Origin of the sequence: Micromonospora sp. NPDC049523 (genome assembly GCF_040676775.1) — a bacterium.
In the GTDB taxonomy this organism is placed as follows: domain Bacteria; phylum Actinomycetota; class Actinomycetes; order Mycobacteriales; family Micromonosporaceae; genus Micromonospora_G.
In genome coordinates, this window is record NZ_JBFAPP010000013.1 from 115344 (window position 1) to 173014 (window position 57671).

A 57671-nucleotide genomic window follows, 5' to 3' on the forward strand; every position below is an offset into this window, starting at 1 on the left:
TGCCACTACTGGCCGACCTTGATGCCCGGCTCCCCGGCGACGAACTGGATCGACTGGCGGGGTTCCCGGCCGGGTACGTTCACGCCGCCGCGCTTTCCGATCGGCAGGATGACCCGGCGGTAGGTTCCCTCCAGCATCATCGCGGTCGCCACGTACCAGGCGATCAGGGCGGAGACGACGAAGAACCAGGCGCCGGTCGTCCGCCAGGCGGAGCTGTCGGCGATCTGGCCGACGCCGAAGGTGGTCGCCCCACCGGCGAGCGCGATCAGCACCCCGGCGAGTCCGAGGTTCACCGCCAGCGCGGCAGCCGCGCCGGACCAGGTGATGGCGGCGAGCGCGACGAACCAGTAGCCGAGCGCCACGAACGGCGTGGGCTGGGTCAGTACGCCGATCGCGATCAGCAGGAAGAGCAGCCCGTACGCGAGCCAGAAGGCGCCCCAGATGCCGTGCATGGCGGTGGCGAGCCCGTCCCGCGCCCGGTACGCCCACATGCCGGCCAGGAACTGGGCCAGGCCGCCGAGGAACGCGGCGAACGGGAAGAGGAACTGCGGGGTCGTGGAGTTGCCGAACCAGCCGGCCAGGTTCGCGCCGACGACGAAGGTGGCGGCGGCGAAGCCGAAGAGCCCGAGGATCGAGGGCGCGGCCACCGGTTGCAGCGAGATCGTGGCGTGGTTGCGCCAGAACTGGAACTCGCCGTCGTGCCCGTCGTGGCCGTCATGACCGTCGTTGCCGCGCATGGGTTGGGCCGGGCGTGACATGTGAGACATCTCCAGACTCCTTCTCCAGCGGAGCTCACCGCCTGACGCGGCTGGGCCGCCGCCGGCTGGCCGTGGACGACTGGGCCGGTGGCGACTGCCGACTACCCACCGGACCAGGCATTACACGGGCTGGATCCGGCTTGTCGGCGCTCGCTGACTTGGGGAGCTTTTTCGGTCATATGTTGACTTCCCCCCTGGCCGGGAATAGCCTTCCGCCAATCTGTAAAGTTTGTGAACTGATCGACGTCAGTCACTGTCCTGCCGTCACCCGGCGAGTAAGGAAGCGCCATGACCCCCAGCAGCGCCATGACCCCCAGCCGTAGGACCAGGGGCCGCGTCCGGCCCCGCATCGTCGCCGTACTCGCCACCGTCGCGGTCGGGCTCGCCGCGGGCGCGGTGGGCGTGGTGGGTGCCACCAACGCCCTGGCCGCGACCACCGGCGCGATCACCGGGTACGGCGGCAAGTGCGTCGACGTCGCCGCCGCCAGCAACGCCAACGGCACCCAGGTGCAGCTCTACACCTGTAACGGCAGCAACGCGCAACAGTGGATCGTCGGCGACGACGGCACCATCCGGTCGCTGGGCAAGTGCCTCGACGTGGCCAGCGGATCCACCGCCAACGGGGCCAGGGTGCAGATCTGGGACTGCAACGGCAGCGGCGCCCAACAGTGGACCGCCAGCGCCGGGCTGCTGCGCAACCCGCAGGCGAACAAGTGCCTCGACGCCACCGGCCCCTCCTCCGCCGACGGCACGCCGCTGCAGATCTGGGAGTGTTTCGGTGGACCCAACCAACAATGGGTCCTGCCGACCGGCGGCGGCAACCCGACGCCGACGCCGACGGCACCGACACCCCCACCGGGAGGCAACGTGGACCTGGGGCCGAACGTCTCCGTCTTCGACCCGTCGATGTCCAGCGCGACCATCCAGAGCCGCCTGAACACCGTGTTCAGCCAGCAGGAGAGCAACCAGTTCGGCAACAACCGGTACGCGCTGCTGTTCAAGCCCGGCACGTACAACGTCGACGTCAACGTCGGTTTCTACACCCAGGTCGCCGGGCTCGGTTACCTGCCCGACAGCGTCACGATCAACGGTGGGGTGCACGTCGAGGCGGACTGGTTCCAGGGCAACGCCACGCACAACTTCTGGCGCGGCGCGGAGAACCTGTCGGTGAACCCGACCTCCGGCACCGACCGGTGGGCGGTTTCCCAGGCCGCGGCGTACCGCCGGATGCACGTACGCGGAAATCTCCAGCTCGACGACGGCGGCTGGTCCAGCGGCGGCCTGCTCGCCGACACCCGGGTGGACGGCCAGGTCCGTTCCGGCTCGCAGCAGCAGTGGCTCTCCCGCAACACCCAGTGGGGTAGCTGGACCGGCTCGAACTGGAACATGGTCTTCGTCGGCGCGGTCAACGCGCCGGCCAACAGCTTCCCCAACCCGCCCTACACCACCGTCGGGCAGACCCCGGTGGTCCGCGAGAAGCCGTTCCTCTACGTCGACCAGGCCGGCAACTACCAGGTGTTCGTGCCCGCGGTGCGGTCCAACACGACCGGGACGAGCTGGGCGTCCGGAAACCCGGCCGGGTCGTCCCTGCCGATCAGCCAGTTCTTCGTGGTGAAGCCCGGCGCGACCGCCGCCACCATCAACGCGGCCCTGGCCCAGGGCAGGCACCTGCTGTTCACGCCGGGGATCTACCACCTGAACGACACCCTGCGGGTGACCCGACCGGACACGGTGGTGCTCGGCCTCGGCCTGGCCACGCTGATGCCGGACAACGGCGTGGTCGCGATGAGCGTCGCCGACGTCGACGGGGTGAAGGTCGCCGGGCTGCTCTTCGACGCCGGCCCGACCAACTCCCCGGTGCTGATGGAGGTCGGCCCGACCGGCTCGTCGGCCAACCACTCGGCCAACCCCACCTCGCTGCACGACCTCTACTTCCGGGTCGGCGGCGCCGCGGTCGGCAAGGCCACCGTGAGCCTGCGGGTGAACAGCTCGAACGTGATCGGCGACCACCTGTGGATCTGGCGCGGGGACCACACGTACGGCGTCGGCTGGAACGTCAACACCGCCGACACCGGCCTGATCGTCAACGGTGCCGACGTCACCATGTACGGACTCTTCGTCGAGCACTACCAGAAGTACCAGACCATCTGGAACGGCGAACGGGGCAGGACGTACTTCTACCAGAACGAGATCCCGTACGACGTGCCGAACCAGGCGAGCTGGCAGAACGGCTCGCAACAGGGGTACGCGGCGTACAAGGTGGCCGACTCGGTCAACACCCACGAGGCGTGGGGGCTGGGCAGCTACTGCTTCTTCAACGCGAACCCGAGTGTGGTGCTGGGGCACTCGTTCGAGGTGCCGAACAAGGCCGGGGTCCGGTTCCACAACATGGTCACGGTTTCGCTCGGCGGTGGCACCGGCAGCATCCGGAACATCATCAACAACGCCGGTGGTCCGGCGAACTCGACCACCACCGTCTCGACCCTGGTCAACTATCCCTGATCCGGGGTGGCGGGACGGGGGCCGGGCAGACGACGCCCGGCCCCCGTCCCGCGTTTCACGGCAGGCTGGCGACCAGTTCGCTGACCGAGCGACGGCGCCCGGTGTAGAACGGCACCTCCTCGCGTACGTGCCGGCGGGCGCTGGAGGCGCGCAGGTCACGCATCAGGTCGACGATCCGGTGCAGTTCGTCGGCCTCGAAGGCGAGCATCCACTCGTAGTCGCCGAGCGCGAACGAGGCGACCGTGTTGGCCCGTACGTCGGGGTAACCCCGGGCCATCCGGCCGTGCTCGGCGAGCATCTCCCGGCGCTCGGCGTCGGGCAGCAGGTACCACTCGTACGAGCGCACGAACGGGTAGACGCAGATGTAGTCGCGGGCCGGCTCACCGGCCAGGAACGCGGGCACGTGGCTCTTGTTGAACTCGGCCGGGCGGTGCAGCGCCATCTGCGACCAGACCGGTGCCAGTTGCCGGCCCAGTGCCGTACGCCGGAACAGCCCGTACGCCTCCTGGAGCGCGTCCGGGGTGCTCGCGTGCCACCAGATCAGCACGTCCGCGTCGGCCCGCAACGCCGAGACGTCGTAGCTGCCCCGGATCACCACGTCCTTGCTCGCCAGGTCGGCGAAGAGCGCCTCGACCTCGGCGACGAACTGGTCCCGGTCGGCCGGCAACGGGCCGGTGGCCCGGAAAACCGACCACATGGTGTAACGAACGGTGTCGTTCAGCTCCCGCAGCCGGGCCGCGTTGCTCTGTTCCGCACCAGGTTCCGTACTCATCCCGTGGCTCCTCCCAACGCCTTGACGATCTCTTCCGCGGCCGTCTCGCCGGAGCGTACGCAGATCGGCACGCCGACCCCGTCGTAGCCGGCGCCGGCCAGTGCCAGCGTCGGGTGGCTCGCCCGCAGGGTGTTCCGGGCCGCCGCGACCCGGTCGAGGTGTCCCGGCTGGTACTGCGGCAGCGCCCCGCCCCACCGCTGCACGTGGCTCGCCACCGGCTCCGGCAGTACGCCACCGGGCAGCAGTTGTCCCAGTTCCCGGTGTACGGCGGCGGTCAGTTCGGTGTCGTCGCGTTGCAGCAGGTGCTCCTCGCCGTACCGGCCGACCGAGGTGCGCAGCAGCGCCAGCCCGTCCGACCGGCGCTGGTGCGCCCACTTGGTGCTGAAGAAGGTGGCCGCCTTGATCAGCGTGCCCTCGGTCGCCGGCACCAGGAAGCCGGAGAGGTCCGGCAGGGTCGCCGCCGGCACGACCAGGGTGACCAGCGCGACACTCGCGTAGTCGAGCCGGCCGACCAGCGCACCGACGCCGACGTCGACCCCGGCGAGCAGCCGGGCGGCCGGACGCGCCGGCAGGGCCAGGATCACCGCGTCGGCCTCGACCAGTTCCGGGTCACGGGTGGGCCCGATCACCAGCCGCCAGCCGGTCGGGGTGCGGGTCAGTTCGCGTACGGCCGCGCCGAGCCGGATCTGCACCCCGCCGACGGCCGTGCCGCCGCCGGTCCCGGCGGGTGCCACCAGTTGCTCGGCGGCGGCGGTGACCAGTCGGCTCAGCCCGCCTTCGACGGTGGCGAAGATCGGCCGGCCGGGTGCGCGGGGCGCGGCGGCCTGGGCCGCCCGGACCGCACCGGCGAGGGTGTTCTCCAGTCGGGCGGTGCGGGCCAGCGCGGGCATGGTGGTGGCCAGCGAGAGGTTGTCCGCCCGGCCGGCGTAGACGCCGCCGAGCATCGGGTCGACCAGCCGGTCGACCACCTCGTCGCCGAGCCGACGCCGGACCAGTTCGCCGACGGCGACGTCCTCGTCCGGGCCGAGCAGCGGGCGGCCGGCGTCGGTGTCCCGGTCCGCCGCCGGCTGCGCCAGCGCGGCCACCTTCTCCAGATCTCCGGGTACGCCGACCAGCGTGCCGCCGGGTACGGGCAGCAGCCGGCCGCCGAGCGCGATCGCCGCCTGCCCGGTCGCCGGGTGCACCAGGTCCTCGCCCAGCCCCAGCCGGCGGGCCAGGGCGATCGCGGCGGACTCACCACCGGCGGGGTCGCGGGTCAGGAACGCCTCGGCGCCGAGTTCGAAGGGTGCGCCGGCAAGGGTGCCGGTGCGCAGCTTGCCTCCGAGTGAGCCGGACTGCTCGTACACGGTGATGGTGGTGCCGGCCGGTGCCCGGTCGCGCAGTCGCAACGCGGCGGCGAGGCCGGTGATGCCGCCGCCGACCACCGCGATCCGCACCGGTTGATCCCCGGCGTCGCCGCGCGTTCCGGTTTCCATGATCAGCTAGCTTTCATGATCAGCGGGCGGAGGCCTCGTGCACCAACGCGACCACCCGGGTGAGTACGTCCGGATCGGTCTCCGGCAGTACGCCGTGACCGAGGTTGAACACGTGTCCCGGCGTCGACTCCCCCTCGGCCAGGATCCGCCGCACCTCGGTCTCGATCACCGACCACGGAGCGAAGAGCACACACGGGTCCAGGTTGCCCTGAACCGCCTTGTCCGGCCCGATCCGTACGGTTGCGGCGTCCAGCGGCGTACGCCAGTCGACCCCGACCACGTCCGCCCCGGCCTCCCCCATCGCCCCGAGCAGCTCGGCGGTGCCGACCCCGAAGTGGATCCGGGGCACCCCCGCGTCGGCCAGACCGGCCAGCACCCGGGCCGAGTGCGGCAGCACGAACCGCCGGTAGTCGGCCTCGGAGAGCGCACCGGCCCAGGAGTCGAAGAGCTGGACCGCGGAGGCACCCGCGTCCACCTGAACCCGGAGGAACTCCCCGGTGATCTCGGCCAGCCGGTCGCAGAGCGCGTGCCAGACCTCGGGTGCGCCGTACATCAGGGCCTTGGTCTTGACGTGGTTGCGCGACGGGCCCCCCTCCACCAGGTAGCTGGCGAGGGTGAACGGTGCCCCGGCGAACCCGATCAACGGCGTGTCACCCAGGTCGGCGACGAGCAGCCGGACCGCCTCGTCCACAAAGGAGAGATCGTCGGGCCCGATCGGCCGGATCCGTGACACGTCGGCGGCGTCGCGCACCGGCTCGGCCACCACCGGGCCGGTGCCCGGAACGATCTCCAGATCGACCCCGGCCGCGGCGACCGGGACCACGATGTCGCTGAACAGGATCGCCGCGTCCACCCCGTGCCGGCGTACCGGTTGCAGGGTGATCTCGCGCACCAGTTCCGGCCGCCGGCACGACTCCAGCATCGCCACGCCGGCCCGCAGGTCGCGGTACTCCGGCAGCGAGCGGCCGGCCTGGCGCATGAACCAGACCGGGGTGTGCGGTACCGGCAGCCGCCGGCAGGCACGGACGAACGGAGAGTCGGCGGGGCCGGCCTGGGCGGGATCCCCGCTCCGGCTCACGTTTCCGGCAGTCGTGGTGGTCATCGGCGCAATCGTGCCACGCCCACCCGGGGCAGCGGAGGGGGCCGGGCCGATTGTGAGCACGAACGCGGACGGCGCGGCGATCCCCCACCACGACACCGGTCGGCTTAGGCTGCGAACATGGCCGCCCCGATCGTGCTTCCCGAGACGTTCACCTCCGCGGTGGCCGGCTTGCGCGCGGCCGCCCCCCGGGACGAGATCCTGCTCGAAGAGGTGGGCGCCCCCCAACGACTCGCCCCGTACGCCTTCGCGCTGAGCGCCACCGTGCTGCGCGACGGCGACGAGGTGGCCACCGGCCGGCTGATCCTGCTGCACGACCCCGCCGGTCACGAGGCGTGGGAAGGAACACTACGCCTGGTCACGTATGTGACCGCGGAGCTGGAGATCGACCTCGCGGCCGACCCGCTGCTGCCCTCGGTCGGCTGGACCTGGCTCACCGACTCGCTCGACGCGCAGGGAGCCGACTACCGGGCCCTCGGTGGCACCGTGACCCAGACCATGTCCACCAGGTTCGGCGACCTGGCCGGGCCACCCGCCGCCGGTGACATCGAGATCCGGGCCTCCTGGACCCCGCTCGGCGCCGACCTGCACGCCCACCTGCTGGCCTGGTGCACCCTGCTGGCCTCGACCGCCGGGCTCCCCCCGCCCGGCGTCACCGCGCTGTCGGACCGCCGCCCGGCCGGCGCCGCCTGACCCCCGCATCAGGGGGACCACCGGTCGCCGGCCGTCCGTCACCGGTCGTTCGTCCACCGGCCGTAGTCACCGGTCACCCACCGCTCGCGGCCGGCCGCGGGTGATTCCGATCGAGCCGGAACTCGCGCAACCGTCAGAGGTAGCCGTCGGCCTCCGCGCAGACCTTGTCCGCCTCCTCCAGCGCCTTCTTGAACGCGGACTCGCTGCTGGCCGTCATCGCCTTGCCGACCAGGTCGAGGCAGTTGGCGATGACCGCCTTCTGCCGGGCCTGCTCGTCCCGGTCGTTCTTGGTCCCGGTCAGGTCCTGCTCCACCACCTTGATCCGGTCGTTGGCAGCCTCCAGCGCCCGGTTGAGCCGCTCGATGTCGCGTGCGTTCGCGGCCAGTCGGGTGTCCCGGTCGGCAACCTGGCCGGTGAGTTCCCGCTCGGTCCGGGTCAGCTCGTTGGACCTGGTCACGAAGAGCCCGGTCATCACCGCGCCGACGGCGAAGAGCAACGCGACGACGATCGACAGCACCAGCACCGTACGGCGCTTGCCACCGGCCGGCGGCGGAGTCCCGTACGGCAGGCCGGATCCCGGCGGCGCGGACATCGGCGGCCCGTACGGTGCGCCCGACATCGGCACCCCCGGATACGGCTGTGGGCCACCGACCGGCACTCCCGACGCCGGAACCCCGGAAACCGGCGCCTGGTACGGCGGCGGCACGCCCGGCCCGGCCGGGGCGGGCGGGACGGGCGGGAAGGCCACCGTGGGCTGCCCCGGACCGGTCGGCCCGGCCGGTGCGGGAGCAGCGCCCGACCCGGTCACCGGCGGCAGCGGGGTGGTCGGATCGACCAGTGGCGCGTCGTCGGGACCGTTCAGGGGCTGGGACATGGGCTTCCTCCGTGGCTATGGCTGAGCGCTGGATTATCCGGTCGGACCGGATGTGACGGTGGGGCGCGAACGGCCCACGCCGGTGATTGCGACCGATGGGTTGACCCGGTGCGGGCTGTCCGGCCGACCTCAGCAGATCTTGAAGCCGTCGCAGGCGGTCTTGATGGGTACGGCCAGACCGATTCCCTCGGCGTCGCGCGCCTTGGCCGTGGCGATGCCGACGACCTGCTTCGCCCCGTTGATCACCGGGCCACCCGAGTTGCCCGGGTTGATCGGCGCATCGAACTGGATCACCTTGCCGGGGCCGTCCTCGTTGTCGCGGAAGGCGCTGACCACACCGGTGGTCACGCTGTCCTCCAGGCCGAGCGGCGCACCCACCACCACGATCTGCTGGCCGGACTTCACCACCTCGGGGGCGGCGACCAGGCCGGTGAACTTGCCGTCCGTACTGAGCTGCGCGACGTCGTTGGCCTTGTCGACCTTCACGATGGTGGCCGGGAAGCGCTGGTCCGTACGCTCCAGGAAGACCTGCCTGCCGCCGCCGTCCCAGAGTTCCTCGACCACGTGGAAGTTGGTGAAGAGGTTGGTGCCGCCGTTCGCGGTCGGCTTGCCGACGGCGAAAGCGGTGCCGGTGAACTGCCCGGCCCGGACCCGGAAGACGCTGGGCAGTACCGCACTGGAGATGGCCTCGGGATTGAACACCTGACCGGCCCGGTCCTCCAGGTCCCGGGTCTGTCCCTCGATGCCGTCCAGCCGTGCGCCGTCGGCCCGCTGCGCCTCGGCCAACCGCCGGTCGGTGTCGGCGAGCCGGCCGGTGAGCCGGTCGATCTGGTACGCCTGGAATCCCACCGCCCCGGCCAGCGCGAGGACCAGCAGCAGCGCGGTCACGCCGGGCCAGGCAAGCCGACGCCGGACCCTCGGCACCGGTTGCCCGGCCCCGACCGGGAAGGAAGGCTGGCCGGGCGGCCCGTAACCGGTGCCCGCCGCCGGGCCGTAGGCCGCCTGCGCGGACACCGGCCCGTAGCCCGGTGCGGAAGGCGACGACACCGGCCCGTAGTCCGACACGGGAGCCGACGACACCGGCCCGTAGCCCGGTGCGGGAGCCGCCGAAGCCGGCCCGTAGCCGGGTACGGAAACCGATGCCGGACCGTAACCGAACCCTGACGCCAATCCGTGAGCTGGAGCCGACGCCGGACCGTGACCGGGCTCCGGCGCCGAGCCCTGAGCCGGCGTGGACACCGGACCGTGAGCCGGGGCGGGGACGGGGCCGGACGCCGGGCCGTAAACCGGTGCCGCTGCCGGGCCGTAGCCGTCGACCGATGCCGGCGGCGGGAGGATCGGCGCGGCAGGGTCGGTCCGGGGCGGCTCCATCCGCGGTGGCAGCGGACCCGGCCTGGCCTCGGCTACCGGCTCCACCTGCGGCGATCCCGGCACACCGGACCACTGTCCCGGGCCGGCCGCGGTCCGGTTCGGTCCGTCCTCGGTCGGCTGCCGCTGACCGGGCACCGGTGCGCCGGGGTACGGCTCGGGGCCGGACGCGGGGTGCGGGTCATAGCCAGAGGTCATGAATCGACGTCCTCCCGTAGACGTTCGTGCCACAGTCGTACCGTCGGGCGACCAGCCCGGGAATCTGCGGCAAGGAGGGACCGTACCGGCCGTGCTGAGCTTTGTCTTCCCCGATGTCTGACTCGTCCAATCCGACAAATGTACGCACCGACCGGGCGGACAAACCGCCGCGCCGGCCCGGCTGCCTATGGCGGATGCGGGCGACCACTAGGGTTGTCAGGTGACCGACGAACCACCCCTGCGCCGTCGGGCCGCGCAAAGCCAAGCAGGGAACGAGCCGCACAGCCTGCCGGCGTCCGCGCCGGAACCCGAGACCGTGGGGCCCGACCCAACGCCTGGCGGGCCCGTTCCGCTCCTCGCCCCCCGCGACGGCACACCGGAGCCGGTGGCAACCCCTGCCGCCCTCGCCGACGTCGTCGCCCGCTTCGCCGCCGGCACCGGCCCGGTTGCCGTCGACGCCGAGCGCGCCTCCGGCTACCGCTACAGCCAGCGCGCCTACCTGGTGCAGTTGCGCCGGGCCGGCGCTGGCACCGTGCTGATCGACCCGCTGCCCCTCGGCGACCTGCGCACCCTCGACGAGGCACTCGCCGACACCGAATGGGTGCTCCACGCCGCCAGTCAGGACCTGCCCTGCCTGGCCGACCTGGGGCTGCGACCGCGCCGGCTGTTCGACACCGAGTTGGCCGCCCGGCTGGCCGGTTTCGAACGCGTCGGCCTGGCCGCGCTGACCGAGCAGTTGCTCGGTTACACCCTGGAGAAACACCATTCGGCCGCCGACTGGTCGAGCCGACCGCTGCCGGACTCCTGGCTGACCTACGCCGCGCTGGACGTGGAACTCCTCACCGACCTGCGCGACCGTCTCGCCCTCGAACTCGAGCAGCAGGGCAAGCAGGACTGGGCGGCGGAGGAGTTCGCCGCACTGGTGCTGTGGGGGGCGCAGCCGCTGCGGCAGCGACCCGACCCGTGGCGTCGTACCTCCGGCATCCACCGGGTCCGGGGCGCGCGCGCCCAGGCCCGGGTCCGGTCGATGTGGTACGCCCGCGACGCCATCGCCTCCCGGCGCGACTCGGCACCGGGTCGGGTCCTGCCGGACGCCGCGATCATCGCCGCCGCCGAGATGGACCCGAAGGACGAGCGGACGCTGCTGATGCTGCCCGGCTTCGGTGGCCGTTCGGTCCGCCGGCTCGCCCGGACCTGGCTGGAGGCGCTGTCCGAGGCTCGGGCGCTGCCCGACGACGCGCTGCCGGTCAGCCCGTCGGTGGACGGGCCGCCACCACCGCACCGGTGGGCCGAGCGCGACCCGACGGCGGCGGCCCGGCTGGCCCGCTGCCGTGAGGTGGTGACCCGGATTGCGGCGGAGCACAACCTGCCGCCGGAGAACCTGATCACACCGGACTCGGTCCGCCGGCTGGCCTGGACGCCGCCCGACGAGATCGACGAGGCGACGGTGGTCGAGACGCTGCGCGGCTACGGCGCCCGCAACTGGCAGGTCACCCTGATCGGGGAAGAACTGACCCGGGCCCTGCCCGAACCGGCCTGAGCACACCGCCACCGCCCCACGTACGCCGGGGCGGTGGCGGCACTCTGTCTCCCGGCGACCTCAGTCTCCGAGTACGGTGTCGCGCCGCGCCGCCCAGGCCAGGGAGTGCCGGATCCCGTCCTCCAGGGTCAGTTCCGCCTTCCAGTCCAGCAACTGCCGGGCCCGACCGGTACGGGTGTAGGAGCCGGCCGAGTCGCCGGGGCGGGGACCCGTTTCGCGTACCCGCAGGGGGCGGTCGCTGACCGCGTTGAACGCGGCGACGAACTCCTTGACCGTGGTGCCGTTGCCGGTACCGAGGTTGATCACCTCGTACGACCGCCGCGCACCGACCGGCAGGATGTCGTCGAACCGGCGCAGCGCCTGTACGTGCGCCCGGGCCAGGTCCCAGACGTGGATGTAGTCGCGGATCCCGGAGCCGTCACGGGTGGGCCAGTCGACGCCGGTGACCAGGAACTCGTTGTCGTTCTCCAGCGCGCTGATCATCATGCCGAGCGCGTGGCTGGGCCGGCGCAGCTGCAACCCCGTACGCATGGTCGGGTCGGCGCCGATCGGGTTGAAGTAGCGCAGCGAGAGTGCCCGCAGTTCGGTGGCGGCGGCGGTGTCGGCGAGGATCGTCTCCAGCATCGCCTTGGTCCGCCCGTACGGGCTGGTCGGTTCCAGGTCCGAGTTCTCGTCCACCGAGAAGTCCTCGCCGGGGCGGTAGATCGCGGCCGAGGAGCTGAACAGGACCCGCTGGCAGCCGTTGCGCAGCAGGTGGTCGAGGAAGTCGACCGACTTGCCGACGTTCTCCCGGTAGTAACGCAGCGGCTGGGCGACCGATTCGGGCACCACGATCAGCGCGGCGGCGTGCACCACGGCGGTGATGTCCGGGTGCTCGGCGAAGATCCGGTCGATCAGCGCTCCGTCGGCGATGTCGCCCTGGTAGAAGATCCGGTCCCGGGTGAACTCCCGCCGGCCGGTGTTGAGGTTGTCCAGGATCACCGGCACCAGGCCGTCGTCGAGGCAGGCTGACACCACCGTGCTGCCGATGAAGCCCGCACCGCCCGCTACCAGTACCTTCAACGCCGCCTCCGTGTCGCCCCGCCCGGTCCCGATCAACCTACCGGACCGCGCCTGCGGGCCGGGCGGACGTGGTGTGGCCCGGACCACAGACGGCGCACTGACAGCTCTAGTTACCGGCGAGTAGCATCCGGGGTACACGCCCCGCCGCCAAGGAGGCTCAAGTGCCCCGAGAAGTCAGGGAAGTCGTCTTCGTCGACGGCGTCCGCACCCCGTTCGGCAAGGCGGGTGGGATGTACGCCAACACCCGCGCCGACGACCTGGTCATCCGTTGCATCCGCGAGCTGCTGCGACGCAACCCGCAACTGCCGCCGGAGCGGGTCGACGAGGTGGCCATCGCCGCCACCACCCAGATCGGCGACCAGGGCCTGACCATCGGCCGTACCGCCGCGCTCCTGTCCGGACTGCCCAAGACCGTGCCCGGCTACGCCATCGACCGGATGTGCGCCGGGGCGATGACCGCGGTGACCACAGTGGCCGGCGGCATCGCCATGGGCGCGTACGACGTGGCCATCGCCGGCGGGGTCGAGCACATGGGCCGGCACCCGATGGGCGAGGGCGTCGACCCCAACCCACGCATCCTGGCCGAGAAGCTGGTCGACCCGTCCGCCCTGGTGATGGGCTCCACCGCGGAGAACCTGCACGACCGGGTCCCGCACATCACCAAGGAGCGCTCGGACGCCTTCGCGCTCGCCTCCCAGCAGAAGACCGCCAAGGCGTACGCCAACGGCAAGCTCCAGGACGACCTGGTGACCGTCGCGATCCGCGACCCCGAGACCGGCTGGGGCCTGGCCACGGTGGACGAGGCGCCCCGCGACACCTCGCTGGAGAAGCTGGCCGGGCTGAAGACCCCGTTCCGCCCGCACGGCAAGGTCACCGCGGGCAACGCCGCCGGACTCAACGACGGCGCCACCGCCAGCCTGCTCGCCGCCGAGGAGGTCGCCCACGAACTCGGCCTGCCGATCGGCATGCGCCTGGTGTCGTACGGCTTCGTCGGGGTGGAGCCGGAGGTGATGGGGATCGGCCCGATCCCGTCCACCGAGAAGGCGCTGCGGATCGCCGGGCTGAGCATCGACGACATCGGCCTGTTCGAGCTGAACGAGGCGTTCGCGGTCCAGGTGCTCACCTTCCTGGACCACTTCGGCATCGCCGACGACGACCCGCGGGTCAACCAGTGGGGCGGCGCGATCGCCATCGGCCACCCGCTCGCCTCCTCCGGCGTACGGCTGATGACCCAGCTCTCCCGGCAGTTCGCCGAGCAGCCCGAGGTCCGGTACGGCATCACCGCCATGTGCATCGGCATCGGCATGGGCGGCACGGTCATCTGGGAGAACCCGCACTGGAACGGGGCCGCGTCATGAGTCAGCTGCAGAACCCGAACGAGGTTGTCACCAAGGCGCTGCTGCGGCTGGTGAACGTACCCGGGCTGGACCGGCCGGCCGCGCTGATCACGCTCGACAACGGCTTCGACCACAAGAAGCCCAACAGCCTCGGTCCGGCCGGACTGGCCAGCCTGGACGAGGCGATCACCGCCGCGCTGGCCGCCGAGCCGGCGCTGGTCGCGGTGACCGGCAAGCCGTACATCTTCTGTGTCGGCGCCGACGTGACCGGCATCCCGCTGGTCACCGACCGGGAGCAGGCGCTCGAACTCGGCCGGCTCGGCCACCGGGTCTTCGCCCGGCTGCGCGACAGCGCCGTGCCGACCTTCGCCTTCGTCAACGGTGCCGCGATGGGCGGTGGCCTGGAACTGGCCCTGCACTGCCACTACCGGACGCTCTCCGGCGGCGCGACCGCGCTGGCGCTACCCGAGGTGTCGCTGGGCCTGGTGCCCGGCTGGGGCGGAACCCAGCTCCTGCCGAACCTGATCGGCATCCCGATGGCCACCCAGGTGATCATCCAGAACCCGCTGACGCAGAACCGGATGCTCAAGCCGAAGCAGGCGGCAGAGATGGGCATCGCCGACGTACTGCTCGAACCGGCCGACTTCCTGGAACGGTCGCTGGAGTGGGCGGCCGGCGTGGTCCGGGGCACGGTCACGGTGACCCGCCCCGAGGTCGACCGGGAGATGTGGGACGGGGTGATGTTCTTCGCCAAGCAGACGCTCGACGAGCGGCTGCACGGCGCGGTGCCGTCGGCGTACCGGGCGTTGGAACTGCTCGGCCTGGCCAAGGACGCACCGTTCGAGGCCGGTACGGCGGCCGAGGACGAGGCCCTGGCCGACCTGGTGCTCAGCGAGGAGCTCCGCAGCGGCCTGTACGCCTTCGACCTGGTGCAGCGCCGGGCCCGCAAGCCCGTCGGTGCTCCTCCGGCGACGCTGGCCCGCCCGGTGACCAAGGTCGGCATCGTCGGCGCCGGTCTGATGGCCTCGCAGCTCGCGCTGCTGTTCGCCCGCCGGTTGCAGGTGCCGGTGGTGCTCACCGACCTCGACCAGAACCGGGTCGACAAGGGCGTGGCCTACGTGCACGGCGAGATCGAGAAGCTGCTCGGCAAGGGCCGGATGGACGCCGGTACGGCAGCCAAGCTGCGCGGCCTGGTCAGCGGCTCGGTGGACAAGTCCGTGTTCGCCGACGCCGACTTCGTCATCGAGGCGGTGTTCGAGGACCTCGGGGTGAAGAAGCAGGTCTGGGCGGAACTGGAGAAGATCGTCTCGCCCGAGACGGTGCTCGCCACCAACACCTCGTCGCTGTCGATCGGCGCGATGGCCGCCGACCTGGAGCACCCGGAGCGGGTGGTCGGCTTCCACTTCTTCAACCCGGTCGCGGTCCTCCCGCTGCTGGAGATCATCCGGGGCGAGCGGACCGACGACGCCACCCTGGCCACCGCGTTCGCGGTCGGCAAGGAACTGCGCAAGTCCTGCGTACTGGTCTCCGACGCACCGGCTTTCGTGGTCAACCGGCTGCTCACCCGCTTCCTCGGGGAGATCTTCGCGGCGGTCGACGCGGGCACCCCGCTCGACGTGGCGAACACCGCGCTGGACCCGCTCGGGCTGCCGATGCGCCCGCTGGCGCTGCTGCAACTGGTCGGGCCGGCGGTGGCGTACCACACCGGGGCGACGCTGCACGGCGCCTTCCCGGACCGGTTCGGGGTGAGCGAGAATCTGAAGCGGATCGCCGACGCCGGGCGTCCGCTGCTGGTCGACGGCGAGGTGGACCCCGAGGTCGCGGCCCTGCTCCAGGTGGGTGACCAGCCGCTGGACGCCGAACAGGTACGTCAGCGCGCCCTGGACGCACTCGCGCAGGAGATCCGGCTGATGCTGGACCAGGGCGTGGTGGCCGCCGCGCCGGACATCGACCTGTGCCTGATCCTGGGCGCGGGCTGGCCGTTCCACCTGGGCGGTGTGACGCCGTACCTGGACCGGACCGGCACCTCCGAGCGGGTCACCGGCCAGCGCTTCTTGCCGTACGGCGTGGCCAGTCTGCCGGCCTGATCCCTCCTGATCCACGGGGGCCGTTCGCCGCACGCGCGGTGGACGGCCCCCGCCGCGAACGGGTCCGCGCAACTGCTGGGTGACGTCCTTGCCGGGCCGGCAGGGCCCGGGGTCGCCGGTTACCGGACCGGTGGGGTCGGCACGTCCGCCGTGCCACCGTCCGCCGGAGCCGCTGTCGAGGCCGGGACGGTCCTCGGGGCCGGAGCCGGTGACGCGGCCGGCGGTGCGGGCACCACCACGGCGGAGGCCGCCACCACCGGGGTCGCGTCGGCGGCCGGCAGTGTCACGGTGACCTCCAGCCCGCCACCGGGCTGCGCCAGCGCGCTCACCGTTCCCCCGTGCGCGTCGCAGACCGCGGAGACGATCGACAGCCCGAGCCCGGAGCCACGGGCACCGGTCCGTTCCCGGCCACCCCGGCGGAACGCCTCGAACAGGCCCGGCACGTCGGCCTGGTCCACCTCGAAGCCGGTGTTGCCGACCACCAACCGGACCTGCGCCGCATCCGAGCTGGTACGCACCCAGAGCCGGCCGTGCAGGTGGTTGTACCGGACCGCGTTCTCGATCAGGTTCCCGGCCAGCCGCTCCAGCAGGCTCGGGTCGCCGACCACCGGTGCCGGCTCCAGCGACGCGCTCACGTCCAGCCCGAGCCGCTTCACCTCCGAGCCCATGGCGGACAGCGCGGCGGCGGCTCCGTCGGCCAGGTCGGTGGGGGCCTTGCGACTCAGCCGGCGCCCCGACTGGGCCTCGCTGCGTGCCAGCACCAGCAGCGAGTCGACCAGGCCGTTCGCCCGTTCGGAGGCGTCCCGGACCACGGTCGCCATCCGGCGGTACTCGGCCACGTCCGCCTCGTCGTCGGCCATCGTCACGTCGATCTCGGTACGCATCACCGCCAGCGGCGTACGCAACTCGTGCGAGGCGTTCGCGACGAAGCGTTTCTGTGCCTCGAACGCGCCGCCGATTCGGTCCAGCATGGCGTCGAAGGTGCCGGCGAGCTCGGCCACCTCGTCGTCCGCCCCGGAGTAGCGGATCCGCTGGTCGAGGGTGGCCTCGCCGAGCCGGCGGGCGGTGGAGGTGACCTGGTGCAGTGGGCGCAGCGCCCGACCGGCCACCGCGTACGCGCCGGCCACCCCGACCACGCTGATCGCCAGCAGGGCGACGAACCCCTTGGCCAGCAGTTGCCGGGTGGCGGAGGAGGCCACCTCCTCCTGCCACTGCTGGGCGTCCATCTGGCTGTTGTCGGCGAGCACGACGGTGGTGCCGGGCAGCAGGTCGTCGGCGGGCCGCAGCGCGGCGGTGACCAGCAGCCAGGCGAGCAGCAGCAGGATCGCACCGGCACCGACCAGCAGTACGCCGTTGAGCAGGGTCAGCCGCAGCCGCAGGGTGGGCCGCAACCGGGGTCGTCGGCGGGTCAGGTAGACGGTCATGCGCCGACCTGCTCGGGCAGGTAGCGCTCCGGCACCCGGTAACCGGCGCCGACCACGGTCTCGATCAGCGGCGGATCACCGAGCTTCTTACGCAACGTCATCACGGTGACCCGGACGGTGGTGGTGAACGGGTCGGTGTTGGCGTCCCAGACCCGTTCCAGCAGTTCCTCGCTCGACACCACCGCGCCCCGGGCCTTCAGCAGTTCCTCCAGCACGCCGAACTCCTTGCGGGTCAGGTCGACCGGTGCGCCCGCGCGGGTGGCCACCCGGCGGGCCGGGTCGACGACCAGGTCGGCGACGCTGAGCACCGGGGGCGCGGCCGGGGTGGCCCGCCGGCCGAGCGCCTGCACCCGGGCGACGAGTTCGTCGAAGGCGAACGGCTTGGGCAGGTAGTCGTCGGCACCGAGTTGCAGCCCCTCCACCCGGTCGGCGACCGTACCGCTGGCGGTGAGCATGAGCACCCGGGTCAGCGCCCCGGACTCGACCAGGTCGGCGCAGATCTGGTCACCGTGCACACCGGGCAGGTCCCGGTCGAGTACGACCACGTCGTACCTGGTCACCATCGCCATCTCGTGCCCGGCGGTGCCGTCGTAGGCCACGTCGACCGCCATGCCCCGGCGGCGTAGCCCGCGAACGATCGCGTCGGCCAGATTCCGCTCGTCCTCCACCACCAGTACCCGCATCGCGACCTCCGCAGCTCGACCCGTCCTCCGCCCGTCCAGGAACAACCTAGCCGCGCCGACCAAACCGCAGCTCAGGCCGCCCGGCCGGAAGCGGGTCGACCCGACCGGAATCCGGGTGCCGATCAGTTCGGCAGGCGCCAGATGCCGATCGCGCCGCTGAGCCGGCGGCAGACCAGCAGCCCGTCGGTGGCACGGCAGTCACCGGAGACGTCGGGCAGCACCGCCAGCGGCCGGGTCGAGGCCGACGCCGGGTCGAGGTCGGCGACCCAGGTACGGCCGTCCGACCTGATCCGTACGCCGATCAACCGGACCGGGTCGGCCGGCTTCCCGCTGCCCGGTGCGTTCCCGTGACCCGGCGAGCGGCCGACCACCTGCCAGGATCCGAGGTCGCCGAGCACCCGACCGGTGGCCGGGTCGAGCACGCTCAGCCCGGCCGCCACCATCGGTCGCGCCTCACTGCTCGCGAGCAGGTACGGCCCGACCGGCAGCAGGTTGCTCCAGCGGGGATCGCTCCAGCGGACGACCCCGGTGCCCGGGTCGAGCACCCGTACACCGCCCTGCGGGCGGAACGTGCAGAGCACCGGGCCGCACGGCTGCGGCCAGGGCTCCCGGTCGACGTCCCAGTCGACCGTCCACCGCCGGTCGAACGTGTCCAACCCGTACGCGGTCAGGCTCTGCGGGCCGTCGGGGACCAGCAGCAGGTCGCCGACGACCTGTGGCGGCCACTGCCCGCTGCCGAGCGCGGGCGGGCGGGGCAGGTCGGCCGACCGGACCACCGCGCCGGAGCCGAGGTCGCGTACCTCGATCCGGCCGGTGGTTCCCCGGGTCACCGCCACCTCCGGCAGGGGCCCCTCGGGTCCGGTGTCGGCGGACTCGGGCGGTCCGGCGTAGCCGCGTACGACCCCGGCGGGCAGGGCGAGCGACCAGCGCACCGCGCCGGTGTCCGGTGCCACCGCCTCCAGGGTGCCGGCGGCCAGCACACCCCAGCCGTTCGGGGAGTCGTCCCAGCCGGGTTCGCCGGCACCGACGTCGGTGTCCGGTGCCCAGAGCAGGACGTCGCCGCCAGCGCTGGCGGTCTCGTAGGTGGCCGTACGGTGCCAGGAGATGGCCCCGGTGGCGGTGTCCACCCCCACCGTCTGCCGGGGCGCCACCGAGCCCCAGTCCGAGGTGAGCACCAGCGTGTGACCGATCAGGGTGTGCCCGCCCAGCGGGCCCGGCACCGGCATCCGCACCTGCCACAGCAGCGCGCCGTCGGTCAGCCGGAAGGCGCTTACCTGCTGTCGTGCCTCGGCGGACGGGTCGACGGGGTCGATCACGAAGATCCGGTCGGTGCCGGTCACCACCGACGCGCCCAGCCGGGCGGGAATGGTCGCCGCCGACAGTCCGGGCGGCCCGACCCCGGCCCCGGTCATGGTGGCGAGCAGCACCGCCAGCACGGCGCCGATCCGGGCCCAACGGTTGGCGAGCCAGGTGCGGGCCAGTGGCCGCTCCTCGACCGGCTCCTCGCTGAGCCGCTCACCCAGCTCGATGTCGACCACCGGCCACCTCTCCGTCCGAACCTCGCGCTGCCGTCCGGAGCGGTTGTCCTACCGGCGGTCGGGCCCGGGGCCCTGCGAGTCCATTCTCAACCGGCTGGCCCGAGTCGCTCCGGCGCCCGCCTGTACGATGTCGCGTCGTGGCAATCCCGGTAGTAAATAACAATTCGGACACGGATCCCGCGTCGGAGGCACGCACCGGGTCGGACGACGCCCCCGCGCGGGCGACCACCGACCAACCCCGCGTACGCCGACCGTACCGGAAGCCGGCCCGCGCCGACGTGCTCGCCATCGGGGCATATGTCCTGCTCGGGGTCGTGGTCTGCGCCAACTACTGGGTGGACATCCAGTACCGGGTGTCGTCGCACCTGCCGACCGACCACAGCTGGTTCGAGTGGCTGCTCTCACACGGCGCCTACTCGGTCCGGCACTGGGAGAACCCGCTCTTCTCGGCCCGGCAGAACGCCCCGGACGGGGTCAACATGATGGCGAACACCTCGGTGCTCGGCATCAGCCTGCCGCTGGCGCCGCTGACCATGCTGTTCGGGCCACAGGTCACCTACGCGCTCTACCTGGGCGGGGCGCTGGCGGCCACCGCCGGCACGTCGTACTGGATGCTCTCCCGGCACCTGGTGACCTCGCGCGGGGCGGCGTTCGTCGGCGGCGCGTTCCTCGGCTTCGCGCCGGGCATCGTGCACCACGCCAACGGCCAGCCGAACTTCGTCTCGAACTTCCTGCTGCCGATCATCGTGGTCCGGGTGCTGCGCCTCGGTGAGCCCGGCCGCTGGCTGCGCAACGGGCTGGTACTGGGGCTGCTGGTCGCGTACCAGATCTTCATCAACGAGGAGATGCTGCTGCTCACGGCACTCGCCCTGCTGGTGGTGGTGGCCGCGTACGCGGTGCAGCGGTGGTCCGAGGTACGCGCCCAGGTGGTGCCGTTCCTGCTCTCGATCGGCGTCGGCGGTGCGCTCGCCCTGCTGCTCGCCGGGTACCCGATCTGGTACCAGTTCAACGGTCCCCAGTCCTACCGGGGGCTGCAGGGCGGGATCTTCCACAGTTGGGGCGAGGACCTGTCCGCGTTCGTCACCTACTCCCGGGACACCATCGCCGGCTCCGAGGCGGTGGAGAAGACCATCGGCATGACCGAGCAGAACACCTGGTTCGGCTGGCCGCTGGTCGGGCTCGCCCTGCTGGTGATCGTGCTGCTCTGGCGTACCTCGCTGGCGGCGCGGACGGCCGCCGTACTGGCGCTGGTCTTCGGCGTCGCCTCGATCGGGCCGTTCGTCCGGGTCGGTGGGGTCGAGACCGAGGTCCGGGGCCCGTGGAGCTTCATCCCGGACGACCTGCCGCTGGTCGAGATGATGATGCCGACCCGGCTGAGCCTGGTCGTCGCCGCCGTGGTCGGTGTGCTGATCGCGCTCGCCTGGGACACCGTGGCGACCACCGCCGCCGGCGACGGGCCGCAGCGGCGCCGGGTCAGGATCCTGGCGTACGCGGCGATCGCGCTCGCGCTGCTGCCGCTGGTGCCGAAACCCCTGCCCGCGATGCACATCGACCCGCCACCGCACTTCATCACCAGTGACGAGTGGAAGCCGTACGTGCCGGCCGACCGTACCCTGGTGCCGGTGCCGGTGCCCAGCAACGTGCACGGCCTGTCGACGCTGCGCTGGAGCGCGCTGACCCAGCACGCGTTCCCGGTGCCCGGCGGCTACTTCATCGGCCCGAACGCGGAGGGTCAGGGCGTCTTCGGCGCCACCACCCTGCCCACCGCCATGCTGATGTACGTCACCATCGACACCGGCCAGGTCCCCGACATCACCCCGGAACAGCGGGCCCGGGCCGTCGAGGACCTGCGGTTCTGGCGTGCCTCGGTGGTCGTGCTCGGCGACCACCCGCAGGTGGAGGCGCTACGCGGCCTGATGACCGCGCTGATCGGGCCGCCCCAGCGGGTCGACGACGTCTGGCTCTGGGACGTACGCGCCCTCGTCGGCTGACCCCGGGACCGGGCCGGCTACGGGACCTGGGCGCGGACGTCCCAGACCCAGGCCCCGGAGATCATCCGGCCCGGTCCCAGCAGCAGGTCGACGGTCTCCTTGACCGGGCCGCCCCGGTGCAGGCCGCCCTGCACCACCACCGCGGCCCGCCAGTACCGCAGGTCCTCGATCGCCTGCCGTCGCTGCTCGTCGCCGATCGGCGGCACCTCGCCGGTGAACGCGACCCGGTCGAGCAGCACGGCCGTGGGCCGGTCCGGTGCACCCCACCCGGCCTGCCGGTCGGTCGGGCTGAGCGGGCCGATGAAGTAGCCGCCCGGTGCGGTGAAGGCCAACCCGGTCCGGGCGGACCAGTACATGCCGGCGGTCGCCTCACCGCCCCGGGTCGGCGGCACCGGCACGATCGTGCGCCCCGGCGGCACGTAGGACCGCCACTCGCCGGTGGCCACGAACTCCGGCACCGGCCAGGTCGGCGAGGTACGCAGCGGCAGCGGCGCCACCGGCAGCGCGACGGCGAGCAGCGCCCCGGCCCAGATCAGCCGGACCGGCAGCCCACCGGTGCGGGCCGCCGGGCCACGGCGGAAGACCTCGTCGGTGGCGAGCGCGAGCAGGACCGCCAGCATCGGCAGGCAGATCAGCGGGAACCGGGCCGGCACCGCGAGGTCGATCAGCGGCAGTTCGGCGAGCAGCCGGTACGGCCCGGTGAGCCCGGTCAGTTTGCCGTCCAGCCGGATCTCGTCGCCCAGCGACAGTACGGCGAAGACGACCACTCCGATCGCGAGCGCCTTCACCAGCGGCCGGCGCCACAGCCAGACCACCACCACGGCACAGAGCACGAGCAGCGGCAGCCCGAAGAACGAGTTCTCCTCGGTCGGGTTCGGCGACAGCAGCCCCGGTACGGAGTCGTGGCCGGTCAGCGACTGGCGTGCGGACGAGGTGAACGAGCTGAGGTCGAGTGCGTACGCGCCGGGGTCGAAGGGCAGGCCGCGGTAGTGGCCCGGGCCGAGGAACTGGAACCACAGCGGGTACGCCAGCAGCACCCCGGCGACCAGCGCGCCGATGCCGAGCCGGCCGAGGAAGGCCCGGCCGAGCCGACGTACGGTGGCCGGGCTCGCCAGCGCGTACGCGACCGTGAACAGGCCGCAGGCCAGCACCAGGAAGACGAGCACCTCCTCGCCGAGGAACACCTGGTAGGTGACGAACAGCCCGAGCAGCACGCCGCGCCGTACCACCCGGTCGGTGGCCGGGCCGAACACCAGCGCCAGGATCGCCGGGACCAGGAACTGCGAGATCATGTGCAGGTGGCCGGTGGCCTGGGAGACCATGCCCGGGGCGAAGCCGCAGAGCAGCCCGCCGACGGCGGCGGCGAACCGGGAGCGGACCAGCCGGCGGGACAGGAACAGGTACCAGGCGGTGGCGGTGCCGGCGAGCGAACCGACGATGGCCAGCAGGAACGTGGTCTGCGAACCGAGCAGCAGGGTCACCGGGGTCAGCGGGATGCCCAGGCCGAGCACCGACGTGTTGGCCATCAGGTTGATGCCGTCGGGGGCGTTGAGCGCGGTGCTGTAGAGCGGGTTCTCCAGGTTGGTCACCGCGTGCGCGGCGCGGGCCAGCATCCACTCGAAGAGCACCTGGTCGTTGCCGGCCCGGGTGCTGTGGTCCCGGTGCAGCCAGAGCCGGGCGGTGAGGTAGCCGCCGGCCAGCAGGTATCCCACCACCACCGCGACGTCGACCAGCCATGGGCGTCCGCGCCAGGCGGCGACGATCCGGGTACGGAAACGCCGTACCGCCGTCGGGGGCGAGCCGGCCGGCGGGGCGCTGCCGTCCGGCGTACCGGGAGAGGTGTCCGCACCCGCGGTGACCACCGCGGTCCGGGCCGGTTCCGCTCCCCCGGTCGGGTTCATCCGACCGGTACCGGTGTTCCGCCGGCCCGGCCGGCTCCGGTTCGCCGCATCAGCTGCTCGGGGCGGTCAGGGTACGGATGTCCCACAACCAGACGTCGTCCACCCGTCGGCCGGGTCCGACGATCTGCTCGACGGTCCGGCGCAGCGGTTCCGCGTTCTTCTCCCGGACCGGGAGCACCAGGATCGCCGCCTGCCAGTGCCGCAGTTCGTCCATGGAACGGCGCCGCTCGCGGTCGGTCAGGGTGAGCACCCGACCGGTGGTCGAGACCTGGTCCAGCAATTCGCTGACCCCGCTCGGCCGCCCGCCGAAGCGGCCCGGGTCACCGGTGTTGCCGTTGCGCGGGGCCAGGAAGTAGCCGCCGGGGATCTTGAAGTCGAGGTCGGTCGAGGCGGCCCAGCGCATGCCGTTGGTGTGCCCCATCGCCGGGACCGGCACCGGCACCAGCGACTGGTCCGGTCCGACGAACTGCCGCCAGTGCCCGGACGAGATGAAGTGCGGTACGGCCGGCCGGGAGGTCATCTTCAACGGCAGCGGTACGAGCGGCAGCAGGACGATGGCCAGCGCGGTGACCACACCGACCCGGCGGACCCGGCGGTCGACGCTCTCCAGGGACCAGGCCCGGTCGACGGCCAGGGCGAGCAGGATGCCGATCACCACGGTGGTGATCAGACCGAACCGGGTCGGCACCACCGCGTCCAGCAGCGGCAGCTTGACCAGCCACTCCCACGGCCCCCAGAACAGGTCCCGGTTCCAGTAGGAGACCCGTTCGCCCAGCGACAGGATGGCGAAGAGCAGCCCGGTGAAGGCGAGCGCCCGTACGATCACCTCGCGCCGCAGCCAGATCACGATGCCCACGGTGAGCAGGGCCAGACCCCAGCCGAAGAACGCGTTCTCCTCGGAGTAGTTCGGTGCCAGGTTGGCGTTGGCCCGCTCGTTGCCGCCGAGGGTCGGCGAGCCGGGGCTGACGAACGCGGCCAGGTCGTTGCCGTAGTCGCGGACCGCGTCGCTGAGCCCGTGGTACGCCTGCCGCCCGGCGAACTGGACGTAGAGCGGGTAGGCCAGCAGGGCGACCGCGAGTACCGCGCACACCGCCAGTCCACCGGCCAGCGGTCGCCAGGCGGCGCGGAACCGGCCGGGCTGCTGCGCCAGTACGGCCGCCAGGAAGACGCCGCAGGCCAGGGCGGTGAAGAGCAGGATCTCCTCGTTGATGAACGCCTGGTAGCTGACCAGCAGCGCGAGGATGATGCCGTCGCGTACGACCCGGGTGGAGCGGGTCAGCAGGATGACCCGCCAGACGATGAACGGCAGCAGGAACTGGGAGATGATGTTCGGGTGCCAACTGGCGTGTGACAGCAGCGCCGGGGAGAACCCGCAGAACCAGCCGCCGACGATCGCCGCGATCGGGTTGCGCACGACGTACCGGGACAACACGAAGTACCAGGCCGAGGCGGTGCCGGCGAGGCCGAGCGTCACCAGGACCACGAAGGACACCGCCGGCCCGAACAGCAGTGTCACCGGGATCATCGGGATGCCCAGCCCCAGGATGGCGGTGTTCGCCATCAGGTTGACCCCGTCAGGATAGTTCAACCGGTCGGTGAAGAACGGGTATTCGCCGTGCAACACCACCCGTACGGAGTGGGCCAGGAAGAACTGCACCTGGGCCGGGTCGCTGCTGTAGAGCGACGCCACCCGACCGGCCGGGTCGAGCCAGATCTGGCTGGTCACCCAGAACGCGGCGAGCAGGAACGCGCCGAAGACCAGCAGGTCGCGTCGGCGGGTCGGCCAGCGGCGCACGGGCGTACCCGGGTCGCCGGTACGGTCCGCGGTGCCCCGGTCCGAGCCGGAGGGCGGAGGCGTCGGTGTCGTACCGGCGGCGCCGCCCGTCGCGACGGCTCCACCGTCCGCATCGACGGAAACCGGGCCCTGCTCACCGGTCGGATCAATGGCAGCGGGCCCGCCGGACCCGGGTGCCTCCGGATCCGGTGTGGTTTCGAGACGTGGCTCGGCAAGCGTCACAGTCGGCGGAGTCTACCGGAGCGTCACGGACGTATCGGACGGCACGTACGGGATTGCGTAACGAGATCCGGCCGCCACGCGTGGGCCACCAAAAGCTGGGACGGCTTTGCCAGGTGACGCCCGAGCCCCGCGCGAGATCTCGTAGGATGTGGCTTCCGCACGCCGACGGGATCGGGGGCTTTCAGGTGGGTTCGCTCCGTCGTGGCGGCGTGTTGGCCACGGTGCTGGCATCGGCACTGCTCATCACCGGTTGCGGCCCGAGCACGGTGGAGCCGTCCGATCCGCTGCGCATCGGCGCCGACTCCCGCGACGGCTCGCTGGAGGTCTGGCCGGCCCGAGGCGGCCTGATCGGCGATCCACAGGCGACGGCCGCGGTCACCCAGGCGGTGACAGACTGGCGTTCCCCGGTCGACGACCGGGTGCACATCTCCTCGTCCGGCATCCTCTGGCTGGGGCAGCTCGACGGCGGCGCGCCGCTGGCCCTGGTCGCCGCGGACGTGCCGGGCGACGCCGCCTCCTGGTTGCTCCAGCTCACCGGGCGGGGTGCGAAGTTCGAGGTCACCAACGCCGTCGACTACTCCGACCCGGGCTACCTGATCTACTCCGACGTGCTGCCGGTCGTGGTGCCGGAGGGCCGTCGATACCTGACCTCCACCCGCGTCGAGCGGCTACTCGGCCCGGACGGCAAGCCGTTGGCGGTGGCCGACGGGGTCAGCGCGCCGGTGGCCGTACCGCGCTGTGGGGCGGTGCCGATCACCGCGCGGCTGCGCAGCACCGCGTCGCTGCCGCAGGGCAAGGCGAACGACCGGCTGATCGACCTGGGCACCGGGATCGCCGGGCCGCGCTACCCGCTGGTGGTCGACGAGTCCGGGTCCGGGTTGAGTGCCCTGCAGGGGCTGGACACCTGTGCGTTGGCCACCTTGACGGGCCCGTTCGGCAGCGTGCCGCGCCAGATCCACGACCGGGTCCACCTCGGCTCGGTGCCGACTTCCTGGCCGGCCGACCGGGTCGCCACGAAACCACTCGGGCAGGTCCGCTTCGGTACAGAGAAAGCCGGCCGGCTCGACCAGCTTTCCTGGCACACCGACGCGGGCATGATGAACGCGGTGGTGCTGCGGCCGGCGCAGGGGGCACCGGTGGCCTCCGAGGCGGACCGGGTGAACCCGTTGCAGGCCTACGAACTGCCCACGCCGGACCGGACCCTGGTGGTGCTGGTCTGGCGGGCCAATTCGGAGACCAGCCTGGCCCTGCCGGCCGGGGTGACCCGCCTGGTGGACCGGCCGGGCCTGGCCGTGGTCGAGAAACCGGCCACCCGGGTGACGTTCACCCTCACCACGGCGGACAAGTCCTACCAGCGCCAGATGGGCGGCCGCTAGGCGCTCGCCGGCAGCGCGCCCGCGCCCGGGGCAGCGTGGTGCGTCGGCGGGACGGTTCGACGGACGGTCTGGCAGGTAGGTCACGTCCGGGGCTGGCTGGTGATGCCGTCCAGGATGGTGGTCAGGGTGTGGTCGAAGGTTTCCTCGGCGTCGAGGTGGGCACCGTCGACGACGAGCCGGGCGACGGTGGGATAGCGGCCCGTTTCGAGCATGCGTGTCAGGTAGGGCCCGAGGGTGGCCTGCCAGGCGGTCAGGTCGGTGCCGGTGGAACGGGCGGTGCGTCGCTCGGTCACCTCCCTGCGGACCGCTCCGATGACGAAGGCGTTGATGGCACCCAAGGCCCGCTGGAGGTCGTCGATGCCGCGTACGCCAGGGGCCTGGCTCAGCGCCGCCGCGGTCGATTCGCCCACCGCGAGCGCATGAGGTCCCAGGTGCGGCCTTCCGCCGAGCAGGTCGGCGAACCACTCATGGTCAAGGGCGGCGTCGCGGGTCGCGTGGGCGATGGCCAGCACCGTGGCACGCCACTCTGAGCGCTGGCCAGCCTCGGCGATCCGGGCGTACACGGCGTCGACCATCAGGTCGAGCAGTTCGGATCTGTTGACCACGTAGTCGTAGAGCCGCATCGGACCGATACCGAGTTCTTTGGCGATCTTGCGGACCGACAGCCCGTCGAGGCCGTGTACGTCGGCGAGCCGGATCGCCGTAGCGGCGATCTTCGCCCGGCTCAACGGCACCGGCGCCGCCCGAGGCTGGGGCTCGGGCCGTTCCCAAACGGGCAAACCTTCGCTACCGTACGGTGTATCCACGAAATACAGCGTACGGTAAGGGAGATGGAGATGCGAATCGCGATCGCCGGTGGTGGCCTCGGCGGCCTGACCCTGGCCCGGATCCTGCACCGGCACGGCATCGACGCGGTGGTGTACGAACGCGAGGCAAGCCGATCCGCGCGATCACAGGGCGGAATGCTCGACCTGCACCCGGAGTCCGGACAACAGGCCCTGGCCGATGCGGGCCTCACCACCCGGTTCCGGTCGCAGGCGCGGCCCGAGGGCGAGGAACATCGCATCCTCGACCCGTCCGGACGTACGCTCGTGCACCACAAGCCACAACCCGGCTCATTCTCCGGACGCCCCGAGATCGACCGGAGGGTACTGCGTGATCTTCTGCTCGATTCGCTCCCCGTCGACGCGGTCGCCTGGCAACACCGGCTCGTCGCGGCGACGCCACGACCTGGCGGGGGCTTCGGGCTGACGTTCCAGGACGGTCACAGAGCCGACTGCGACGTCCTCGTCGGCGCGGACGGCGCGCGCTCGGTTGTCCGTTCGCTGCTGACCGACACGAAACTGTCCTACGTGGCCACCCTGGTGGAGCTGAACATCGGCGACGCCGACCGGCGCCACCCGGATCTCGCCGAGCTGGTCGGCCCCGGAAACCTGTGGTGCGTCGGCGTGAACCAGATCCTCGCGGCGCAACGCCTCGGCGACGGCAGCATACGAGTCGGGATCTCGTTGCGCGCAGAGGATCGCGACATCGACACCTACCGCAGCAAACGTGCCCTGCTGGACCTGTTCGAGGGCTGGGACGCAGCCCTCACCGCACTCGTCGAAGCCGGCGACAGCACGCCGATCCCACGCAGGATCGAAGCGATGCCCATCGGTGCGCGCTGGGACAACCAGCCGGGCATCACCCTCGTCGGTGACGCCGCGCACCTCATGCCACCGGTCGGCGAGGGCGCCAACCAGGCCATGCTCGACGCCGCCGTACTCGCCGACGAACTCGCCGCCCACATCGCCGACCCGGACTCGGCGATCCGGAGGTACGAGGAGGCGATGTTCACCAGGACTCAAGCGATCGCCGAAATGTCCGCACGAGTCCAGGCGATGATGCTGTCCCCCACCGCAGCGGACGACATCGTCCGCTTCTTCACCGGCTCGTGACGCCCGGCCGAGAGCGTCAGTTCTGGATGGAGAACGTCGCGACGACACCGCTGTGGTCGGACCTGGTGCCGCCGACGATGTCGTAGCCGGTCATCCACATGACCTGGTACGCCGGCAGGCGCTTCCAGAAGTAGACGTAGTCGATGTGCCGGTTGCCGTGCGTTCCGGTGCCCTTCTCGCCGTAGAGGTTGTAGTTGGAGCGCAGGTTCGGCAGCTCGTTGGCCTCGAAGACCTGCCACGGGAATTTCGCGTACCCGTAGCTCCGGTCGGCGCTGAAGTCGACGTTGAGGTCACCGCTGACGATGACCTGGCCCTCGCCCTGCTTGTCGACCGCCAGCTCCTTGAGGCCCTGGAACTGGGCCTCGGCGCACCTGGTGCGCGGCAGGTCCTCCGGCCGACCGGCGGTCTCGATGCTGGCCACCGCGTGGGCGTTGATATGTGTCACGACGCGGCCACTGGCCTTGTGCCGGTACTTGACCCAGTTGTTGTACCGCGCGGGCGGCACCTCGCCCGGGCCGTTGGTGTCACACACGAAAATCGAGCCCTTGTCGAGTACGTCGAACATGCCCTTCTTGGCGATCAGCGCCTCGCCAGCCTGGTTGGTCCCGCCCGGCGCGTACAACCACCAGCCGTTGTCGGCGGCCCAGCTCTCCAGGAAAGCCTTGCGGTTGCCGACCTCGTTGAGACCGACGAGGTCCGCCTTGGACGCGATCAGATTCAGGTCGTGCACAAAGTCGGCCTGACTCAGTCCGTTGTAGATGTTCAGCGTCGCCGCCTTGAAGGCCACGTTCGCCGCGGCCGCCGGTGTGGCCGGCAGCAGGGCCGCCACCAGCGCAACCACGCCTGCGAGAGCGCCCAGGGAGCGGGTGGACCAGTGTGTCGTCTTACGCATCGGCTTCCCTCCACACGAGCCGCCGTCGGTGGCGGCCACCGCACGCTAACGATCCGAGTCGACGCGACACCGAACAGTGGGGAACGAGGAATCGACAGGTCCCGCCGACCGGCTCGGTCCGCTGGAAACGCCGGTGGGGACGACCGGTGACCGGTCGTCCCCACCGGCGGTGGAGCCCTTGCGGGTCAGGCCCGGCCGTTGCGGCCCTTGGCCCGTTCCCCGGTGGCCGGGATGTCCCCGTTCGTGGCGGGGATGCGTACCGGTTCGATCGGCGCGTCGAGGCGGGACACCCAGCCGGTGACGTCGCGGGCCACGTCCTGGGCGGTCAGGCCCAGGTCGGCGAGGATCTGCGCGCGGGTGCCGTGCGGCTGGAAGACCGACGGCACACCGAGGTCACGCAGCGGCACCAGCAGGTCGGCGTCGCGCATCGCCTTGGCCAGCGCGTCACCCACACCACCGGCGCGTACGCCGTCCTCGACGGTCACCACCAGTCGGTGCGAACCGGCGAGGGTGACCAGGTCCTCGGAGATCGGGCGGACCCAGCGCGGGTCGACCACGGTGACCCCGTAGCCCTGCTCCGCCACCCGGGCCGCGACCTCGACGCCGAGCTGTGCGAACGCGCCCACGGCGACCAGCAGCACGTCCTTGCGCGCCGACTCGGCCAGTACGTCGACCGTGCCGACCCGGCGGACCGCCGGCAGGTCCTTGGCGATCGAACCGCTCGGGAAGCGCAGGATGGTCGGGCCGTCGTCGACGGCGACCGCCTCGCGCAGTTCGGCGCGGAGCGTGGCGGCGTCGCGGGGGGCGGCGATCCGCAGGCCGGGCACCACCCCGAAGACGGACATGTCCCAGATGCCGTAGTGGCTCGGTCCGTCCGGGCCGGTGATGCCGGCTCGGTCCAGCACGAAGGTGACCGGCAGCTTGTGCATCGCCACGTCGAGCAGGACCTGGTCGAAGGCGCGGTTGAGGAAGGTCGCGTAGACCGCCACCACCGGGTGCAGGCCACCGAAGGCGAGCCCGGCCGCCGAGGTGGCCGCGTGCTGCTCGGCGATGCCCACGTCGTAGACCCGTTCCGGGTACTTCCGGGCCAGCGAGGCGATGCCGGTCGGCTCGGCCATGGCGGCGGTGATGCCGACCACGTCCGGCCGCTCGTCGGCGATCGAAACCAGCTCGTCGGCGAAGACGTGGGTCCACTTCACCGACGGCGCGGCGAGCAGCTTGCCGGTCGCCACGTCGAAGGCGCTGCTCGGGCCGTGCAGGCAGTCCGCCTCGTCCTCTTCGGCCGGCCGGTAGCCGTAGCCCTTGCGGGTGACCGCGTGCACGATGACCGGGCCGCCGAAGCCACGGGCCCGGCGCAGGGCCGACTCGACCGCGGCCACGTCGTGCCCGTCGACCGGGCCGATGTACTTGATGCCGAGGTCCTCGAACATCGCCTGCGGCGTGACCGCGTCCTTGATGCCCTTCTTGACCGCGTGCAGCACCTCGTACATCGGGCGCCCGACCAGCGGCGTCGAGCCGAGGGCGTCCTTGACCACGTCGAGCACCCGCTCGTAGCCGGGGTTGAGCCGCAGCGTGGAGAGGTGGTCGGCGAGGCCGCCGATGGTGGGCGCGTACGACCGGCCGTTGTCGTTGACCACGATGACCAGTGGGTTGCGGGCGGCGGCGATGTTGTTCAGCGCCTCCCAGCACATGCCCCCGGTGAGCGCGCCGTCGCCGACCACCGCGACCACGTCGCGGCGTTCACCGCGCAGGGCGTAGGCCTTGGCCAGCCCGTCCGCGTAGGAGAGTGCGGTCGAGGCGTGCGAGTTCTCGATCAGGTCGTGCTCGCTCTCGGCCTGGCTCGGGTAGCCGGAGAGCCCGCCGCGCTGGCGGAGCTTGTCGAAGCCGTCCTGCCGCCCGGTCACCATCTTGTGCACGTACGCCTGGTGTCCGGTGTCGAACAGGAACCGGTCGCGGGGCGAGTCGAAGACCCGGTGCATGGCGAGGGTCAGCTCGACCACGCCGAGGTTGGGGCCGAGATGGCCGCCGGTGCGGGACACCTTGGCGACCAGAAAGTCCCGGATCTCGGCGGCGAGCAGGTCGAGTTCCTCGGCCGACATCCGCTTGACGTCCTGGGGGCCGCGGACGGTAGCCAGCAGCCGGCCCGGGTTGGCCGCACCCTCTTCAACTCTCATGACCGGAGAGTCTATCGGCCCCGACGGCGACTGCAGCCCGGGCCGAGATCGTGCTTTGTTAAACGTCGGCAGGCCGAGCCCGAAACGCCGTACGGGCGGGGCGGCTGACGTCCGGCTCAGCTCGCCCGCCGATCAGGTAACGGCTTCTACCGGATCAGCGGCGACTCCGGGCAGTAACGGCGCAGGTACCGCGAGCAGGTACGACGTTAATATGGCGGTAACATCCTCCTCTTCCAGAGGTGTCCAGATGTCAGCTCCCGGTAGTCGCCCGCACTGGTCCGGCCCGAACGCCCGGCCGGGCCGGATGTCCGGCCGGTACGCCACCGGCCAACTCCTCGCGCTGATCGTCGTCGTCCTGATCGGCCTGCCGCTGCTCCCCCTGCTCCTGCTGATCATCGCCTGGATCCGGCTCCGGGACCGGGCGCAGGCGCGGGCCGAACGGCGGGCCGCCCGACGGGTCGCCGGCAGCCCGCCCGCGCTCGTACACAACCTGCTGCTGCGCTGAGGCGCACGCGCCGCTGCTCCGCTGAGCCGCCCGGTGGTGTCAGGCCGGCGTGAACAGGCCGACGCACTCCACGTGCTGGGTCATCGGGAACATGTCGTACCCGCGCAGGGCGACCAGCCGCCAACCCGCCTCGGCGAAGACCCGTACGTCCCGGGCGAAGGCCGCCGGGTCGCAGGCCACGTACCCGATCGCCCGCGCTCCGGTCCCGGTCAGCGCCCGGACCACGTCGGCGCCGGCACCGGTACGCGGCGGATCCAGCACCACCAGGTCCACCGGACCGGTGATCCGGCGGCGGGCCAGTGCCGTCTCCACCTTCGCCGACACCACCTCCACCTGACCGAGGTCGGCCAGGTTCTCCCGAGCCGCCGCGACGCCCGACGGTGCCGCCTCGACCATGGTCACCCGCCCGGTCGGCCCGACCCGCTCGGCGAGCGCGGCGGCGAACAGCCCAGCCCCGCCGTAGAGGTCCCAGGCCCGTTCGCCGGTCCTGGGCGCGAGCAGCTCCAGTACGGCGTCGACCAGGGTCTGCGCGGCGGCCGGGTGGACCTGCCAGAAGGCGTCCGGCGGCAGTTGCCACTCCCGTCCGGCGGCCAGCTCCCGGACCTTCTCCGGGCCCCGCTCGGTGACCGGGGTGCCGTCCACGACGAGCTGCACGGCGACGTCACCGCCGGTGGAGGCGACCGTCTCCACCGCCTCGGCGGTGGGCCACCGCTGCCCGTCGGCCGAGAGCACCGGCAGTGACTGGATCGCCGGGTGCGCGATCAGGCAACGGTCCACCGGCACCACCTCGTGCGAGCGGTGCTTGAGCAGACCGGCCCGTCCGGTGGCGTCGACCGCGTACCGGACCCGGGAGCGCCAGCCGAGCGGACCACCAGGCAGTGGCTCGACCCGTACGCCCAGGTTGTCGATCTCCTCCGGGGTGAGCCGGCCGAGCCGGCGCAACTGCTCGCGTACGACGTCGGCCTTCCAGTCGAGCTGCGCGCTCGGCGCGACGTGTTGCAGGTCGCAGCCGCCGCAGAGGTTCGGCCCGGCGTACGGGCACGGCGGGGCGACCCGCTGCGCCGACGGCTCCAGCACGGTCACCGCGTCGGCCCGCAGGTATCCCCGGTTCACCTCGGTGATCTCGGCGATCACCCGCTCACCGGGGAGCGCGTGCCGGACGAAGACGATCTGCCCGTCGAGCCGGGCCACGCAGTGCCCGCCGGGGGCGACCGCGTCGATGGTCAGCTCGACCAGTTCCGCCTCACCCGGTCCCGAATCCGCCCCTGCCGCCCGGCTTCCGCCCGGCTGGGCGTCGGCCGGGGTCGCCCCGACCGCTTCGGTTTCCACGCCCGTCGGCGCCTCGGCCCGGCTCATCGGGGCCGCGCCGTCGGGTCCGGGTCGGTCAGCGTCGGTGCGACCGGCGGCGGCTGTGGCGGGGCCGGGGTGAGCAGACCACCCACGGTGGTGCCACCGTGGCCGGTGCCGCCCGTGCTGGCACCGCGTGGGCCACGGGCGGGACCACGGCTGAGCGTGGCGTCGTAACGGTCCAGGTCCTTGGTTGCCGACGAGGCCAACTGCCAGGGCACGCTGGTCACCATCACGCCGGGCTCGTAGAGCAGCCGGCCCTTGAGCCGCAACGCGCTCTGGTTGTGCAACAGGTTCTCCCACCATCGGCCGACGACGTACTCGGGAATGAAGACGGTGACCACGTCGCGCGGTGCGTCGCGGCGCACCGAGGCGACGAAGTCGAGGATCGGCCGGGTGATCTCCCGGTACGGCGAGTCGATCACCGTGAGCGGTACCGGTACCTCGCGGCGTTCCCACTCGGCCTGGATCGCCCGGGTGTCCTTCTCGTCGACGTTGACCGTGACCGCGGTCAGCGTGTCCGGTCGAGTCGCCTGAGCGTACGCGACCGCCCGCAGGGTGGGCTGGTGCACCTTGCTGACCAGCACGATGGCGTGGTTGCGCGCAGGCAGCATGGGCCGGCCCTCGGCCGGGGTCAGCTCGGCCGCGACCGTGTCGTAGTGCTTGCGGATGCCCAGCATGAGCAGGTAGATCACGGCCATCGCGGCGATCGCGATCCAGGCGCCGAGCAGGAACTTCGTGATCAGCACGATCACCAGCACGACGCCGGTCAGGCCCATGCCGAAGCCGTTGATCCCGCGCGAGCGGATCATCTTCCGCCGCCGCTCCGGATCCCGTTCCACCCGCAGCAGCCGGTTCCAGTGCCTGATCATGCCGGCCTGGGAAAGGGTGAAGGAGACGAAGACGCCGACGATGTAGAGCTGGATCAGCCGGGTGATCTCGGCCTGGAAGCCGACGATCAGCACGATCGCGGCGATGGAGAGGAAGACGATGCCGTTGGAGAAGGCCAGCCGGTCACCCCGGGTGTGTAGCTGGCGGGGCAGGTAGCGGTCCTGGGCCAGGATCGAGCCGAGCACCGGGAACCCGTTGAAGGCGGTGTTGGCGGCCAGGAAGAGGATCAGCGCGGTCATCCCGGCGACGACGTAGAGCAGGAACGAACCGCTGCCGAAGACCGTCTCGCCGAGCTGGGTGGTGACGGTCTTCTGCACGTACCCCTCGGGGCCGCCGATGATCTGCCGGGCCGGGTCCTCGACGAACTGCAGGTGGGTCAGGTGGGCCAGCCAGACGATGCCGACCAGCATGGTGATCGCGACGACCCCGAGCAGCAGCAGCGTGGACGCCGCGTTCTTGCTCTTCGGTGGCTTGAACGCCGGTACGCCGTTGGAGATCGCCTCCACCCCGGTCAGCGCGGCGGCACCGGAGGAGAACGTACGCAGCAGCAGGAAGACCAGGGCGAATCCGGTCACGCTGTGCTCGGCCTGGATCTGCAACCCGGCGCTGGGCGCCTGCAGGTCGTCGCCGAGCACGAAGATCCGGATCAGCCCGGTGAGCACCATCCCGATGATCACGATCATGAAGCCGTACGTCGGGATCGCGAAGGCCGTACCCGACTCCCGCAGGCCGCGCAGGTTGATCGCGGTCAGGATCACCACCGCCGCCACCGCGACGCCGACCTTGTGGGTGGCCACGAACGGCACCACCGAGCCCAGGTTGGCCACCCCGGACGAAACCGACACCGCGACGGTCAGCACGTAGTCGACCAGCAGCGCGCTGGCCACCCCGACCCCGAACTTCGGGCCCAGGTTGACCGTGGCCACCTCGTAGTCGCCACCACCCGACGGATAGGCGTGCACGTTCTGCCGGTAGCTCGCCACCACGGTGAGCATGACCACGACAACGGCCAGCGCCACCCACGGCGAGAAGACGAACGCCGAGGCGCCGGCGATCGACAGGGTCAGCAGGATCTCGTCCGGCGCGTACGCCACGCTCGAGAGCGCGTCGGAGGCGAAGACGGGCAGTGCGATGCGCTTGGGTAGGAGGGTGTGCTGCAGCTTGTCGGACCGGAACGGTCGACCGAGCAGCAGCCGCTTCATCAGAGAGGTGGGACTGGCCACAACCGGTAAGAGTACGACCGGGACCAGCCCATCGACATCCGGTGGCTGATCAACCGTCCCCGGCCGGGAACCGGTACGGTCGGGCGGCGTGAGCTGCCCCCGGCATGGCACGCTCTTTGCAGTCCCCCGGCCGCCGGGTGGAGCACACACGGTTCACGCCAGGAGGAAGCACCGTGCACATCGTGATCATGGGGTGTGGGCGGGTCGGTTCGACGCTTGCCCACAGTCTGGAGGCCCGCGGTCATTCGGTGGCCGTGATCGACCAGAACTCGGACAGTTTCCGCCGGCTCGGTCCCGACTTCGGCGGGATCACGGTCACCGGGATCGGGTTCGACGGCGAGGTCCTGCGCCAGGCCGGCATCGAACGCGCCGACGCCTTCGCCGCGGTCTCCAGCGGAGACAACTCCAACATCATCTCGGCCCGGTTGGCCCGGGAGACGTTCGGCGTGACCCGGGTGGCGGCGCGGATCTACGACCAGAAGCGGGCCCAGGTCTACGAGCGGCTCGGCATCCCCACCGTGGCCACCGTGCGGTGGACCGCCGACCGGATGATCCGCCACCTGGTGCCGGAGGGGAACGTGGAGATCTTCCGCGACCCCACCAGCACGGTGTCGATCATCGAGGTGCCGGTACACAAGGACTGGGTCGGCCGCCCGATCAAGGCGATCGAGCAGGCGACCGGCGCCCGCGCCGCGTACGTCATGCGGTTCGGCATCGGAACACTGCCCACCGCGTCCAGCGTTCTGCAGGAGGGTGACCAGCTCTTCATGCTCGTCACCGACGACATGGCCGGCGGGGTCACCACGGCGGCCGGCGCGCCGCCCGAAGGGGGACAGTGACATGCGGGTCGCCATCGCAGGCGCGGGCAACGTGGGCCGGTCCATCGCCCAGGAGCTGATCGACAACGGCCACCAGGTGATGCTGGTGGAACGGCAGCCGAGGATGCTGCGCCCGGAACGGGTGCCGGCCGCCGAATGGGTGCTCGCCGACGCGTGCGAGTTGGCCAGCCTCGAGGAGGCCGACCTGGCGAGCTGCGACGTGGTGGTCGCGGCGACCGGCGACGACAAGGTCAACCTCGTCGTCTCCCTGCTGGCGAAGACCGAGTTCGCCGTGGCCCGGGTGGTCGCCCGGGTGAACCGGGCGGAGAACGAGTGGCTCTTCACCGACCAGTGGGGCGTCGACGTGGCGGTGAGCAAGCCGCGGGTGATGGCCGCGCTGGTGGAGGAGGCGGTGACGGTCGGCGACCTGGTCCGGCTGATGACCTTCCGCCAGGGCGAGGCGAACCTGGTCGAGATCACCCTGCCGCGTACGGCGCCCTACGTCGGGCAGCCGATCCACGCCGTACCGCTGCCCCGCGACTCCGCCCTGGTGGCCATCCTGCGCGGCCGGCGGGTGCTGGTGCCGAGCCCGGACGACCCGCTGGAGGCGGGCGACGAGCTGATCTTCGTCTGCACGAGCGAGGTCGAGGACGCCGTACGGGCGGTCATGCTCGGCGCGGACAGCGTCGAACGGACCAGGGGCGAGAGCTGACGGGAAGGCGGGCCGCGGTCAGCTCGGGCTGACCGCGGTGGCCGTACCGGCCGGCGGCGCGTCCCGGGTCACCCGACGCACCGTCCAGACCGTGATCGCCAGCAGCAGCAGGTACGGCGGGTAGCCCAGGGCCAGCCGCGCCACACCCAGCGCGGTGTCCTGGTCGGCGAGGTAGAGCGCCGCCTGGACGCCGACCTTCGCCAGCCACACCACGCCCCAGAGCACGGTCAGCCAGGTGAACGTACGCACCAGCCGGGCATCCTGACGCCACTCGGACTTGCCCTTGGCCACCAGCACCGACCAGATCCAGCCGACCAGCGGCTGCCGGATCGCGGCCGAGGCGAGCAGCGCCAGCCCGTAGGCGATGCCGTAGAGGATGCCGGGCAGGTAGAAGTCCTTCGAGTCACCGCTGCGGAAGGCGATGAAGGCCCCGACGCCGATGCCGAACAGACCGTTGACCGCGTGCCGGATCGGCCGACGCTGCACCAGCCGCAGCACCGCGATCACGATCGCCACGGCCAGCGAGGCGATCAGCGCCGGGCGCAGCTCGGCGAGCACGTTGACCAGCACGAAGACGAGCACCGGGATGCTCGACTCGACCATCCCCCGCCAGCCGCCGAGCTGCTCGGCGACCTGCTCGGCCATGCTCGGCAGCGGTGCGTCGTCCGCCGGGTCGGTGTCGACCTTGGCAGCCGGCTGTGGTCCAGTCGTCATCTGTACGTCTTCCGTTCGGGGCGGCGGCTGCCCGGCCTCGTACTCAACGGGGCAGTTCCAACTCGTAGTACGGGTTGTAGATGACTTTACGGTCATCACGAATCGCCACGCGACCTCGAACGGTCAATTGCCGTCCCGGCTCGATGCCGATGATGTGCCGGCGCCCCAGCCAGACCAGCGTCACCACGTCGGTGCCGTCGTAGAGATCGGCCTCGAGCGTGGGCAGGTTGGTCCGGGGCGTGTAGACCACCGTACGGAGCCGACCGGAGATCGACACCAGCTCGCCCCGCCGGCACAGCCCGGCCGGAGTGCCACCACACTGCGCGCTCTCGCGACGCAGTTCCTGCGCCTCGATCTCAGCCTCGCTCGCGGTCAGCCGCTGCAGGAGGTTGCGCAGCGACCCCCGACCCTCGTCGGTCGCCATGACCTCGTGCCACCCTCCTCGAGCCGCCCCGGATCATCCGGGTCGCGGCCAGTTCCAACCGGTCCCGACGGGGACCGCACTGCCAGCGTACGCCGGTCGGCCGGGTCGGCACGGACCGGCGGATCACCGATCAGGCCTACCCGCGCGGCCTCGGCGACGGCTTGCCCCGACGGGGCTGCTGCTGGTCGGGAGCGCTGCCATTGATCCGTGGCCCGGGCGTCGGGCCGCCGCCGTCGGGGCCACCGCCGTCCGCCCTGATCACGGACTCCCCGCCCGGTGCGGTGCCCGCCGCCGCGGCCTCCGCCGCCTGCCGCTCGGCGATCTCCCGGGGCAGTCGCAGCGGCAGCGGCTCACGGACCGGCTTGGCCTCCTGGCCCCGGTCCACCACGAGCCCGTACAGGCAGTCGGCGAGCGGACCGGCGGCGCTCGGGTCGCTCGCCACCCTGCCCTGGTAGACCCCGCGGACCATCCACCGCGGGCCGTCGATGCCGACGAACCTCAGGTCGGTGAAACCCTCCGGGGTACGGACCCGGGCCCGCAGCTCGACGCCGTACTCGCCGTCGCTCTCCTCGGCCGCCGTGCCCTCGCTGGACAGCGACTCGCGGATCTCCTGGCGCACCTCGTCCCAGATGCCCTCGGAGCGGGGCGCGGCGAAGACGCCGAGCTGCAATGCGTTCTCCCCGTGCAGCAGCACCACCTGCTGGACCACGCCCTCCGGGTCGGCCTGGACCCGGATCTCGACGTCGGCGACCGCGGGAATCTGCAGGCTGCCCAGATCGAGTCGCTCCACCCCGGCCGGGGCCTCGGAGATGTCGTACGGGCCCCGGTCGCTGGCCAGGGCGTCGGACGAGTCGTCCGCCGGCCGGTCGACCGCCGCACGCTCGGACCGATCGGCCCGCTCGTCACGGGCGTGCCGTCCGCCGCGTCCTCGGGAAAAGATCACCGTGCCGACCTTTCTGCCTGCTGCTCGCTTGCGTCGCGCGGCGGGACCAGACCCGCGTGCCCGCCCGTCGAACCGTGTCCATTCTCGCCCCGCTCGGTGGCGGGAAGCTCGTCGACGGGGTGGAAGCGGGCGTGTTCCACCCGCTGCACCACGAGTTGCGCGATCCGGTCGCCACGAGAAATCTTGGCCGGGTTCTCCCGGTCATGGTTGATCAGGTTGACCAAGATCTCGCCGCGGTAGCCGGCGTCGACCGTACCGGGCGCGTTGAGCACGGTGACACCCAGCCTGGCGGCCAGTCCCGAGCGCGGGTGGACCAGCCCGACGAAGCCCTCCGGCAGGGCGATAGCGATCCCGGTCGGCACCAGCGCCCGCGCGCCCGGCGCCAGCTCGACGTCCCGCGCGGCCAGCAGATCCGCGCCCGCGTCACCGGGATGGGCGTACGCCGGCAGCGGTAGATCCGGGTCGAGCTGTCGGACGGGTACGGGCACGGCCTGGGTCACGGTGTCACTCTTCCGATCCGTCGGGGCGGGCGATGGCCTCTATCCTGCCGGGTCACCCCGCCACGCCGCGCCGTACCCTCACACTGTGGCACCAACTCGTCTCACTTCCGCCGCCGCGCCGGCCGTGCCGAGCGTCGACAGTTACCGGGAACGCCTCCGCCTGCCCTGGTGGGGTTGGCTTGCCGGGGCGGCAGCCGGCGCGCTGCTCGCGATGGAGGTCTGGATGGGCTCGAACGGCATCCGGGCCTGGTTGCCGTTTGTCGTGCTGCTGCCGTTGACCGCGCTCGGGCTCTGGTGGGTGGGTCGCATCACGGTCGGCGTACGCGACGGCGAACTGCTGGTCGACGACGCCCGGTTGCCGGTCGAGTACGTCACCGACGCCATCGCACTGGACGCCGACGGGCGCCGCGAGGTCCTCGGCGTCGGCGCCGACCCGCTCGCCTTCGTGGTGCAGCGGCCCTGGGTGGCGGGCGCGGTGCAGGTCGTACTCGACGATCCGGCCGACCCGACCCCGTACTGGGTGGTCAGCTCCCGGCATCCGGTGCGGCTCGCCGAGGCGATTCTCGCCGCCCGCGACCTGGCCGGGACGACCGGTCGGTCCGGCACCGCGGGCGACACCGCCACGGCGGCCGGCTAGTCGTTGTCCGGCCAGTGCCGTCGTGGCTCGGGCCCGCTGATGGAACCCTGCTCGGGTGGGCCGGTGATGGCCCGGAACTGCTTGCGCAGGTCGGTCCGGATCGCGTCGCCCAGGGTGAGCGTCGCCCGGCGGTTGAGGTAACCGGCCACCGCGGCGCCGGTCAGGAACGGGCCGAGCGTGGTCAGGTTGCGCCCGAAGCGCCGCAGCAACGTCTCCCGGAGCTGCTTGCGGACCGCCGGGCCGAGTACGGCACCGACGCCCATCCCCGGCAGGAACGGGTTCACCCCGCGCCGGCTCGCCCACGACTGGATCATCGCCACGGCGCGCTGGCTGCTGCTGCCCGGTAGCGGAACCCCGTACGCCTCGTGCAGCTCGCCGATCAGCTTGATCTCGATGGTCACCACCGCGACCGTCTCCGCGGCCAGCAGGACCGGCGCGGAGAGCAGGGTCGGCGCGACCGCCCACTCCACCGCCGCCACTCCACCGCCGGCCGCACCCACCCCGGCGGTGGCCCGAGCCGCGTTACGGATCAACCGTTCGGCGAGCGCGTCGCCGTCGAGGCCGTCGTAGTGCCGCCGGAGCGTCTCCCGATCCCGGATCGGGATGTGCGGCACCACCTCGCCGACCACGTCGCTCATCCAGCGGATCGCCGCCCTGGGCCGGAACAGGTCGCCCAGACCACGGGCTCGAACCTGGCCGACGAGCCGGCCCAGCAGCCGGCGACGCCGCGCCGGACCGAGGTCGTCCTCGGTCAACGCGGCGATGGTCGCACCGAGGTCCCCCTCGGCGCTCTCCAACTCGGCGTCCGGCGGATTATCCGCCGGGCCGTTCCCCCCAGTCGGCGCCGGCACCCCGTCAGGGGTTCCCGGCGCCTGCTCGGAGCGGGTCATGCGCTGACCTCCAGCCCTGGCGATCCGTCCAACGTCGAGTCGGTCGGATCGAGTCAAGCAGGTCGGTGCCACCCGCGCATCTCGAATCGAACGCGGCCTACCCTCGCCGCGTTGCCTCACCGTCGCCCCCCGGCGACAGTGTCGAACTCAGGCGCACTCGCGGCAGATCAGCTCGCCGTTGCGCTCCACCGCGAGTTGACTGCGGTGGTGTACGAGGAAACAGCGGGCGCAGCGGAACTCGTCCGACTGCATCGGCAGCACCTTCACCGTGAGCTCTTCGTCGGCCAGGTCGGCTCCCGGAAGCTCGAAGCTCTCGGCGACTTCGGCCTCGTCGACGTCCACGGCGCCCGACTGTGAGTCGACGCGCCGGGCCTTCAGCTCTTCCAGGCTGTCCTCGCCGAGGTCGACCTCGTCGCGACGCGGGGCGTCGTAGTCGGTGGCCATCGGTTTCACTCTCCCATATCGATATAGTCGCTTCCGGTTGTAACGCCGGAAGACACTGTTTCGGTTCCCGCTGGCCGGTCATCTTTTTTCCCGGTCGCCGACCCCGGCTCGGTGCCCGGGCCACGGCCGCCAGGAGAACACCCCTGGCGAGCGCGGTACCTTACCCCCCATCGGGCGAGGCATGTATACCGCCCTCGCGGCATGCATGTACGCCCGAGCGGCCAGAGTTGTTCCCAATGTGACTCAGGCGACACGAAGATAGGGGTAGCGGTAGTCCGAACGGCGTCGGCACGCCGGCAGGTTTGCCGGTTTCCGCGCCGGGCCGGACAACAGCTAGCCTCACCGGCATACTCGGTAGCCGACGGCGGCCAGGTCTCACCGGCCGATCGGTACCACCGGTCCACACCTGTACGGGAGCCAACCAGATGAGTTTTGCCCGGGTGCGCGCGTTTGTCGTCGTCGGGGTGCTGGCGGTGCTCGCCCTGGTCTTCGTCGGTGCCGCCCTGATCCGCGACACGCAGAGCGGTGCCGCAGCCGAAGACGCCTGCCCGGCCGGGTTCAAGCGGGCCAACATCGCGCTGCGAGAGGCCAAGGACGTCAAGATCGCTGTCTACAATGCGACCGACACGCCCGCGCTCGCCTCGAACGTCGCGACGGACTTCAAGAACCGGAAGTTCCAGGTCGTCAAGCAGGGCAACGACCCGAAGCGGGTCGACGGGGTGGCGGTGCTGCGGTACGGCCCCAAGGGGATCGCCTCGGCCCACCTGCTGAAGGCGTACTTCCTGGACGAGGCCGAGCCGGAGTACGACCCCAACCGCGAGGACGACACCGTGGACGTGGTGATCGGCAACAGCTACACGCAGCTCGCCACCACCACTGAGGTCAACCAGGCCCTGACCGGGCTCGGTTCGCCGAAGCTGGAGCCGGGCACCTGCCCGGCGAAGGAAGAGAAGTGATCCGCCGCTAGCCGACCGTCACCGGCCCCGACCCCACGAACCGCGGGGGGCGGGGCCGGTTTCGTTCCACCGAAGGGTGGAGCAGTGCCACCCGAACAGGTGGATTGCTCGACCCGGCAGGTCACGGTCTGCCCCGCGGGTCACGGTCCCCCGGCGGCGTCGAGCCGGGCCAGCCGCTCGTGCAGCGGATCGAACAGGGCCGGCGGTGCGGCGATGACCAAATCCGGTCCGGGTGCCGCACCGGCCAGTCCGGCGACCCGCAGCCCGGCCTCGGCCGCGATCAGTCCACCGGCCGCGTGGTCCCAGTGGTTGAGGCCCTTCTCGTAGTAGGCGTCGACGCTGCCCTCGGCGGCGAGACAGAGGTCAATGGCGGCCGCCCCGAACCGGCGGACGTCGCGTACCTGGGTGATCAGTCCGGCCAGCACCCCGGCCTGGTGCGCCCGGCGGGCCGGGTCGTAGCCGAAGCCGGTGGCGACCAGCGCCTGGCCGAGATCGGTCTCGGTCGAGCCGCTGAGCTTGCGGCCGTCCTGCCAGGCGCCGCCGCCCAGGGTGGCGGTCCATTCGTCCCCGGTCGCGGCGTTCCGGACCACCCCCGCCACCACCTCGCCGTCCAGCTCGGCGGCGAGCGACACGGCGTACTGGGGCAGCCCGTACAGGTAGTTCACGGTGCCGTCGATCGGGTCCAGGATCCACCGGACGGCGCCCGGGCCGGACGGAGCGGGGCCGGCGGTGCTGCCGTACTCCTCGCCGAGCACCGTGTCGTCCGGCCGCACCTGCCGCAGGGCCGCGACGACCTGCCGTTCCACCGCCCTGTCGGCGGCGGTGACCACGTCGGTCGCGGTGCTCTTGGTGGCCACCGCGGAAACCCCCTCGGCGCGCATCCGGCGGGCCGTGTCGGCGGCCGACCGGGCCACCTCCAGCGCCAGCTCCAGCAGTTCCTCGGCGGTGGGCCGGCTGCTACCCATGGCGTCCCCTTCTCGCACAGGCTGCGACGTCCGCGCCGGACGCGAGTATCATCCTTACAAAGTCCACATGCGCTCCGAGTCGGCGGCCTCCAGCCGCCGTTTCGGCGTGCGGCGCGGGAGGAACCCCGCAGACGGCGTTACAATTCACGCCTGCCCACGCGCCACGGACCGCCGACACCGGCCGGCCCGGGACTCGGGGGTCCCTCAACCACATCGGTCCGGCACGACGCCTAGCGCTGCGCTGGCCGACCCGGCCGTGCTCGCTCATCGCCTCCGGAAGGTCATTCGTGACAGAACCCCGCCACACCGGCGCCGACGTACGCTCCCTCACCGACACCCTGATCGCCCACGCGCAAAACGCCGGCGGCCAGCTCACGTCGGCAGAGCTGGCGCGCACGGTCGAGTCCGCTGAGGTGACTCCGGCCCAGGCCAAGAAGATCCTACGGGCGCTCTCCGACGCGGGCGTGACCGTCGTGGTCGACGGCTCCGCGAGCACCCGTCGCCGGGTCGCCGCGGCTCGATCGGCCACTCCCGCCTCGCGGGCCACCACTGCCAAGGCCACGGCCAAGAAGGCGTCGCCCGCCCCCAAGCAGGCCACCGGCGCGGACGAGGCGACCCCGGCTCGCAAGGCGGCAGCCCCCCGCGCCGCCAGCGAGGCCGGTAAACCCGCTGAGACGCCCGCCAAGGCCGCCGCCCGGGTGGGCAGGGCCACGAAGGCGGCCGGGGCCGCTGCGGGCGCGACCGGGGCCGTGAAGGCCACCAAAACCGCGGCCAAGCCGAAGTCGGCCGAAGACGGCGGCGTCGACGGCGAGATCGATCCCGAAGAGCTCGCCGCCGAGATCGAGGACGTCGTCGTCGAGGAGCCGGCCGAGCTGACCCAGGCGGCCGAGTCGGACGCGGCCAGCGCCGCCACCGACAACGACTTCGAATGGGACGACGAGGAGTCCGAGGCGCTCAAGCAGGCGCGTCGTGACGCCGAGCTGACCGCCTCCGCCGACTCGGTCCGGGCGTACCTCAAGCAGATCGGCAAGGTCCCGCTGCTCAACGCCGAGCAGGAGGTCGAGCTTGCCAAGCGGATCGAGGCCGGCCTCTACGCCGCCGAGCGCCTGCGCGCGGCCGAGGAGGGCGAGGAGAAGCTCGTCATCCAGATGACGCGCGACCTCGGTTGGATCTCCCGCGACGGCGAACGGGCGAAGAACCACCTGCTGGAGGCGAACCTCCGACTCGTGGTCTCCCTGGCCAAGCGGTACACCGGCCGCGGCATGGCCTTCCTCGACCTGATCCAGGAGGGCAACCTCGGCCTCATCCGGGCCGTCGAGAAGTTCGACTACACCAAGGGCTACAAGTTCTCCACCTACGCCACCTGGTGGATCCGCCAAGCCATCACCCGCGCCATGGCCGACCAGGCCCGCACCATCCGCATCCCGGTGCACATGGTCGAAGTGATCAACAAGCTGGGCCGGATCCAGCGCGAGCTGCTCCAGGACCTGGGCCGCGAGCCCACCCCGGAGGAGCTGGCGAAGGAGATGGACATCACACCTGAAAAGGTGTTGGAGATCCAGCAGTACGCGCGGGAGCCGATCTCGCTCGACCAGACCATCGGCGACGAGGGCGACAGCCAGCTCGGCGACTTCATCGAGGACTCCGAAGCGGTGGTCGCGGTCGACGCGGTCTCCTTCTCGCTCCTGCAGGACCAGCTCCAGCAGGTGCTCCAGACCCTCTCCGAGCGGGAGGCCGGGGTGGTACGACTGCGCTTCGGACTCACCGACGGGCAGCCTCGCACCCTGGACGAAATCGGTCAGGTGTACGGGGTCACCCGCGAGCGGATCCGGCAGATCGAGTCGAAGACGATGTCGAAACTGCGCCATCCGTCCCGTTCCCAGGTACTGCGGGACTATCTGGACTGAGCCAAAACGTCAACCAGTTGTGTCGCTTTGATCACCAGGTGTACAACACCCGATAGCGATCGGCCGGTTTCCCGGTTGTGATCGTTGACGTGGCACCCTTGGTGCACGGCACACTGTCTCTACCACGTGTGACCTCGGTCCCCCGCGGGCACACTGGGAAGGCCACACCCCGCCAGGGTGTTGCACGATAGGTGAGCAACGACCGAAGAGAGTGTTCATCGGTGACGACCCGAGGAGGAAGGCGATGACCCCGACCCTCACGCCGCCGCCCGCAACGGTGGCTCCCCCAGCCGCCGATGAACGGTGCGACCGCTGCAACGCCGCCGGCAAGCTCCGGATCACCCTCGCGGGTGGGAGCGAGCTGGTGTTCTGTGGACATCACGCGAACAAGTACGCCGAAGATCTGGTGAAGATCACGGTCCGGTTCGCGGCTGACCCAGATTTCACGTGGCGTGGCGCCGATCTGATGGCGAACTGATACGAAACCCCACATAGTCGGCCGGAGGCGCCCCTGACGGGCACCTCCGGTCGTCTATCTATCCCCGTCCGACAAACCGGCTGGGCACGCCCTGCCCGGTACGGACGGGACAAGCGGCGCACCGTACCCGGAGACGCCCGTACCGCCGATCGTGGCGGCGCGGGCGTCTCCGAGTCCGTCTTCGGCCCGGTCAGAGCGTCTGGATCGTGGCGATCCGCTCCTCGAGCTGCTCGATGGTCGCCTGAGCGCTCGGCGGGCCACCACAGAGCCGGCGCAGCTCCGCGTGGATCTTCCCGTGCGGCAGGCCCGTACGGTGATGGTGGGCTGCGACCAGGGTGTTGAGCTGGCGGCGCAGGGTGACCCGGCGCTCCGCCGCACTGCGCGGCGCGGTCGGTTCGCGGGGCGCCGGCACCGGCTCGTTCGCCGCCCGGCGTCGCTTCGCCGCCGCCTGCTCGGCCTGACGCTTGTTCAGCAGCACCGACACCTGGTCCGCGGTGAGCAGGCCGGGCAGCCCCAGATATTCCTCCTCCTCCGGCGTACCGGCCTGGGCCGTGGTGCCGAACGAGGCCCCGTCGAAGATCACCTGGTCGAGGTGGGCGGTCGCCTCGAGCACCTCGAACCGCTTGTCCAGCTCGCCGCTGGCCTTCTCCTCGCGCTGGGCCCGTTCGAGCAGGTCGTCCTCGAAGCCCTCCCGCTTCTTGGGCTCCCCGAGCACGTGGTCACGCTCGGCCTCCAGCTCGCTGGCCAGCCCCAGCAGGTGCGGCACGCTCGGCAGGAAAACCGACGCGGTCTCCCCCGGCCGGCGGGCCCGGACGAACCGCCCGATCGCCTGGGCGAAGTAGAGCGGGGTCGAAGCGCTGGTCGCGTAGACGCCGACGGCTAGCCGGGGGATGTCGACGCCCTCGGAGACCATCCGTACGGCGACCATCCAGCGCTGGTCCGACTCGGCGAAAGCGGCGATCCGGGCCGACGAGCCCACGTCGTCGGAGAGCACCACCACGGCCTTCTCCCCGGTGACCCGCTCGATCAGCCGGGCGTACGCCCGAGCCGCCTGCTGGTCGGTGGCGATCACCAAGCCGCCCGCGTCGGTCATCCCGCCCGCCCGGAGCACCTGGAGCCGGGCATCCGCGGCCCGCAGCACCTGCGGCATCCAGTCGCCGGCCGGGTCCAGCACCGTACGCCACGCCTGCGCGATCAGGTCCGGCGTCATCGGGTCACCCAACCGGGCCGCCAGCTCGTCGCCCGCGTTCGTACGCCACCGCGTCTCACCCGAGTACGCGAGGAAGATCACCGGGCGCACCACGCCGTCGCGGAGCGCGTCGGCGTACCCGTAGGTCGAGTCGGAGCGGGAGCGGGGCAGCCCGTCGCCGCCCCGCTCGTACGTGACGAACGGGATCGGGTTGTCGTCGGAGCGGAACGGCGTACCGGTGAGCATCAGGCGACGTACGGCCGGCTCGAAAGCCGCCTTCACCCCGTCCCCCCAGGTGCGGGAGTCACCGGCGTGGTGCACCTCGTCCAGGATCACCAGCGTCCGCCGGGTCATCGTGCGCCGACGGTGCACCTGCGGCGCCATGCCCACCTGCGCGTACGTCACCACCGCGCCGTGGAAGTCGGTGGAGGAGTGCAGGTCGGCGTTGCGGAACGCGGAGTCGAGTTGGATACCCACCCGCGCGGCAGCCAGCGACCACTGGGTCTTGAGGTGCTCGGTCGGTGCGACCACGGTGACCGCTTCGACGGTCCCGTCGGCGAGCAGTTCGGCGGCGATCCGCAGGGCGAAGGTGGTCTTGCCCGCACCGGGGGTGGCGACCGCCATGAAGTCCTCGGAACGCCGTCGCAGGTATCCCACCAGCGCCTTGCGCTGCCAGTCCCGCAGCGCCGGAAAGGTGTCGATCGCCGGCAGTCGGGCACCCACGCGAGAATCTCCCCTTCGGCTACCGGGACCGCGCGCTCGCGGACCGGAGGGCCGCGGCGCGGCGGTGGTAGCGGTAACGGTGGACCATGAAAACGCCTCCGCGACCCAGGTGGCGCGCGAAGGCCGCCCCAGCATAACCAGCGGAGCCGGACCGCCCCAGGCGACACCACCGCACCGTTGGTCACACTCCCCGGTGCTCGACCCCACGCTCGGACGGCGATGAACCGGCACGATCGGCCGCAAGACCAGCCGCGCGGTCCGCCCCCGGTCTATCGGCCGCAAGACCAGCCGCGCGGTCCGCCCCTGGTCTTTCGGGCGCGAGACCAGCCGCACGGTCCGCCCCTGGTCTTTCGGGCGCGAGACCAGCCGCACGGGCCGGCCCTGGTCTTTCGGGCGCGAGACCAGCCGCACGGGCCGGCCCCGCACTCTCGGGCGCCGGACCAGCGGCACGGGCCGGAACCTGGGGGGCGCCACGGTCCAACACCGTCGCGACGGTGGGATCCGGCACGTGTACGGCGGCACGCCCCGGCGCTGCGCTGGGATCCGGCACCGCTGCGGCGGTCTGGTCCGGCATGGTCGCGGCGGTGTGGTCGGACGGCGCTGGTGTGGTCGGATCCGGGGTGGCTGACGCGGCGCGGTCCCGAGCGGTTGCGGCCGTGCGGTGCGACGCACCGGTAGACCGCCGGGACCGCCGTCGGCGGGTCGGGACCGGGTGTCCGGTTCCCGGTACGACGACCAACGGGACCGGTGCCGACCAGCGTCGGCGCAGCGCCACCAGGCGCAGGCCGAAGATGAGCACCACCGCCGCGACCAGGGGCAGCGGTCCGGTCACTCCGGCGTAGTCCAGGGCAACCACCACGATCGACCCGGCCAGGGCAGCGACCGCGTAGATCTCCCGCCGCAGCACCACCGGGATCTCCCCGGTGAGCAGGTCCCGCCCCAGACCACCACCGATCGCGGTGAGCATGCCGATCAGTACGGCGCCGACCGGCGGCACGTCGGCCGCGAGCGCCTTCAGCGTGCCGGTGACGGTGAACAGGCCCAGCCCGGCCGCGTCGAGGATCAGGACCGCCGTACGCAGCCGGGCCAGTTGCGGATGCAGCCAGAAGACCGCGGCTGCGGTGAGCGCGGCGGTGACCGCGTACCGCCAGTCGGCGAAGGCCAGCGGCGGGACCTCGTCGATCACCAGGTCACGGAAGATCCCGCCGCCCAACGCGGCGACGAAGCCGACAAAAACCACGCCGAAGAGGTCGAGCCGCTTGACCACCGCCGCCGACGCCCCGGACGCGGCGAACACGGCCACGCCAGTCAGGTCGGCCAGTAGCAGGGCGGTGGAGGTGGTCACCGCAGAATGTTACGCGCTGTCGATGGAACGGGTCGGCGGGTCAGTCACGCATCGACTCGTAGATCTCCTTGCACTGCGGGCAGACCGGTGAACCCGGCTTGGCCGCCTTGGTCACAGGGAACGTCTCGCCGCAGAGAGCGATGACGAACGTACCCATGACCGCACTTTCAGCGATCTTCTCTTTCCGGACATAATGAAACATCTCCGGCCCGGTGTCCGCGTCCTTCAGTTCCGGACGCTCAAGAACCTCGGTGCTCACGTCGGCATTACCTCCCAGAATGACCCCGCAACTTTCCAGTTTGGCAGGTCACTGCCGCAGGGTCCACCGGAACACCCACCGACCGGCCCCGTACGGTGATCAACGTGACCAAGTTCAACATCCGCTACGGCGCCGAGGTTGCCGACGCCCGACGCGACGGGCGCCCGATCGTGGCGCTGGAGAGCACCATCGTCTCGCACGGGCTGCCCCGGCCCGACAACCTCCGGGTCGCCCGGGAGATCGAACAGGCGGTCCGGTCCACCGGCGCCGTACCCGCCACCATCGGCATGGTCGAGGGCGAACTGGTGGTCGGCTTGGACGACAACCAGCTCACCCGGCTGGCCAGCACGGACGGGGTGGCGAAACTCTCCGTACGCGACCTGGCCGTGGCCGCCGCGACCGGCGCGGACGGCGCCACCACGGTCGCCGCGACCAGCGCGGTCGCCGCCGCAGCCGGCATCGGCGTCTTCGCCACCGGTGGCCTGGGCGGGGTACACCGCGAGGCGGCGCAGACCTTCGACGAGTCGGCCGACCTGACCGCACTGGCCCGGACCCCGATCGCGGTGGTCTGCGCCGGGGTGAAGTCGATCCTCGACGTCGGTGCCACGCTGGAACGGCTGGAGACGCTCGGCGTCACCGTGCTCGGCTACCGCACCCACCACTTCCCCGGCTTCTTCATCACCGACAGCGGCTTCACCCTGGACTGGTCGGTGGAAACGCCGGAGCAGATCGCCGCGGTGCTGGCCGCGCGGGCGGACCACGGCGTACAGGCGGGAGGTGTGATCGTGGCGAACCCGCTGCCGGTCGACGAGCAACTCGACCCGGACCTGCACGACCGGACCCTGGCCGACGGGCTGGCCCTGATGTCCCGCGACGGGGTGACCGGCAAGGCGGTGACCCCGTTCCTGCTCTCCCACTTCCACTCCTCCACCGGCGGCGCGAGCCTGGCGGTCAACGTACGGATCATCCTGCGCAACGCGGCCCTGGCCGGCCAGATCGCGGTGGCAGCGGCGGCCCGGACGGACACCAGCGCCGGATGACCGGGGCGGCACGGATCATCGCGGTCGGCGACATCGTCACCGACGTCCTCGCGGTGCTCTCCGGGCCGCTGGCGACCGGCTCCGACACCCCGGCCGCCATCCGCCTCACCGGCGGCGGCCAGGCCGCGAACACCGCGGCCTGGCTGGCCTCGCGGGGCAACCCGGTGACCCTGGTCGCCGTGGTCGGCGACGACGAGGCCGGGCGCGCACGGGTGGCGGAACTGACCGAAGCCGGGGTCGACTGCGCCGTACGCCGCTGCGCCGACGCGCCGACCGGCACGGTGATCGTGCTCGCCGGGGCCGGTGAACGCACGATGATCAGCGAACGGGGTGCAAACCTGCGGCTGGCGCCGGCCGACCTGGACGCGGCCCTGGACGCCGCACCGGACGCCCGGCACCTGCACCTGTCCGCGTACACGCTGTTGGACGCCGGTTCCCGCGACGCCGGCCAGCACGCGCTGGCCGCGGCGCGCGAGCGCGGGCTCACCACCAGCGTCGACGCGGCGTCCGCCGAGCCGCTGCGGCAGGTCGGCGCGGCGGCCTTCCTGGAGTGGGTACGCGACGCCGACCTGCTGCTCGCCAACGCGGACGAGGCGGAGGTGCTCGCCGGGTCGCAAACCGCGCGAGCCCAGGCGGAGGCGTTGACGGGTGTGGTCAGGCACGCCGTGGTGAAACGGGGCGGGGACGGAGCGGTCTGGGCGTCTCGGGGTGGTCCGACCGTCGAGGCGGTGGTGCGGCGGGTGCGGGTAGTGGATGCGACCGGGGCGGGGGATGCGTTCGCGGCTGGTCTGCTGGCGGCTTGGACTCGTGGCTTGGGGCCGGGTGAGGCGCTGAGGTGGGCTGGCGAGGTTGGTGGGTTGGCGGTGTCTGCGGTTGGTGCTCGGCCTGTGGTTTGAGCTTGGTTTCGGGGGCGGCGCGCGGGTGGGGTTTCGGGGGCGGCGTACCCCGCTCTGGGCGGTCAAGCTTGATCCCGACGCGGGGCACGCCGCCCCCGAAACCCGACCTGGGCGCTCTTTCAGTGAATGAGGGGTTATCCGGTTGTGGATAGCCCCTCTTTCTCTACATCAGGGTTTCCATGTGGGTTGGGTGTCGGGTGTGCGAGGTTTTTGGGCTTGATCAACTCTCGTCGGGGGCGGGTTGGCGGAATGTTGGCGGGCCCGGGGCGGTTATACATCGCGTACGACCGGAGCAGCGCCGGGGTTGTGTTCTCGCCTCGTGCCGGCTGTGGCCTCGTACTTCTTTCCCCGTACGCCAGCGCCCTTTTCCCCTGTGGGCGCGCGTCGGGTACCCCCGAATGGAAGGTGAACCATCGTGAAGACGACTTTCACCGCTGTTACCAAGACTTCGTTTGTTCGTAAGACCGCTCTGGGTGTTGCCAGCCTGGCGTTTGTTGGTGGTGCGGTTGCGGGGCCTGTGGGTCACGTGTTCGCGTCCCCGGCTGAGCATGCCGCCCCGGCGATGACCACGGTCGCGCAGGTGACCAGTGACAAGCCGGGTATGGACAAGCTCGTGCCGCATGGTACGCAGGGTGCGCAGTCGAGCATCGACCTGAGCAAGGACCAGACCGACAACGCCAAGGCGATTGTCGAGACGGCGAAGAAGCTGGGTATGGGTGAGCGTGGTGCCGTGATCGCGGTTGCGACCTCGATGCAGGAGTCGAAGCTGGAGAACCTGGGTCATCTGGGTGACATGAACGACCACGACTCGCTGGGTCTGTTCCAGCAGCGACCCAGTTCGGGTTGGGGTACGCCTGAGCAGATCACCGACCCCACCTACGCCTCGACCGCGTTCCTGAGCAACCTGAAGCAGGTTGATGGTTGGCAGGACATGCCGCTGACGGATGCGGCGCAGAAGGTTCAGGTGTCGGCGTTCCCGGATGCGTACGCGCAGTGGGAGAACCAGGCCGCGCACATCGTGCAGGACGTCTGGACCAAGTAAGCAACACGAATAGCGAACAGAAGCCGGGTCCCCTGTGAAGGGGGCCCGGCTTTTCGCGTACGCGGAAGTTTGGGGTTTAGGGTTCGGCGTCTATTACGGGGTGGGGACGTTCGGCGGGGAGGCTGCGTGGCGGGGTGTCGTCCAGGTGACGCTGGCGACGGCGGGCGCCGAAGCGGTGCTCCTCCTTTGGCGGCCGGTCGTTGGCGAGCAGCACGGCCAGCCAGGGTACGAGGACCATGCCGACGGCACAGAGTGGCAGCCAGAGCCAGAGCAGGGGTGCCTTGACGCCGACCAGGATGGCACCGGCGACGATGCAGACGACGCGGATCGACATCATCACCACGTAGCGCACCTGGCGGCTGTGCAGCTGATCCTGCTGGCTGCGTGAGGCGTCGGTGATCAGGATCGGCTGGTACGCCTGGTGCTTCACCACGGTCCTCCTCGCAGGGGATGCCGCTCCATCCTCGCACTTCGTCGACGGTGCCGACGAAAAGCGGACTGCTCTCTTCCGTGTTACGTACGTGGTACGCTCTCGCCGTGGGCAGCAGGTTCAGCTTCACCGACGAGGCGTTGGGCAACCTGAAGGTCTACGGCGTCACCCCCGGCGAGGTCTGGGAGGCCCTGCACAGCTCGCGGCGGGTCATCCGACACCTCGGCGACGACGTGATGGTCATGTACGCGACCGCACGCCGCGGACGCCGGTTGGCCATCCTGCTCGCCGAGGCCGACCACAGCGACAACGACTGGGACGTCCTCTCCGCACGCGACCTCAGCGACAGCGAGTCCAAGCGCTACGACGAGGCGATCCGGGGATGGCGACGATGAGGAGGCGGTGACGATGAACCGACACGACGCGACCAAGCACTTCCACGAGGGCGGCGACCGGCTCGCGGACCTGATCGACGACAGTCAGCCGGTCGACCTGCCGACGCCCGACACGGACGTGCCGATGGTCAGCCGGTCCGTACGGCTGCCGCTGGACACCTACGAACGGGTCCGCGCCGCCGCCGACGCCCGTGGCATCGGGGTCACCACCCTGATGCGGCAGTGGATCGAGGCGGGCCTGGCCGACCTGGACGACTCGGCGACGGTGTCCCTGGCTGACGTACGCCGGGCGCTGGCCGCGCTCGCCCACCCGACCGCCGCCTGACCCGCCACCACCCGCGCCACCGTCGGGCGAGCCGCGCTCAGACCTTGGCGGCTGCCTTCATCTCCTTCTTGTAGGCGCGCACCTTCGCCAGCGACTCGTCGTCGACGATGTCCGCGACCGAGCGGTACGCGCCCTCGTCGCCGTAGCCGCCGGCAGCCTCGCGCCAGCCGTCGGGCTGTACGCCGTACTGCTTGCCGAGCAGGGCCACGAAGATCTGTGCCTTCTGCTTGCCGAAGCCCGGCAGCGACACGATCCGCTTGAACAGCTCGGCGCCGTCCGACACGTCCCGCCACAGCGCGGCGGGGTCACCGTGGTACCGGTCGACGATGACCCGGCACACCTCCTGGACCCGTGCCGCCATCGCCTTCGGGAAGCGGTGCAGTGCCGGCGGGGTCGCGAAGATCGCGAGCAGTTCGTCCGGGTCGAAGTCGGCCAACTCGGCCGCGGTCGGCTCGTGCCCGAGCCGCTGCACGAGTACGTGCGGAGACGTGAACGCCTTCTCCATCGTCACTTGCTGATCAAGCGTCAGGCCGATCACCACCGCCAGTGGGTCCCGGTCCAGCAGCGCGTTCGCCTCGGGGGCGATCGGCAACGAGAAGCTCATGCCCCCATCATGCCGGGTACGGCTTCGGCTGGACCAGCGGCACGGCCGGCTCGGCACCATCGACCTGGGCCCGCCAGTAGGCGAGTCTGGTACGGGTGCGATCCGTGTGCGGGTGGTCGGCGCCGAGCACCCGGATCCGGTCGACGAGCAGTTCCTCCAGTTCCGCCACCGCGCCCGCCGGATCACCGGCCTCGCCCCGCCACCGGGCGAGGTTGTAGCGGGTGGTGAGGGTGCTGGGGTGGTCGGGCCCGAGGACCCGTACCCGATCGGCCAGCAACAGGGCGGAGGCGGTCCGGGCACCGGCGGGGTCGCCGGCCAGACCGCGCCAGAAGGCCACGTTGTAACGGGTGTTGAGGGTGTTCGGATGATCCGGGCCCAGCACCCTCGACAAATCCTCCAGCAACTGCTCGAAGGCGACCAGGGCACCGGCCGGGTCCCCCGCCCTGCCTCGCCAGAAGGCCAGGTTGTGCCGGGCGTTGAGGGTGTCGAAGTGGTCCGAGCCGAGGAGCCGGAGGAAATCGGCCAACACCTCACCGAACTCACGGGCGGCCCGCTCCGGTTCACCCGCGGTGCCCCGCCAGTTGGCGAGATTGCCCCGGCAGACCAGGGTCTCCCGGTCGTCCGCCCCGTCGACCCGCAACCGGTCCGCCAACAGCCGCTCGTACGCGGCCACGGCCGCCACCGGCTCACCGTTCTGGCCCAGGGCGTACGCAACATGGTGGCGCGCGGTCAGGGTGTCGGCGTGATCGGCACCGAGCCGCGCTTCGGCACGGTCGCGCAGCCGTTGCCAGTAGACCAGCGCGTCGGCGGCGAGACCGGATTCGCTGAGGCTCCGGCCGGTCCGCCACAACAGCGGATGCGGCTCGGGATCCCACAGCAACGGGTCGGCGTGGCGGTCGAGGGTTTCCGCGTTGGCTCGGAGTACCTGGCCGAGGGCGCTGTCCCGCTCGATCTCCGGCCAGGTGCGGTGGAGGGCGTCCGCCAGGGTGAGCGCCGCCAGCCGGAACTGTTCGGGGCGCAACTGTTCCCGGGTGGCCCGCTGCACCAGGCCGTGTACCCGGACGGCCCGAGCCGCCTGGGCGGGTTCGAAACTGATCAGGTTGACGCGGTGCAGGCCGTACAGCGTGTCGCTGGCATCCTCGGCGTCCACGGCCCGCTCCCCCGCATGCTCGACCGGCCGGGCGTGCCGCAGGTGGTCAAGGGTCACCTGGGTGGTGAGCACCGGCGCGGGGACGCCATTCGGGTCCAGCAGACTGAGCAGGTGGAGCATCGACCGGGCCAGACCCGGTGGGTGCAGCCGGTCGGCGAGTTCGACGGAGAGTGCCCAGGTGGCGGCCACCGTCTCGCGGTGGTCGTCCGGCAGCGCGCCCGGCTCGGGCAGGAGTTCCGGCAGCCTGCGCCGGGCGTCGACCAGCCGGCGTCGGTAGTCGCCGAAGCCCAGTCCCCGGTCGGCCAGGTAGGCGGCGGCCTGGGCCAGGGCCAGCGGCAGGTGACCCAGCTCGGCGGCGAGCAGCCGGGCCTGTCCCGCCTCGTCGTCGCGACCGGTCTTCCCGACGAGGTAGCGGGTGGCCTGGTCCGGGGTGAACAGACCGACCTCGACCAGCCGACGACCGGCCCCGACCAGGGCGGTGTCCCGGCGCCGGGTGGTCACCACGGTGTGCCCGGTCACCGGTTGCGGTGGCCAGAGTCCGTGCAGGTCGGCCGGGTCGGAAAGGTCGTCGAGCACGATCAGCCAGCGCCGCTCGGTCTGGGCCAGCCAGGCGAGGAAGCGGCGGGCGTCGGCGTCGCCGCCGGTACGTTCGCCCGGCAGCACCTCGGCCGCCGCCCCGGCATAACCGGCGACGATCGAGTCCCGGCTGCGGGCGGTGATCCAGACCAGCAGGTCCACCGCGCGTTCCTGCCAGGCGTGACGGGCCAGTTGCGCCGCGACCTGGGTCTTGCCCACCCCGCCCAGGCCGACCAGCACCCGCACCCCGGCGACCGGCTCCGCGGTGCCGTCCGAGTCGCCGTTGCCGTAAGGCTCGACGGCACGGTCCTGGAAGCAGTCCGCCGCGGCCGGGACCACGCCGACCCGGCAGGGCCAGGTCACCGGCGGGCGGGCGGCCACGAAGAGGTTCGTCTGGAAGCCGCCGTCGCCGACCTGTACGCCGAGCGCGGCGGCGGCATCGACGTGCCAGCGCGGCGTCGCCTGCGGACCGACCTCCACGTCCACCTCCCGGGAGCCAATCATGCCCGGCCGAGCGGTCGGGTGGGTGTCACGTCGGCGGCAGCGGCGTCCGGCGGCCGTAGAGCGCCTGGATGCCTTCCTCGTCTGATTCGTCCATCTCCGACGCCACCCCTCGTCCGCCGGGAATCGCCCCGGGCGGAGCAGCTCCGCTCCGGTGTCCGCCAGCTAACCTCAGCTCGTCCGGTCGCGGCTACCCCGACCGGCGCGCCCGCCGCCGACCCACCCACGGCTACTCACCCACATCGGGCCGTGGCGGACGGTAGTCGTACCGGGAGAAGGAGAACGACCCGTGACCACGCCGCACCGGCCCGACCTGGCCGCGCAGCTCGACCTCGCAAGCCACCCCGAGGGCGGCTGGTTCCGCGAAACCTGGCGGTCCGCGCACAGCTTCCACCCCGACGGGTACGCCGCGGCGCGCAGCGCGGCCACCGCGATCCTGTTCCTGCTCGCCCCCGGTGAGGAGTCCCGCTGGCACCTGGTCCGCTCGGACGAGCTGTGGTTCTGGCACTCCGGCGGACCGCTGACCCTGCGCTTCGGCGGCACCGGGGAGCAGCCGGCGGCCGACCCGGACGAGGTGCTGCTCGGCGCCGACGTGGCCGCCGGCCAGCAGCCACAGGTGCTCATCCCCGGCGGGGTGTGGCAGGCGGCGGTGCCCGCCGGTGACCAGCCGGTGCTGGTGAGCTGCGTGGTCGCGCCGGGCTTCGACTTCGCCGACTTCCGGCTGCTCTGACTCGCCAACCGCTTCTACCGGGGGTTGTGCCCGGCATGCCCGGACCCAACCGGCAGGATGGCGGGGTGGACGAAAACGACATGCTCCTCTCCGCGGCCGGCGTCGACCAGCTCCGCACGGCACTGACCAACGCCGGTTACACGTCGAGCGGCATCGCCGGCCGGCTTGGTCCGCAGGCGACCAGCGGGATGGCCCGCAACGACTTCCGGGCGGCGCTGCGGATCACCGCGGACCGGGACCCGCTCGGCACGCTGATCCGGCTGTTCGTCTGCGCACAGACCGAGCCGGAGGCGGCGGTCGCGGCGGCCCTGGCCCCGCTGCCGCTGGCCGACGCCCTCGCCGCCGGGCTGGTCGAACGCACCGACGGCGGGCTGCGCCAGGGCATCGACCTGGAGCCGTACGGGGACGCCTGGT

The 57671-nt window shown here is 71.6% G+C and carries 49 protein-coding genes and 3 pseudogenes (1 of these 52 only partly in view); 22 read left to right on the forward strand and 30 right to left on the reverse strand.

Annotated features, from left to right (window positions below; all coding sequences use genetic code 11):
• Positions 1-5 precede the first annotated feature (5 nt).
• Positions 6-767: a GPR1/FUN34/YaaH family transporter gene (locus tag AB0J90_RS21535; RefSeq protein ID WP_363598429.1), complete on the reverse strand. Its 762-nt coding sequence runs from the start codon at positions 765-767 to the stop codon at positions 6-8.
• A 279-nt stretch (positions 768-1046) separates the two neighbouring features.
• Between AB0J90_RS21535 and AB0J90_RS21540 the strand changes: the two genes are divergently transcribed.
• Positions 1047-3260, forward strand: coding sequence for a ricin-type beta-trefoil lectin domain protein (locus AB0J90_RS21540; protein WP_363598431.1), 2214 nt, complete (start codon positions 1047-1049; stop codon positions 3258-3260).
• Positions 3261-3315: 55 nt separating this feature from the next.
• On the opposite strand, the gene hemQ is transcribed toward AB0J90_RS21540, so the two are convergent.
• Genes hemQ through hemE form a run of 3 tightly spaced genes read right to left on the reverse strand, consistent with a single transcriptional unit; the run spans position 3316 to position 6609 of the window.
• Positions 3316-4032: a hydrogen peroxide-dependent heme synthase gene (gene hemQ, locus AB0J90_RS21545; RefSeq protein ID WP_363598433.1), complete on the reverse strand. Its 717-nt coding sequence runs from the start codon at positions 4030-4032 to the stop codon at positions 3316-3318.
• Positions 4029-5507: a protoporphyrinogen oxidase gene (gene hemG, locus AB0J90_RS21550; protein ID WP_363598435.1), complete on the reverse strand. Its 1479-nt coding sequence runs from the start codon at positions 5505-5507 to the stop codon at positions 4029-4031. Before hemG ends, hemQ begins: the two co-directional genes overlap by 4 nt.
• A 19-nt stretch (positions 5508-5526) precedes the next feature.
• The gene (gene hemE, locus AB0J90_RS21555; RefSeq protein WP_363598437.1) at positions 5527-6609 is read right to left on the reverse strand and encodes a uroporphyrinogen decarboxylase; all 1083 of its coding nucleotides are present in this window, start codon (positions 6607-6609) and stop codon (positions 5527-5529) included.
• A gap of 117 nt (positions 6610-6726) precedes the next feature.
• On the opposite strand from hemE, the gene AB0J90_RS21560 reads away from it, so the two are divergent.
• A complete protein-coding gene (locus tag AB0J90_RS21560; protein WP_363598439.1) occupies positions 6727-7299 on the forward strand; it encodes a DUF3000 domain-containing protein in 573 nt (190 codons plus the stop codon).
• 133 nt (positions 7300-7432) lie between these two features.
• Here AB0J90_RS21560 and AB0J90_RS21565 read toward each other — a convergent pair whose 3' ends face one another.
• Entirely contained in the window at positions 7433-8173 is a 741-nt protein-coding gene (locus tag AB0J90_RS21565) for a hypothetical protein (RefSeq protein ID WP_363598441.1), read from the reverse strand.
• Between the two features lie 129 nt (positions 8174-8302).
• Positions 8303-9544 carry a trypsin-like peptidase domain-containing protein gene (locus AB0J90_RS21570; protein ID WP_363598596.1) on the reverse strand — a complete coding sequence of 414 codons (1242 nt, stop codon included), beginning with the start codon at positions 9542-9544 and terminating at the stop codon, positions 8303-8305.
• A 415-nt stretch (positions 9545-9959) separates the two neighbouring features.
• On the opposite strand from AB0J90_RS21570, the gene AB0J90_RS21575 reads away from it, so the two are divergent.
• Complete coding sequence (locus AB0J90_RS21575; protein ID WP_363598442.1) at positions 9960-11279, forward strand: ribonuclease D; 1320 nt, start codon at positions 9960-9962, stop codon at positions 11277-11279.
• A 60-nt stretch (positions 11280-11339) separates the two neighbouring features.
• On the opposite strand, the gene galE is transcribed toward AB0J90_RS21575, so the two are convergent.
• Complete coding sequence (galE, locus tag AB0J90_RS21580) at positions 11340-12341, reverse strand: UDP-glucose 4-epimerase GalE (protein WP_363598444.1); 1002 nt, start codon at positions 12339-12341, stop codon at positions 11340-11342.
• Between the two features lie 161 nt (positions 12342-12502).
• Here galE and AB0J90_RS21585 point away from each other — a divergent pair, with 161 nt between their 5' ends.
• Positions 12503-13699, forward strand: coding sequence for an acetyl-CoA C-acyltransferase (locus AB0J90_RS21585; RefSeq protein WP_363598446.1), 1197 nt, complete (start codon positions 12503-12505; stop codon positions 13697-13699).
• The gene (locus tag AB0J90_RS21590; protein ID WP_363598448.1) at positions 13696-15765 is read left to right on the forward strand and encodes a 3-hydroxyacyl-CoA dehydrogenase NAD-binding domain-containing protein; all 2070 of its coding nucleotides are present in this window, start codon (positions 13696-13698) and stop codon (positions 15763-15765) included. Before AB0J90_RS21585 ends, AB0J90_RS21590 begins: the two co-directional genes overlap by 4 nt.
• 266 nt (positions 15766-16031) lie before the next feature.
• Here the strand turns inward: AB0J90_RS21590 and AB0J90_RS21595 are convergent.
• The 3 genes and pseudogenes from AB0J90_RS21595 to AB0J90_RS21605 all read right to left on the reverse strand — a co-directional run.
• Positions 16032-17177: pseudogene (locus AB0J90_RS21595) on the reverse strand (HAMP domain-containing sensor histidine kinase); the annotation flags it as partial.
• An 8-nt stretch (positions 17178-17185) separates the two neighbouring features.
• Positions 17186-17872 carry a response regulator transcription factor gene (locus tag AB0J90_RS21600; protein WP_363598450.1) on the reverse strand — a complete coding sequence of 229 codons (687 nt, stop codon included), beginning with the start codon at positions 17870-17872 and terminating at the stop codon, positions 17186-17188.
• A 122-nt stretch (positions 17873-17994) separates the two neighbouring features.
• Positions 17995-19410 carry a PQQ-binding-like beta-propeller repeat protein gene (locus AB0J90_RS21605; RefSeq protein ID WP_363598452.1) on the reverse strand — a complete coding sequence of 472 codons (1416 nt, stop codon included), beginning with the start codon at positions 19408-19410 and terminating at the stop codon, positions 17995-17997.
• Positions 19411-19547: 137 nt separating this feature from the next.
• Here AB0J90_RS21605 and AB0J90_RS21610 point away from each other — a divergent pair, with 137 nt between their 5' ends.
• Positions 19548-21401 (forward strand): hypothetical protein, encoded by a 1854-nt coding sequence (locus tag AB0J90_RS21610; protein ID WP_363598453.1) that lies wholly within the window; start codon positions 19548-19550, stop codon positions 21399-21401.
• A gap of 17 nt (positions 21402-21418) precedes the next feature.
• Here AB0J90_RS21610 and AB0J90_RS21615 read toward each other — a convergent pair whose 3' ends face one another.
• Positions 21419-23302 (reverse strand): hypothetical protein, encoded by a 1884-nt coding sequence (locus tag AB0J90_RS21615; protein WP_363598455.1) that lies wholly within the window; start codon positions 23300-23302, stop codon positions 21419-21421.
• A 49-nt stretch (positions 23303-23351) separates the two neighbouring features.
• Positions 23352-25097, reverse strand: a complete 1746-nt coding sequence (locus AB0J90_RS21620; RefSeq protein ID WP_363598456.1) for a hypothetical protein — start codon at positions 25095-25097, stop codon at positions 23352-23354.
• A 407-nt stretch (positions 25098-25504) separates the two neighbouring features.
• Here AB0J90_RS21620 and AB0J90_RS21625 point away from each other — a divergent pair, with 407 nt between their 5' ends.
• Positions 25505-26695, forward strand: coding sequence for a hypothetical protein (locus tag AB0J90_RS21625; RefSeq protein WP_363598458.1), 1191 nt, complete (start codon positions 25505-25507; stop codon positions 26693-26695).
• 80 nt (positions 26696-26775) lie between these two features.
• Here AB0J90_RS21625 and AB0J90_RS21630 read toward each other — a convergent pair whose 3' ends face one another.
• On the reverse strand, positions 26776-27474 hold the full coding sequence (locus tag AB0J90_RS21630) for a TetR/AcrR family transcriptional regulator (RefSeq protein ID WP_363598460.1): 699 nt from the start codon (positions 27472-27474) through the stop codon (positions 26776-26778).
• 51 nt (positions 27475-27525) lie between these two features.
• Between AB0J90_RS21630 and AB0J90_RS21635 the strand changes: the two genes are divergently transcribed.
• The gene (locus AB0J90_RS21635) at positions 27526-28632 is read left to right on the forward strand and encodes an NAD(P)/FAD-dependent oxidoreductase (RefSeq protein ID WP_363598462.1); all 1107 of its coding nucleotides are present in this window, start codon (positions 27526-27528) and stop codon (positions 28630-28632) included.
• A 16-nt stretch (positions 28633-28648) separates the two neighbouring features.
• Here AB0J90_RS21635 and AB0J90_RS21640 read toward each other — a convergent pair whose 3' ends face one another.
• On the reverse strand, positions 28649-29524 hold the full coding sequence (locus AB0J90_RS21640; RefSeq protein WP_363598464.1) for an endonuclease/exonuclease/phosphatase family protein: 876 nt from the start codon (positions 29522-29524) through the stop codon (positions 28649-28651).
• Positions 29525-29709: 185 nt separating this feature from the next.
• Positions 29710-31698, reverse strand: a complete 1989-nt coding sequence (dxs, locus tag AB0J90_RS21645) for a 1-deoxy-D-xylulose-5-phosphate synthase (RefSeq protein WP_363598466.1) — start codon at positions 31696-31698, stop codon at positions 29710-29712.
• Between the two features lie 247 nt (positions 31699-31945).
• Between dxs and AB0J90_RS21650 the strand changes: the two genes are divergently transcribed.
• Positions 31946-32203: a hypothetical protein gene (locus tag AB0J90_RS21650; RefSeq protein WP_363598467.1), complete on the forward strand. Its 258-nt coding sequence runs from the start codon at positions 31946-31948 to the stop codon at positions 32201-32203.
• A 39-nt stretch (positions 32204-32242) separates the two neighbouring features.
• On the opposite strand, the gene AB0J90_RS21655 is transcribed toward AB0J90_RS21650, so the two are convergent.
• A complete protein-coding gene (locus AB0J90_RS21655; RefSeq protein ID WP_363598598.1) occupies positions 32243-33439 on the reverse strand; it encodes a TRAM domain-containing protein in 1197 nt (398 codons plus the stop codon).
• 116 nt (positions 33440-33555) lie between these two features.
• Complete coding sequence (locus AB0J90_RS21660) at positions 33556-35664, reverse strand: APC family permease (protein WP_363598469.1); 2109 nt, start codon at positions 35662-35664, stop codon at positions 33556-33558.
• A gap of 173 nt (positions 35665-35837) precedes the next feature.
• On the opposite strand from AB0J90_RS21660, the gene AB0J90_RS21665 reads away from it, so the two are divergent.
• Together AB0J90_RS21665 and AB0J90_RS21670 are read left to right on the forward strand one after the other, a co-directional pair.
• Positions 35838-36503, forward strand: a complete 666-nt coding sequence (locus AB0J90_RS21665) for a TrkA family potassium uptake protein (protein ID WP_363598471.1) — start codon at positions 35838-35840, stop codon at positions 36501-36503.
• Position 36504: 1 nt separating this feature from the next.
• Complete coding sequence (locus AB0J90_RS21670) at positions 36505-37194, forward strand: TrkA family potassium uptake protein (protein ID WP_363598473.1); 690 nt, start codon at positions 36505-36507, stop codon at positions 37192-37194.
• An 18-nt stretch (positions 37195-37212) separates the two neighbouring features.
• Here AB0J90_RS21670 and AB0J90_RS21675 read toward each other — a convergent pair whose 3' ends face one another.
• From AB0J90_RS21675 to dut, 4 genes and pseudogenes are all read right to left on the reverse strand, one after another.
• Positions 37213-37908, reverse strand: a complete 696-nt coding sequence (locus tag AB0J90_RS21675; RefSeq protein WP_363598475.1) for a DUF3159 domain-containing protein — start codon at positions 37906-37908, stop codon at positions 37213-37215.
• A gap of 43 nt (positions 37909-37951) precedes the next feature.
• Positions 37952-38332 (reverse strand): OB-fold nucleic acid binding domain-containing protein, encoded by a 381-nt coding sequence (locus tag AB0J90_RS21680; protein ID WP_326560196.1) that lies wholly within the window; start codon positions 38330-38332, stop codon positions 37952-37954.
• Between the two features lie 283 nt (positions 38333-38615).
• Positions 38616-39275 (reverse strand): annotated as a pseudogene (locus tag AB0J90_RS21685) (DUF3710 domain-containing protein); the annotation flags it as partial.
• Positions 39272-39775 (reverse strand): dUTP diphosphatase, encoded by a 504-nt coding sequence (gene dut, locus AB0J90_RS21690; RefSeq protein ID WP_363598477.1) that lies wholly within the window; start codon positions 39773-39775, stop codon positions 39272-39274. The pseudogene AB0J90_RS21685 and the gene dut, both read right to left, overlap by 4 nt.
• Before the next feature lie 85 nt (positions 39776-39860).
• Here dut and AB0J90_RS21695 point away from each other — a divergent pair, with 85 nt between their 5' ends.
• Positions 39861-40412, forward strand: a complete 552-nt coding sequence (locus AB0J90_RS21695; RefSeq protein ID WP_363598479.1) for a DUF3093 domain-containing protein — start codon at positions 39861-39863, stop codon at positions 40410-40412.
• Here the strand turns inward: AB0J90_RS21695 and AB0J90_RS21700 are convergent.
• Both AB0J90_RS21700 and AB0J90_RS21705 read right to left on the reverse strand, forming a co-directional pair.
• Positions 40409-41302, reverse strand: a complete 894-nt coding sequence (locus AB0J90_RS21700) for a hypothetical protein (RefSeq protein WP_363598481.1) — start codon at positions 41300-41302, stop codon at positions 40409-40411. The two genes, AB0J90_RS21695 and AB0J90_RS21700, sit on opposite strands and share 4 nt — an antisense overlap.
• 147 nt (positions 41303-41449) lie before the next feature.
• Positions 41450-41746, reverse strand: a complete 297-nt coding sequence (locus AB0J90_RS21705; RefSeq protein WP_121159124.1) for a DUF4193 domain-containing protein — start codon at positions 41744-41746, stop codon at positions 41450-41452.
• Between the two features lie 440 nt (positions 41747-42186).
• Between AB0J90_RS21705 and AB0J90_RS21710 the strand changes: the two genes are divergently transcribed.
• A complete protein-coding gene (locus AB0J90_RS21710; protein ID WP_363598600.1) occupies positions 42187-42702 on the forward strand; it encodes a LytR C-terminal domain-containing protein in 516 nt (171 codons plus the stop codon).
• A 140-nt stretch (positions 42703-42842) separates the two neighbouring features.
• Here the strand turns inward: AB0J90_RS21710 and AB0J90_RS21715 are convergent, their stop codons facing one another.
• Entirely contained in the window at positions 42843-43667 is an 825-nt protein-coding gene (locus tag AB0J90_RS21715; RefSeq protein WP_363598483.1) for an inositol monophosphatase family protein, read from the reverse strand.
• A 287-nt stretch (positions 43668-43954) separates the two neighbouring features.
• Between AB0J90_RS21715 and AB0J90_RS21720 the strand changes: the two genes are divergently transcribed.
• A complete protein-coding gene (locus tag AB0J90_RS21720) occupies positions 43955-45574 on the forward strand; it encodes an RNA polymerase sigma factor (protein ID WP_363598485.1) in 1620 nt (539 codons plus the stop codon).
• 244 nt (positions 45575-45818) lie between these two features.
• A complete protein-coding gene (locus AB0J90_RS21725; RefSeq protein ID WP_326560202.1) occupies positions 45819-46052 on the forward strand; it encodes a hypothetical protein in 234 nt (77 codons plus the stop codon).
• 190 nt (positions 46053-46242) lie between these two features.
• On the opposite strand, the gene AB0J90_RS21730 is transcribed toward AB0J90_RS21725, so the two are convergent.
• From AB0J90_RS21730 to AB0J90_RS21740, 3 genes and pseudogenes are all read right to left on the reverse strand, one after another.
• Positions 46243-47964, reverse strand: coding sequence for a DEAD/DEAH box helicase family protein (locus AB0J90_RS21730; RefSeq protein ID WP_363598487.1), 1722 nt, complete (start codon positions 47962-47964; stop codon positions 46243-46245).
• Positions 47965-48706: 742 nt separating this feature from the next.
• Positions 48707-49309: pseudogene (locus AB0J90_RS21735) on the reverse strand (trimeric intracellular cation channel family protein); the annotation flags it as partial.
• A 40-nt stretch (positions 49310-49349) separates the two neighbouring features.
• Positions 49350-49568 carry a DUF3039 domain-containing protein gene (locus AB0J90_RS21740; protein ID WP_326560204.1) on the reverse strand — a complete coding sequence of 73 codons (219 nt, stop codon included), beginning with the start codon at positions 49566-49568 and terminating at the stop codon, positions 49350-49352.
• A 104-nt stretch (positions 49569-49672) separates the two neighbouring features.
• Between AB0J90_RS21740 and AB0J90_RS21745 the strand changes: the two genes are divergently transcribed.
• The 3 genes from AB0J90_RS21745 to AB0J90_RS21755 all read left to right on the forward strand — a co-directional run bounded on the left by AB0J90_RS21745 (position 49673) and on the right by AB0J90_RS21755 (position 52546).
• Positions 49673-50608, forward strand: coding sequence for a pseudouridine-5'-phosphate glycosidase (locus AB0J90_RS21745; protein ID WP_363598489.1), 936 nt, complete (start codon positions 49673-49675; stop codon positions 50606-50608).
• Complete coding sequence (locus AB0J90_RS21750) at positions 50605-51504, forward strand: PfkB family carbohydrate kinase (protein WP_363598491.1); 900 nt, start codon at positions 50605-50607, stop codon at positions 51502-51504. The genes AB0J90_RS21745 and AB0J90_RS21750 overlap by 4 nt, the downstream gene beginning before the upstream one ends.
• A 415-nt stretch (positions 51505-51919) precedes the next feature.
• On the forward strand, positions 51920-52546 hold the full coding sequence (locus tag AB0J90_RS21755) for a hypothetical protein (RefSeq protein WP_363595165.1): 627 nt from the start codon (positions 51920-51922) through the stop codon (positions 52544-52546).
• 76 nt (positions 52547-52622) lie between these two features.
• Here the strand turns inward: AB0J90_RS21755 and AB0J90_RS21760 are convergent, their stop codons facing one another.
• Entirely contained in the window at positions 52623-52979 is a 357-nt protein-coding gene (locus AB0J90_RS21760) for a DUF3099 domain-containing protein (protein ID WP_363598493.1), read from the reverse strand.
• A gap of 104 nt (positions 52980-53083) precedes the next feature.
• On the opposite strand from AB0J90_RS21760, the gene AB0J90_RS21765 reads away from it, so the two are divergent.
• Positions 53084-53371 carry a hypothetical protein gene (locus AB0J90_RS21765; RefSeq protein ID WP_363598495.1) on the forward strand — a complete coding sequence of 96 codons (288 nt, stop codon included), beginning with the start codon at positions 53084-53086 and terminating at the stop codon, positions 53369-53371.
• Positions 53372-53384: 13 nt separating this feature from the next.
• Entirely contained in the window at positions 53385-53696 is a 312-nt protein-coding gene (locus AB0J90_RS21770; RefSeq protein WP_326560209.1) for a hypothetical protein, read from the forward strand.
• A gap of 37 nt (positions 53697-53733) precedes the next feature.
• Here the strand turns inward: AB0J90_RS21770 and AB0J90_RS21775 are convergent, their stop codons facing one another.
• Positions 53734-54300 (reverse strand): HhH-GPD-type base excision DNA repair protein, encoded by a 567-nt coding sequence (locus AB0J90_RS21775; protein WP_363598497.1) that lies wholly within the window; start codon positions 54298-54300, stop codon positions 53734-53736.
• 7 nt (positions 54301-54307) lie between these two features.
• Positions 54308-56506 (reverse strand): tetratricopeptide repeat protein, encoded by a 2199-nt coding sequence (locus tag AB0J90_RS21780; RefSeq protein WP_363598499.1) that lies wholly within the window; start codon positions 56504-56506, stop codon positions 54308-54310.
• Positions 56507-56816: 310 nt separating this feature from the next.
• Between AB0J90_RS21780 and AB0J90_RS21785 the strand changes: the two genes are divergently transcribed.
• Together AB0J90_RS21785 and AB0J90_RS21790 are read left to right on the forward strand one after the other, a co-directional pair.
• Entirely contained in the window at positions 56817-57257 is a 441-nt protein-coding gene (locus tag AB0J90_RS21785) for a cupin domain-containing protein (RefSeq protein ID WP_363598501.1), read from the forward strand.
• Between the two features lie 65 nt (positions 57258-57322).
• On the forward strand, positions 57323-57671 hold the beginning of the coding sequence (locus tag AB0J90_RS21790; protein WP_363598503.1) for a methyltransferase. Its footprint extends 1136 nt past the window's final position; 349 of the gene's 1485 nt are visible here — the first part of the coding sequence; it begins with the start codon at positions 57323-57325; its stop codon lies beyond the right edge, outside the window.

What these genes read in the sequence shown, in the direction of transcription:
- AB0J90_RS21600 (WP_363598450.1), bottom strand. Translation starts at nt 17,872, where the DNA reads ATGCGGGTACTGGTGGTGGAGGACGAGCGGAATCTGGCCGACGCGATC.
- hemG (WP_363598435.1), bottom strand. Translation starts at nt 5,507, where the DNA reads ATGGAAACCGGAACGCGCGGCGACGCCGGGGATCAACCGGTGCGGATC.
- AB0J90_RS21680 (WP_326560196.1), bottom strand. Translation starts at nt 38,332, where the DNA reads ATGGCGACCGACGAGGGTCGGGGGTCGCTGCGCAACCTCCTGCAGCGG.
- AB0J90_RS21570 (WP_363598596.1), bottom strand. Translation starts at nt 9,544, where the DNA reads ATGGAGCCGCCCCGGACCGACCCTGCCGCGCCGATCCTCCCGCCGCCG.
- AB0J90_RS21675 (WP_363598475.1), bottom strand. Translation starts at nt 37,908, where the DNA reads ATGACGACTGGACCACAGCCGGCTGCCAAGGTCGACACCGACCCGGCG.
- dxs (WP_363598466.1), bottom strand. Translation starts at nt 31,698, where the DNA reads ATGAGAGTTGAAGAGGGTGCGGCCAACCCGGGCCGGCTGCTGGCTACC.
- AB0J90_RS21640 (WP_363598464.1), bottom strand. Translation starts at nt 29,524, where the DNA reads ATGCGTAAGACGACACACTGGTCCACCCGCTCCCTGGGCGCTCTCGCA.
- AB0J90_RS21560 (WP_363598439.1), top strand. Translation starts at nt 6,727, where the DNA reads ATGGCCGCCCCGATCGTGCTTCCCGAGACGTTCACCTCCGCGGTGGCC.
- AB0J90_RS21590 (WP_363598448.1), top strand. Translation starts at nt 13,696, where the DNA reads ATGAGTCAGCTGCAGAACCCGAACGAGGTTGTCACCAAGGCGCTGCTG.
- AB0J90_RS21750 (WP_363598491.1), top strand. Translation starts at nt 50,605, where the DNA reads ATGACCGGGGCGGCACGGATCATCGCGGTCGGCGACATCGTCACCGAC.
- AB0J90_RS21540 (WP_363598431.1), top strand. Translation starts at nt 1,047, where the DNA reads ATGACCCCCAGCAGCGCCATGACCCCCAGCCGTAGGACCAGGGGCCGC.
- AB0J90_RS21535 (WP_363598429.1), bottom strand. Translation starts at nt 767, where the DNA reads ATGTCTCACATGTCACGCCCGGCCCAACCCATGCGCGGCAACGACGGT.
- AB0J90_RS21775 (WP_363598497.1), bottom strand. Translation starts at nt 54,300, where the DNA reads ATGAGCTTCTCGTTGCCGATCGCCCCCGAGGCGAACGCGCTGCTGGAC.
- AB0J90_RS21565 (WP_363598441.1), bottom strand. Translation starts at nt 8,173, where the DNA reads ATGTCCCAGCCCCTGAACGGTCCCGACGACGCGCCACTGGTCGATCCG.
- AB0J90_RS21700 (WP_363598481.1), bottom strand. Translation starts at nt 41,302, where the DNA reads ATGACCCGCTCCGAGCAGGCGCCGGGAACCCCTGACGGGGTGCCGGCG.
- hemQ (WP_363598433.1), bottom strand. Translation starts at nt 4,032, where the DNA reads ATGAGTACGGAACCTGGTGCGGAACAGAGCAACGCGGCCCGGCTGCGG.
- AB0J90_RS21615 (WP_363598455.1), bottom strand. Translation starts at nt 23,302, where the DNA reads ATGAACCCGACCGGGGGAGCGGAACCGGCCCGGACCGCGGTGGTCACC.
- AB0J90_RS21725 (WP_326560202.1), top strand. Translation starts at nt 45,819, where the DNA reads ATGACCCCGACCCTCACGCCGCCGCCCGCAACGGTGGCTCCCCCAGCC.
- AB0J90_RS21715 (WP_363598483.1), bottom strand. Translation starts at nt 43,667, where the DNA reads ATGGGTAGCAGCCGGCCCACCGCCGAGGAACTGCTGGAGCTGGCGCTG.
- AB0J90_RS21635 (WP_363598462.1), top strand. Translation starts at nt 27,526, where the DNA reads ATGGAGATGCGAATCGCGATCGCCGGTGGTGGCCTCGGCGGCCTGACC.
- AB0J90_RS21705 (WP_121159124.1), bottom strand. Translation starts at nt 41,746, where the DNA reads ATGGCCACCGACTACGACGCCCCGCGTCGCGACGAGGTCGACCTCGGC.
- hemE (WP_363598437.1), bottom strand. Translation starts at nt 6,609, where the DNA reads ATGACCACCACGACTGCCGGAAACGTGAGCCGGAGCGGGGATCCCGCC.
- AB0J90_RS21770 (WP_326560209.1), top strand. Translation starts at nt 53,385, where the DNA reads ATGAACCGACACGACGCGACCAAGCACTTCCACGAGGGCGGCGACCGG.
- AB0J90_RS21650 (WP_363598467.1), top strand. Translation starts at nt 31,946, where the DNA reads ATGTCAGCTCCCGGTAGTCGCCCGCACTGGTCCGGCCCGAACGCCCGG.
- AB0J90_RS21670 (WP_363598473.1), top strand. Translation starts at nt 36,505, where the DNA reads ATGCGGGTCGCCATCGCAGGCGCGGGCAACGTGGGCCGGTCCATCGCC.